This window comes from Sanguibacter sp. 25GB23B1, from assembly GCF_040012415.1.
In the GTDB taxonomy this organism is placed as follows: Bacteria; Actinomycetota; Actinomycetes; order Actinomycetales; family Cellulomonadaceae; genus Sanguibacter.
The window spans coordinates 1-57305 of sequence record NZ_JBDYKL010000002.1 but is presented as its reverse complement, the minus strand read 5'-3'; the positions used below and the strand labels follow the sequence as shown (position 1 = coordinate 57305).

At 71.7% G+C, this 57305-nt stretch carries 49 protein-coding genes, 2 tRNA genes and 1 pseudogene (1 of these 52 running past the window's edge); 19 read left to right on the top strand and 33 right to left on the bottom strand.

Translation table 11 applies throughout. From position 1 onward, the window contains the following. The 5 genes in view from ABKW26_RS01690 to ABKW26_RS01670 are tightly spaced (at most 20 nt apart) and all read right to left on the bottom strand, a layout consistent with a single transcriptional unit that may run on beyond the window. Positions 1-244, bottom strand: partial view of a glycosyltransferase family 2 protein gene (locus tag ABKW26_RS01690; protein WP_348590677.1) — the beginning only. Its footprint begins 629 nt before the window's first position; only the first 244 of its 873 coding nucleotides appear in the window; the start codon lies at positions 242-244; its stop codon lies off the left edge, out of view. A 20-nt stretch (positions 245-264) separates the two neighbouring features. Beyond that, the gene (locus ABKW26_RS01685) at positions 265-897 is read right to left on the bottom strand and encodes a PIG-L family deacetylase (protein WP_348590676.1); all 633 of its coding nucleotides are present in this window, start codon (positions 895-897) and stop codon (positions 265-267) included. A 13-nt stretch (positions 898-910) separates the two neighbouring features. Next, positions 911-2311 (bottom strand): polysaccharide pyruvyl transferase family protein, encoded by a 1401-nt coding sequence (locus ABKW26_RS01680; RefSeq protein WP_348590675.1) that lies wholly within the window; start codon positions 2309-2311, stop codon positions 911-913. Then, the gene (locus ABKW26_RS01675; RefSeq protein WP_348590674.1) at positions 2308-3159 is read right to left on the bottom strand and encodes a glucose-1-phosphate cytidylyltransferase; all 852 of its coding nucleotides are present in this window, start codon (positions 3157-3159) and stop codon (positions 2308-2310) included. Before ABKW26_RS01675 ends, ABKW26_RS01680 begins: the two co-directional genes overlap by 4 nt. Continuing rightward, positions 3156-4559 (bottom strand): glutamate-1-semialdehyde 2,1-aminomutase, encoded by a 1404-nt coding sequence (locus tag ABKW26_RS01670; RefSeq protein WP_348590673.1) that lies wholly within the window; start codon positions 4557-4559, stop codon positions 3156-3158. The genes ABKW26_RS01675 and ABKW26_RS01670 overlap by 4 nt, the downstream gene beginning before the upstream one ends. Positions 4560-4708: 149 nt before the next feature. Here ABKW26_RS01670 and ABKW26_RS01665 point away from each other — a divergent pair, with 149 nt between their 5' ends. From ABKW26_RS01665 to ABKW26_RS01655, 3 genes are all read left to right on the top strand, one after another. Next, positions 4709-5257, top strand: coding sequence for a dTDP-4-dehydrorhamnose 3,5-epimerase family protein (locus ABKW26_RS01665; protein WP_348590672.1), 549 nt, complete (start codon positions 4709-4711; stop codon positions 5255-5257). A gap of 41 nt (positions 5258-5298) precedes the next feature. Further along, positions 5299-6291: a pirin family protein gene (locus ABKW26_RS01660; RefSeq protein ID WP_348590671.1), complete on the top strand. Its 993-nt coding sequence runs from the start codon at positions 5299-5301 to the stop codon at positions 6289-6291. A gap of 270 nt (positions 6292-6561) precedes the next feature. Then, a complete protein-coding gene (locus ABKW26_RS01655) occupies positions 6562-7254 on the top strand; it encodes a nuclease-related domain-containing protein (RefSeq protein WP_348590670.1) in 693 nt (230 codons plus the stop codon). A 101-nt stretch (positions 7255-7355) separates the two neighbouring features. Here ABKW26_RS01655 and ABKW26_RS01650 read toward each other — a convergent pair whose 3' ends face one another. Beyond that, positions 7356-8585 carry a transferase gene (locus ABKW26_RS01650; RefSeq protein ID WP_348590669.1) on the bottom strand — a complete coding sequence of 410 codons (1230 nt, stop codon included), beginning with the start codon at positions 8583-8585 and terminating at the stop codon, positions 7356-7358. A gap of 11 nt (positions 8586-8596) precedes the next feature. Continuing rightward, on the bottom strand, positions 8597-9658 hold the full coding sequence (locus ABKW26_RS01645; protein ID WP_348590668.1) for an SDR family oxidoreductase: 1062 nt from the start codon (positions 9656-9658) through the stop codon (positions 8597-8599). A gap of 219 nt (positions 9659-9877) precedes the next feature. Here ABKW26_RS01645 and ABKW26_RS01640 point away from each other — a divergent pair, with 219 nt between their 5' ends. The 4 genes from ABKW26_RS01640 to ABKW26_RS01625 are packed head-to-tail and all read left to right on the top strand — an operon-like array spanning position 9878 to position 15454. Beyond that, complete coding sequence (locus ABKW26_RS01640) at positions 9878-11854, top strand: glycosyltransferase (RefSeq protein ID WP_348590667.1); 1977 nt, start codon at positions 9878-9880, stop codon at positions 11852-11854. Then, a complete protein-coding gene (locus ABKW26_RS01635) occupies positions 11851-13218 on the top strand; it encodes an O-antigen ligase family protein (RefSeq protein ID WP_348590666.1) in 1368 nt (455 codons plus the stop codon). The genes ABKW26_RS01640 and ABKW26_RS01635 overlap by 4 nt, the downstream gene beginning before the upstream one ends. Continuing rightward, entirely contained in the window at positions 13215-14300 is a 1086-nt protein-coding gene (locus ABKW26_RS01630; RefSeq protein WP_348590665.1) for a glycosyltransferase family 4 protein, read from the top strand. The genes ABKW26_RS01635 and ABKW26_RS01630 overlap by 4 nt, the downstream gene beginning before the upstream one ends. Beyond that, entirely contained in the window at positions 14297-15454 is a 1158-nt protein-coding gene (locus ABKW26_RS01625; RefSeq protein ID WP_348590664.1) for a glycosyltransferase, read from the top strand. Before ABKW26_RS01630 ends, ABKW26_RS01625 begins: the two co-directional genes overlap by 4 nt. Before the next feature lie 18 nt (positions 15455-15472). Here ABKW26_RS01625 and ABKW26_RS01620 read toward each other — a convergent pair whose 3' ends face one another. The 8 genes from ABKW26_RS01620 to ABKW26_RS01585 form a co-directional block, all read right to left on the bottom strand. Continuing rightward, positions 15473-16693 (bottom strand): glycosyltransferase, encoded by a 1221-nt coding sequence (locus ABKW26_RS01620; RefSeq protein ID WP_348590663.1) that lies wholly within the window; start codon positions 16691-16693, stop codon positions 15473-15475. 1 nt (position 16694) lies between these two features. Then, positions 16695-18386, bottom strand: a complete 1692-nt coding sequence (locus tag ABKW26_RS01615; protein WP_348590662.1) for a hypothetical protein — start codon at positions 18384-18386, stop codon at positions 16695-16697. Between the two features lie 9 nt (positions 18387-18395). Continuing rightward, positions 18396-19571: a glycosyltransferase gene (locus ABKW26_RS01610; protein WP_348590660.1), complete on the bottom strand. Its 1176-nt coding sequence runs from the start codon at positions 19569-19571 to the stop codon at positions 18396-18398. 206 nt (positions 19572-19777) lie between these two features. Next, a complete protein-coding gene (pth, locus tag ABKW26_RS01605; RefSeq protein ID WP_348590659.1) occupies positions 19778-20377 on the bottom strand; it encodes an aminoacyl-tRNA hydrolase in 600 nt (199 codons plus the stop codon). A 125-nt stretch (positions 20378-20502) separates the two neighbouring features. Continuing rightward, entirely contained in the window at positions 20503-21129 is a 627-nt protein-coding gene (locus ABKW26_RS01600) for a 50S ribosomal protein L25/general stress protein Ctc (RefSeq protein ID WP_348590658.1), read from the bottom strand. Positions 21130-21500: 371 nt separating this feature from the next. Next, entirely contained in the window at positions 21501-22484 is a 984-nt protein-coding gene (locus tag ABKW26_RS01595; RefSeq protein ID WP_348590657.1) for a ribose-phosphate diphosphokinase, read from the bottom strand. Continuing rightward, complete coding sequence (gene glmU / locus ABKW26_RS01590) at positions 22481-24142, bottom strand: bifunctional UDP-N-acetylglucosamine diphosphorylase/glucosamine-1-phosphate N-acetyltransferase GlmU (protein ID WP_348590656.1); 1662 nt, start codon at positions 24140-24142, stop codon at positions 22481-22483. Before glmU ends, ABKW26_RS01595 begins: the two co-directional genes overlap by 4 nt. Positions 24143-24200: 58 nt before the next feature. Continuing rightward, positions 24201-24272: transfer RNA gene (locus ABKW26_RS01585), tRNA-Gln, on the bottom strand. A gap of 192 nt (positions 24273-24464) precedes the next feature. On the opposite strand from ABKW26_RS01585, the gene ABKW26_RS01580 reads away from it, so the two are divergent. The 4 genes from ABKW26_RS01580 to ABKW26_RS01565 all read left to right on the top strand — a co-directional run bounded on the left by ABKW26_RS01580 (position 24465) and on the right by ABKW26_RS01565 (position 27812). Next, positions 24465-25070 (top strand): TetR/AcrR family transcriptional regulator, encoded by a 606-nt coding sequence (locus tag ABKW26_RS01580; RefSeq protein ID WP_348590841.1) that lies wholly within the window; start codon positions 24465-24467, stop codon positions 25068-25070. A 13-nt stretch (positions 25071-25083) separates the two neighbouring features. Continuing rightward, positions 25084-26040, top strand: coding sequence for an ATP-binding cassette domain-containing protein (locus ABKW26_RS01575; RefSeq protein ID WP_348590655.1), 957 nt, complete (start codon positions 25084-25086; stop codon positions 26038-26040). Next, positions 26037-27239 carry an ABC transporter permease gene (locus ABKW26_RS01570; protein ID WP_348590654.1) on the top strand — a complete coding sequence of 401 codons (1203 nt, stop codon included), beginning with the start codon at positions 26037-26039 and terminating at the stop codon, positions 27237-27239. Before ABKW26_RS01575 ends, ABKW26_RS01570 begins: the two co-directional genes overlap by 4 nt. A gap of 63 nt (positions 27240-27302) precedes the next feature. Continuing rightward, positions 27303-27812: a MarR family transcriptional regulator gene (locus tag ABKW26_RS01565; RefSeq protein ID WP_348590653.1), complete on the top strand. Its 510-nt coding sequence runs from the start codon at positions 27303-27305 to the stop codon at positions 27810-27812. A gap of 27 nt (positions 27813-27839) precedes the next feature. On the opposite strand, the gene ABKW26_RS01560 is transcribed toward ABKW26_RS01565, so the two are convergent. From ABKW26_RS01560 to ABKW26_RS01520, 9 genes are all read right to left on the bottom strand, one after another. After that, positions 27840-29693, bottom strand: coding sequence for an ABC-F family ATP-binding cassette domain-containing protein (locus ABKW26_RS01560; RefSeq protein WP_348590652.1), 1854 nt, complete (start codon positions 29691-29693; stop codon positions 27840-27842). A 40-nt stretch (positions 29694-29733) separates the two neighbouring features. Next, on the bottom strand, positions 29734-30672 hold the full coding sequence (locus ABKW26_RS01555) for a 4-(cytidine 5'-diphospho)-2-C-methyl-D-erythritol kinase (RefSeq protein WP_348590651.1): 939 nt from the start codon (positions 30670-30672) through the stop codon (positions 29734-29736). Then, on the bottom strand, positions 30669-31607 hold the full coding sequence (gene rsmA, locus ABKW26_RS01550) for a 16S rRNA (adenine(1518)-N(6)/adenine(1519)-N(6))-dimethyltransferase RsmA (RefSeq protein ID WP_348590650.1): 939 nt from the start codon (positions 31605-31607) through the stop codon (positions 30669-30671). Before rsmA ends, ABKW26_RS01555 begins: the two co-directional genes overlap by 4 nt. A gap of 70 nt (positions 31608-31677) precedes the next feature. Next, positions 31678-33162 carry a transglycosylase family protein gene (locus tag ABKW26_RS01545; RefSeq protein WP_348590649.1) on the bottom strand — a complete coding sequence of 495 codons (1485 nt, stop codon included), beginning with the start codon at positions 33160-33162 and terminating at the stop codon, positions 31678-31680. A 363-nt stretch (positions 33163-33525) separates the two neighbouring features. Beyond that, entirely contained in the window at positions 33526-34722 is a 1197-nt protein-coding gene (locus ABKW26_RS01540; RefSeq protein ID WP_348590648.1) for a ubiquitin-like domain-containing protein, read from the bottom strand. Between the two features lie 248 nt (positions 34723-34970). Further along, the gene (locus tag ABKW26_RS01535) at positions 34971-35882 is read right to left on the bottom strand and encodes a TatD family hydrolase (RefSeq protein WP_348590647.1); all 912 of its coding nucleotides are present in this window, start codon (positions 35880-35882) and stop codon (positions 34971-34973) included. A gap of 33 nt (positions 35883-35915) precedes the next feature. After that, positions 35916-37625 (bottom strand): methionine--tRNA ligase, encoded by a 1710-nt coding sequence (gene metG, locus ABKW26_RS01530; RefSeq protein WP_348590646.1) that lies wholly within the window; start codon positions 37623-37625, stop codon positions 35916-35918. 38 nt (positions 37626-37663) lie between these two features. Then, entirely contained in the window at positions 37664-38974 is a 1311-nt protein-coding gene (locus tag ABKW26_RS01525; RefSeq protein WP_348590645.1) for a PQQ-dependent sugar dehydrogenase, read from the bottom strand. Further along, entirely contained in the window at positions 38971-40164 is a 1194-nt protein-coding gene (locus ABKW26_RS01520) for an aminotransferase class I/II-fold pyridoxal phosphate-dependent enzyme (protein WP_348590644.1), read from the bottom strand. The genes ABKW26_RS01525 and ABKW26_RS01520 overlap by 4 nt, the downstream gene beginning before the upstream one ends. 60 nt (positions 40165-40224) lie before the next feature. Between ABKW26_RS01520 and ABKW26_RS01515 the strand changes: the two genes are divergently transcribed. Beyond that, positions 40225-40842 carry an isochorismatase family protein gene (locus tag ABKW26_RS01515; protein WP_348590643.1) on the top strand — a complete coding sequence of 206 codons (618 nt, stop codon included), beginning with the start codon at positions 40225-40227 and terminating at the stop codon, positions 40840-40842. 19 nt (positions 40843-40861) lie between these two features. Here ABKW26_RS01515 and ABKW26_RS01510 read toward each other — a convergent pair whose 3' ends face one another. Both ABKW26_RS01510 and rsmI read right to left on the bottom strand, forming a co-directional pair. After that, positions 40862-42616 (bottom strand): ABC transporter ATP-binding protein, encoded by a 1755-nt coding sequence (locus ABKW26_RS01510; RefSeq protein WP_348590641.1) that lies wholly within the window; start codon positions 42614-42616, stop codon positions 40862-40864. A 97-nt stretch (positions 42617-42713) separates the two neighbouring features. After that, positions 42714-43568, bottom strand: a complete 855-nt coding sequence (gene rsmI / locus ABKW26_RS01505) for a 16S rRNA (cytidine(1402)-2'-O)-methyltransferase (RefSeq protein WP_348590640.1) — start codon at positions 43566-43568, stop codon at positions 42714-42716. Positions 43569-43604: 36 nt separating this feature from the next. Here rsmI and ABKW26_RS01500 point away from each other — a divergent pair, with 36 nt between their 5' ends. Continuing rightward, positions 43605-45284, top strand: coding sequence for a phospholipid carrier-dependent glycosyltransferase (locus ABKW26_RS01500; RefSeq protein ID WP_348590639.1), 1680 nt, complete (start codon positions 43605-43607; stop codon positions 45282-45284). A 168-nt stretch (positions 45285-45452) separates the two neighbouring features. Here ABKW26_RS01500 and ABKW26_RS01495 read toward each other — a convergent pair whose 3' ends face one another. Further along, positions 45453-46526, bottom strand: a complete 1074-nt coding sequence (locus tag ABKW26_RS01495) for an acyl-CoA desaturase (protein ID WP_348590638.1) — start codon at positions 46524-46526, stop codon at positions 45453-45455. Between the two features lie 197 nt (positions 46527-46723). Between ABKW26_RS01495 and ABKW26_RS01490 the strand changes: the two genes are divergently transcribed. Both ABKW26_RS01490 and ABKW26_RS01485 read left to right on the top strand, forming a co-directional pair. Further along, positions 46724-46960, top strand: coding sequence for a helix-turn-helix domain-containing protein (locus tag ABKW26_RS01490; protein WP_348590637.1), 237 nt, complete (start codon positions 46724-46726; stop codon positions 46958-46960). Continuing rightward, the gene (locus ABKW26_RS01485; RefSeq protein WP_348590636.1) at positions 46957-47940 is read left to right on the top strand and encodes a serine hydrolase domain-containing protein; all 984 of its coding nucleotides are present in this window, start codon (positions 46957-46959) and stop codon (positions 47938-47940) included. The genes ABKW26_RS01490 and ABKW26_RS01485 overlap by 4 nt, the downstream gene beginning before the upstream one ends. A 68-nt stretch (positions 47941-48008) precedes the next feature. On the opposite strand, the gene ABKW26_RS01480 is transcribed toward ABKW26_RS01485, so the two are convergent. The 4 genes from ABKW26_RS01480 to glp all read right to left on the bottom strand — a co-directional run bounded on the left by ABKW26_RS01480 (position 48009) and on the right by glp (position 51523). Next, positions 48009-48081 (bottom strand) — tRNA-Ala (locus tag ABKW26_RS01480). A 130-nt stretch (positions 48082-48211) separates the two neighbouring features. Next, positions 48212-49432 (bottom strand): hypothetical protein, encoded by a 1221-nt coding sequence (locus ABKW26_RS01475; protein ID WP_348590635.1) that lies wholly within the window; start codon positions 49430-49432, stop codon positions 48212-48214. A 124-nt stretch (positions 49433-49556) separates the two neighbouring features. After that, a complete protein-coding gene (locus ABKW26_RS01470; RefSeq protein WP_348590634.1) occupies positions 49557-50237 on the bottom strand; it encodes a GNAT family protein in 681 nt (226 codons plus the stop codon). A 35-nt stretch (positions 50238-50272) separates the two neighbouring features. Further along, positions 50273-51523, bottom strand: coding sequence for a gephyrin-like molybdotransferase Glp (gene glp / locus ABKW26_RS01465; RefSeq protein WP_348590633.1), 1251 nt, complete (start codon positions 51521-51523; stop codon positions 50273-50275). A gap of 172 nt (positions 51524-51695) precedes the next feature. Here glp and ABKW26_RS01460 point away from each other — a divergent pair, with 172 nt between their 5' ends. Beyond that, on the top strand, positions 51696-52331 hold the full coding sequence (locus ABKW26_RS01460) for a 5-formyltetrahydrofolate cyclo-ligase (RefSeq protein ID WP_348590632.1): 636 nt from the start codon (positions 51696-51698) through the stop codon (positions 52329-52331). Here the strand turns inward: ABKW26_RS01460 and ABKW26_RS01455 are convergent. Then, positions 52321-55089: a penicillin acylase family protein gene (locus ABKW26_RS01455; RefSeq protein WP_348590631.1), complete on the bottom strand. Its 2769-nt coding sequence runs from the start codon at positions 55087-55089 to the stop codon at positions 52321-52323. The genes ABKW26_RS01460 and ABKW26_RS01455 overlap by 11 nt on opposite strands. A gap of 176 nt (positions 55090-55265) precedes the next feature. Between ABKW26_RS01455 and ABKW26_RS01450 the strand changes: the two are divergent. Further along, a pseudogene (locus ABKW26_RS01450) lies at positions 55266-55442 on the top strand (FmdB family zinc ribbon protein); the annotation flags it as partial. Between the two features lie 14 nt (positions 55443-55456). Here ABKW26_RS01450 and ABKW26_RS01445 read toward each other — a convergent pair. Then, complete coding sequence (locus tag ABKW26_RS01445) at positions 55457-55732, bottom strand: hypothetical protein (RefSeq protein WP_348590847.1); 276 nt, start codon at positions 55730-55732, stop codon at positions 55457-55459. 154 nt (positions 55733-55886) lie between these two features. Between ABKW26_RS01445 and ABKW26_RS01440 the strand changes: the two genes are divergently transcribed. Together ABKW26_RS01440 and mscL are read left to right on the top strand one after the other, a co-directional pair. Further along, a complete protein-coding gene (locus tag ABKW26_RS01440; protein WP_348590630.1) occupies positions 55887-56633 on the top strand; it encodes an SAF domain-containing protein in 747 nt (248 codons plus the stop codon). Between the two features lie 96 nt (positions 56634-56729). Beyond that, positions 56730-57218 (top strand): large conductance mechanosensitive channel protein MscL, encoded by a 489-nt coding sequence (gene mscL, locus ABKW26_RS01435; protein WP_348590629.1) that lies wholly within the window; start codon positions 56730-56732, stop codon positions 57216-57218. Positions 57219-57305 lie beyond the last annotated feature (87 nt).

Here is a 57305-nt window from a genome sequence, read left to right as displayed (position 1 = left end):
GCGCCTGGTCGACGACGTTGCGGTAGTTCCACGCTCCCCCACGGTTGGTCGGGTAGCGCAGGTAGCGCACGCGCGGGTCTGCGGCCGCCACCTCCTCGCAGATCTCCTGCGTGGCGTCGTCCGAGCCGTTGTCGGACACGAGGATCTCGATGTCCTCGAAGTCCTGCTCCTGCACGGAGCGCAGCGCCGCCGGAAGGTACTTCTCCCCGTTGTACACGGGGATGCCGAACGTCAGTCTGGGCATCGTCGTCCTTCTCTTCCTCGTCACCACCGGAGCACCGCCTTCGTCACCGTGAACGCCTCGGCGTAGCGGCTGCGGCACTCCATGCCGCGGAGCCGCAGGAGGCCGAGGAACACCTCCGCGTCCCACCAGTCACGGCCGCGCTGGGAGGCGTAGTGCTCGTCGAGGAGCTCCCACTTGCGCCGGGCGTCCGCGTCCGCGACGGGCACGTAGTGCGACTGCGGGCGCAGGTCGCCGTCCCACTTGGGGATCTCGTAGTGGAGCACGAGGGCGTCCCGCCACACGGTGCTGGCCAGCGCGCCGAGGAGCCGGTGGTCCTGGTGGGCGTCGTCGGTCCGGGGCGCGAGGACGACGTCGGCGGCGTGGTCGAGAGCGAACGCCTCGAGCGTCTCCTTGACCTCGCCCCAGTGCTGCGGGAGGCGCCCGTCCGGAAAGGTCGCATGCTCGGTGGTCGCGCCGGGGAAGAAGGCCTGTGCGGCCGCGACGGACTCCGCAGTGCGCTCGGGCGAGCCCGTGAGGGTCAGCCACGACGCGGTGACGCCCCCGCGGGCCGCGAGCGCGAGGAGCGTCCCGCCGCACGCGATCTCGACGTCGTCGGGGTGCGCGGCGAGGCAGACGACCCGCAGGTCGCCGCCGGGGAGCCCGAGCCCGATCATCCGCGGTCCTCGGTCATGCGGGCTCGTCGACGAGTGCGGAGCCGCCGTGGGCGGAGGCGGGCGCGGCGGTCGTGGGCTCGCTCGCACCCGGCGCGTCCGTGCCGGAGCGTGCTCGGGTGCCGACGAGCTCTGCGGCTGCCGTCCACGGCGCGTGGGCGGCGGCGCGCAGCGTCGTGGTCGTCTCGCGCAGCCGGGGCGTGATCTCCGCGGACCGGGCGACGACGTCGTCGAGCTGCGTCATGAGCCTGTCGGCGTCGAGCTCCTCGATCCACTGGCACGACGTGTCCATCCCGACCTGGGCCATGAGAGAGTGGCCCTTGGGCCCGTAGCTCACGGACACGACGGGGACCGCGGCGCGGATCGCGCTGACGACGTTGTGGTACCGGCTGGCCACGACCGCGGTGCTCCCGGCGACGACGTCGTCGAGCTCGCGCATCGTCGACACGGGCCGAGCACGGACACCCGCCCCGAGGCGCTCGACGAGCTCGTGCACGACGGGCCGGTCCCCTTCGTCACCGACGACGACGTCGACCGTCCAGCCTCGCTCGACGACACGACGTGCCACGTCGGCGAGAGCGGCGACGTAGCGCTCGTGGGTCGCCGCGCCGTCAGTGCTGTAGGTGTCGTCGGACGTGCCGTAGTAGCGCATGACGCCCAGGACGAGCCGGGGGGGTGCGTGGCCGTCTGCCGGTTCGCGGGCGGCGTCGTTCTCGGGAGCGTGGTCGTCAGCGGACTCGTCGTCAGCAGCCTCGCCGTCGGGCGAGGAGAGGTCCGGTGCGGGCGCGCCGAGGACGAGGTCCGGTGCCAGGAGCGCTCCTCCCCGCCCTCCGATCATCGCGGTGCCGGCGGCCAGGGAGTGGACGTCGCGGAAGGTCACGAGCCGGGCCGACCTGAGGGTGCGCGAGAACATCCACCGGGTCAGGCGGCGTCGGGGGAGGTCGGCGCCGACGGCGACGACGACGAGCGGTGCGCGGTGCGCACGGGCGCCCGCGGCCAGCCCGAGGAGCAGGACGGGCACGCCCCAGGGCCCCATCCACAGCTCTTCGAAGATGCCTGTCCCGGGGACGACGACGAGGTCCGCTCCGCGGGACGCGCGTGCTACCCGACCCGCGTCCGCGAGCTGTCTGGCGAGCGTGGTCCACCGGCCGGGCGGTGGACCGGCGCGAGCGTCGCGGCCGGGTGCGCCGATGGGCTCGGCCGACCAGCCCGGGTGCTCGCCCTCGTGCTCTGCCGCGGTGCGCGCCGGGTCGTAGCTGAGCACCTGCACCCGGGCACCCGGGAGGTGCGTGTGGAGGCGTCGCAGCGCCTCCGTGAGGGACGCCTCGTTGCCGAGGTTGCCGATCCCGAGCTCCCCGAAGACGAGGACCACGGGGCCGCTGCGTGTGCTGTCCGGTGACCGGACCCTCCGGGTCAAGAGACGAGCCGTGACGCGGTCTCGGGCAGCTCGAGGAGGTCGGCGTCGAGCGGGACCGGCAGTGGCACGGGCTCGTTCTTCCACACTGTCCACGGTGTCTGGCCGGAGCGGTGCATCTCCTCGAGGGCGGCACGCTCCTTGAGCGTGTCCATGGGCGCCCAGAAGCCGTCGTACTTCACGGCGCGCATGCGACCGTCGGCCGCGGCGCGGACGCACGCGTCCATGACGAGGTCCTCGTCCTCGCCGAGGTAGTCGAAGATGCCGGAGCGGAGGATGAAGTACCCGCCGTTGATGCGCATGTCCATGTCGGCGACAGGCTCGAACTGGGTGATCGCGCAGTCGTCCCCGATGCGCACCACGTGGAAGGAGTCCTGCGGGCTGACGGCCAGGAGGCTGCCGACCGCGTCCGACATCGTGAAACCTTCGATCATCATGTCGAGGGGCGCGTCGGTGAGGACGTCGCCGTAGTTGGCGAGGAACATCTCGTCGCCGTCGAGGTAGCGGCGCACGCGACGCAGACGCTCCCCGATCGGCGTGCTCATGCCCGTGTCGACGAACGTGACCTTCCAGTCGCTGATGTCGTGGCCGAGGAGCTCGACCTCCTGCCCGTCGCCGGTCCAGACGAAGTCGTTCGAGTGCGTCTCGTCGTAGTTGAGGAAGTAGTCCTTGATGGCTCGTGAACCGTGCCCGAGGCAGAGGATGAACTCGGTGTGCCCGTAGTGGGCGTAGTACCGCATGATGTGCCACAGGACCGGGCGGGAGCCGATCTCCATCATGGGCTTGGGGAGCGAGTCGTCCCCGGAGCGCATGCGCATCCCGAGCCCTCCGCAGAACAGAACGACCTTCATGACACACCGTCCTTGATGACGTCCGGGTCGAGCCGCCGCGGCGCGGCGAGCTCGCGCAGTGCTGGTGCGACCGGCCTGCCGACGAGCAGTCCGTCCGTGGTGCCGCGCTCGAGAGCGCGGGAGTAGACCGCGAAGGCGCGGCGTGCGGCGTCGACCGTGGTCTCGACGTCGGTGGGGGTGTGGGCGGCGGAGATGACGAACGACTGCGCGAGGACTCCCGCGCGGAGCATCTCCTGGATGAACAGCGTGCGGAACGCCTGGGAGGGCGCCCCGGTGTGGTCGCGGGTCGCGAAGACGAGGCACGAGGGGCGTCCGAGGACCTCGACCGCGGTCCCGATGCCGGCGTCCGCCGCCGCGGCGCTCACGCCCTCGGCGAGCGCCTGGCCACGTGTCTCCATCACGCCGACGACGTCCGTCGTCGCGTAGGCCTCGGCGACGGCGAGGTACGCGGCGAGACCGACGACCTCCGGACCGTGGGTCGTCGACAGGAGGAACACGCGTGAGGCGTCCGTGTTGAGACCACCGAGCTCCATGAGCTCGCGCTTGCCGGCGAGCGCGGAGATCGCGAAGCCGTTGCCGAGCGCCTTGCCCCATGTGGAGAGGTCGGGGGTGACGCCGTAGAGGTGCTGTGCGCCGCTCGCGTGCCAGCGGAACCCGGTGATCATCTCGTCGAAGACGAGGACTACGCCGTGGGCGTCGCAGAGCTCGCGCACGCCTTCGAGGAATCCGGGTGCCGGCTCGACGGTCGCGGTCGCCGGCTCGAGCACGAGGCACGCGATCTCGTCGGGGTAGAGGGCGAGCAGCTCGCGGAGGGAGTCGAGGTCGTTGTACCGGAAGCCGACGGTGAGCGCCTTGACGGCGTCGGGGATGCCGGCGCCCATCGCGGTGCTGCCGATGAACCAGTCGTCGGTGGAGAAGAACGGCTGGGTGCGGCAGATCGCGACGAGGTCGCGTCCGGTGGCGGCGCGGGCGAGCTTCACCGCCGCCGACGTGACGTCGGAGCCGTTCTTCGCGAACTTCACCATGTCGGCACCGGGCACTGCGGCGAGGAAGGTCTCGGCGGCACGCGACTCCCAGACGCTCGGCCGGGAGAAGCTCACCCCTCCGCGGATCGCGGCGGACACGGCGTCGACGACGGGCGCATAGCCGTGCCCGAGCGTCACTGCACGCATGCCCATCCCGTACTCGACGAGCTCGTTGCCGTCGACGTCCCACACGCGCGCCCCGCTCCCCCGGGTGATGACCGGCGCCATCCCCTCGGGGTACTGGTCGGACGCCCGTGCGTAGGTGTGGGCGCCGCCGGGGACCATGCGGTGCAGGTCGAGCTGGAGACGTTCCGACGCGGCGTACGTCCGCGCCGCGAGCGACTCGTCGAGAGCTGTCTGCAGACCTGTCTCCATGCGGTTTCCCCCTCGGGGTCTGGCGGGAGGCCCTCTCACGGGGCTCTCATCTGCGCATCTCGAGTGTGTGCGTCGCCTCGGGAGGGGAACAAGACACATCAGGATGAATCACCCCGCCACTCACCCCGACTCACCTCTAGGGTGGCGGCATGGAGATCATCGAGACGTCCATCGAGGGACTCGTCATGTTCCGTCCGACGCCGCACCGGGACGCCCGCGGGTACTTCGCGCGCTCCCTCGACGTCGACTACCTGCGCAAGGCCGGCATCGACCCCGCGGGCTTCGTCCAGGAGAACCAGTCACGCTCCTACCAGGGTGTGGTCCGCGGCCTGCACGGGCGGTCCGGGGCAGGTGAGGCCAAGCTCGTGCGCTGCTCGCACGGCGCGGTCCTCGACGTCGCCATCGACGCCCGCCCGGGCTCGCCGACCTTCGGGAAGATGGAGACGTTCCTGCTCGACGACCAGGTGTGCACCCAGGTGTACATCCCCCGCGGGTTCCTCCACGGGTACCAGGCGCTGACGTCCGTCACGGACTTCATCTACCGGATCGACGACTACTACGGCCCGACCGAGGACCTCACGGTGAACTACCTCGACCCCGACCTGGCGGTGCCGTGGCCCGCACCCATCACCGTCGTCAGCGACCGGGACAAGGCTGCCGGATCGTGGGCGGACTTCGTCGCAGCGCTCCCCGGGTAGCGGTGCTGCGCGAGCTGGTGCCGACTGCCTAGTCTGGGTCGGTGACCAACCTCGAGGCGCGTCCCCAGGAGAACGTGTGCGTGGCCGGCCCGCCGACCCGCACCGTCGAGCTCGTCGAGCCGCGGGACGTCCCGCTGGGCGGGCCGCGCGCGATGACGGTTCGCCGGACGCTGCCGTCGAAGCAGCGCTCGCTCGTCGGCCCGTTCTGCTTCCTCGACCACTACGGTCCGGACGACGTCGCGGCATCGGGCGGGATGAACGTCGCACCGCACCCGCACATCGGTCTGCAGACGGTGACGTGGCTGTTCGAGGGCCGGGTGCTGCACCGCGACTCGGTCGGGTCGGTGCAGACGATCGAGCCCGGCCAGCTCAACCTCATGACCGCCGGGCACGGCATCAGCCACTCCGAGGAGGGCACGCTCGACCACTTCCCCGAGCAACGCGTCATGCACGGCGTCCAGCTGTGGACCGCGCTGCCCGACGCCCACCGCCGCACCGCGCCGACGTTCGAGCACGTGACCCACGCCCCGACCGTGATGGTCGACGGCGCGACGGTCCAGGTGTTCATGGGCACGCTCGGCGGCGTCACCTCCCCCGCCCGCGCGTACTCACCGCTCGTCGCCGCCCAGATCGACATACCGGCCCGCACGACGGTGCGGATGCCGGTGGACCGTGGTTTCGAGCACGGGGTGCTGGTCGACTCCGGCGACCTGACCGTCGAGGGCGAGACGGTCGCGCGCGCCTGGCTGGCCTACCTCGCGCCCGGCGCCGACACGATCGTCCTGGAGTCCGGCGACGCTCCCGTGCGAGCAATCCTCGTCGGTGGCGAACCCTTCGGCGAGGAGGTCCTCATGTGGTGGAACCTCGTCGGCCGCACGCACGAGGAGGTCGTCGAGGCGCGCACCCAGTGGGAAGCCTCGATCGCCGGCACCGAGGCGGGCCTGCGCCGCTACGGCACCGTCCCCGGGTACGACGGCGCGCCGCTCCCCGCCCCCGACCTGCCGCAGGTGCGGCTCAAGCCGCGCGGGCGCTGACGCGACGTCCTGCTGGCCGACGTATTCCAACGCACCTCACCGCTTCAGTCCCGCACCTCACCGACCGATGACCTTGGAATGAGCGATCCTGGCGACAAGACGCCTCCGAGCCAGAGACGGATGCGCCTGCGCTATCCGGGACGTTGTCGACAGTGCAGCGCTGACGTGGCAGCGGGTATGACGGCGGTGTATGACCGGTCGAGCAGATCGGTCACGTGCCTCGCCTGCTCCACCCCGGAGCAGGTGGACTCCGCTCCGGAGCAGGTGGACGTGGATGACGCGGAGAGCATCGGGACCGACGAGGTCGAGGTCGGCGTCGCGGGTGCGTCGGCACAGCGCGAGTACGCGCGACGCAGCGCGAGCCGAGAAGCACGGATCCGGCGCGAGCACCCACACATCGGAGGCCTCCTTCTCGCCCTGAGCGACGATCCGCAGTCCACACGAGCGTGGGCGACCGGAGCGGTCGGCGAAGAGCTCCTCGGTGCCCGCCTCGACCGCGCGACGACCTCCGGCGTGCGGGTCCTGCACGATCGGCGCATCCCGCGCTCGCGGGCCAACATCGATCACGTCGTCGTCGGTCCGGCCGGCGTGTTCGTCATCGACGCCAAACGCTACAAGGGCCGTCCGTCGCGACGCATTGAGGGCGGGCTCTTCCGACCACGCGTCGAAAAGCTCATGGTCGGATCCCGGAACTGCAGCGCACTCCTAGCGGGGGTGCACAAGCAGGTCGATCTCGTGGGCAGCGCCCTCGCCGACGCCGGTCTGGACGACGTCCCGGTGACCGGGGTCCTGTGCTTCGTCCAGGCGGACTGGCCGCTCATCGGCGGTGCGTTCCAGATCGAAGACCTCCACATCCTCTGGCCGCGCAGGGCCGTCACGCTCGTCCAGAGCCCCGGACCCCTGAGTACCGACGCGATCGACCGCATCCACCGGCGCCTGGCGGAGGCATTTCCCCGCGCCTGACACCGGTGCGCCCGCCGCCGAGGGGGTCGACGGCGGGCGCTCCGGGGATGGCTCGCACCGCCACCCGGCTCGTGGGACTGGAGCGGACGGCCCCGGTCTCGTTACAGCGGATCGACCTCTCGCGGCATCGGGTCGAGGACGACCCAGCGGCCGCCGTTCGCCTCGATCTCGGGGAGCGCGGCGCGCACCTCGTCGAGGAGGTCCGGGACGAAGAGGAGGACGCGGTCTGGGTGGAGGTCGACGAGGCCGGCGGGCGACACGATGGGGATGCGGTTGCCCGGCATCGTCCGGCCGTGCTTCGCGACCGACGCGTCGGCGAGCGCGACCACGTGGTCCGTCGTGATGTGGGCGCAGCGCAGGAGCGCGGACGTCCGTGACGCGGCGCAGTACCCGCCGACGACGAGGCCTTCGGCCCGCGTCTGCGCGAGGTACGCCTCGATGGCGGCGACCGACTCGTCCAGCGCCCGGCCGAGGCTCGCGGCATGGTGGGCGTCGGTGGCCCCCTCGGCGAGCTCCCGCTCGACCATCGCAGTGACGTCGGGCGTCTGGGCCGGGTAGCGGTCGGACGGTCTAGCGAAGGCGAGCATGATGGTGCCGCCGTAGAGCGGGTACTCCCAGCACCCGACGGCAACGAGGCCGACCTCGCGGGCCATCGCGACGAGCGCCGGCGTCGAGTAGTAGGCGAAGTGGCCGTGCCGCAAGGCGTTCCAGATGCCCGAGCGGATGATGGCGGCGACCGTGTGGAACTGCATGAGCAGGACACCGTCGTCGGTGAGGTTGGCGGCGCGCTCGAGGAGCGCGGCCCGCTGGTCGGCTGCGTGCATCATGCCGAAGATGTCGACGACCAGCTCGGCGGGCCCGCCGTCCACCTCGATGAGCCCGCGGGCGGCGAGCTGGTCCACCCAGGAGCCGCCGTGCGGGCTGGGGTACTCCAGGACGCGGGTACCGGGCCGGATGAAGCCGGCAGCCTCGGCCTGGGCGACGGCCGCCTCGGACTGCGCGACGAGAGCGGCGGGCTCGACCCCGCGCGGCTCCTCGGGGGTGGTCGGGTCGGTCTCGAGCTGGACGAGCCCGCTGACCGAGCTGATGACCATGCGCAGCGGGTGCTCGGGATCGGGCACGGGATCGGTCGGGAGTGGGAAGGCGTCGGCGGCCGGCTGGAGCCCGAGGTCGAGCACGACGCTCCCACCGGGCTGCCCGGACCACCTGCACACCCAGGCGGGGTCGGGCTCGGGGAGCGGCGGGAGGTCGGCCGCGTGGCGCGGCGAGACGGAGGAGGGGGTCGACGGCGCGGTCGTCGTCGGTGCGGAGCTCTCGAAAGCGGTGGTCATGGCTGACCCCTTCAGGAGACGGGCTGGGTTGCCGGCGAGGGGAGGCCCGCCGGCGCGGAGAGGCGGAGGTCCTCGGTGAGCAGGCCCAGGGCGGTGAGCTCCTGGATCCGTTGGAGCCGCACGAAGCGGGGGCCGGTGAAGTCCTGCGCGGTGAGGCCGATGCGGCGCATGTCCTCCGCGAGCTCGCGGATGCCGTCGGGGATGGTCCACTGCGGCGCGAACGCGGGGAGCAGGGTGGTGATCTTGGTGAAGTCGACGCGGTAGTCACGAGCGTCCGGGCCTGCTCCCTCGGCGAACGTCACGGGTGCGTCGAGGTACGCGGCCACCTGGCTGGCGATGTCACGGATCTGGACCACGTCCTCGTCACGGCCCACGTTGAAGGCCTCGTCGTGGACCCGGTCCCGCGGTGCCTCGAGGACGGCGAGGAACGCGCGGGCGATGTCCTCGGCGTGGACGAGCGGGCGCCACGGGGTGCCGTCGGACTGGAGCTCGACCTTGCCGGTCGTGAACGCCGTGCCGGTGAGGCTGTTGACGACGATGTCGGCTCGCAGCCGCGGCGACGAGCCGTAGGCCGTCGCGTTGCGCAGGTACGTGGGGCTGAACGACTCGTCGGCCAGCTGGGAGATGCCCTGCTCCGCGATGACCTTGCTCTCTCCGTAGGGCGTCACGGGGTTGAACGCGCTGCGCTCGTCGACCGGGGCGTCGCCCGCAGCGCCGTAGAGGGAGCAGGAGGACGAGAAGAGGAACCGCGGCACGCCCGCCGCCTTCGCCACGCGGGCCATGTGGATCGCGCCGTGCGCATTGACGGAATAGGTGGCCTCCGGGTTGAGGTGCCCTACGGGGTCGTTCGAGATCGCCGCGAGGTGGATGACCGCGTCGAATCCCTCGAGGTCCTCCGGGCGGGCGTCACGCACGTCGCCGGTGCGCTGCTCGTAGCCGCCGGGTGGCTCACCGAAGTCGCAGCCGTCGTACCAGCCTGCGTCGAGGCCGACGACCTCGTGACCGGCTGCACGCAGGAACGGGACGATGCGAGCCCCCAGGTATCCACGATCACCATCGACCAGAACCAGCACGATCTCACCCCTTTTGCGCGAAAGGACCCCAAGCAGTGGATTGACTCCAAACCGTACGGCCGCCCCGGTGCAAAGTCAGGGGTGAGTTGCAGAATCACCCCGATCGGTCATGGGTTATGCCCTTTTTGCGGGCTTACCTTCAGGGGGTGAGACGACGGTCGTCGACGCGATGAGGAGGGCCCGGCCGTGCGGGTTCTGAGAATTTCCCACAGCGGGGTGGTGGACGCGTGGCGTGAACGCGAACGCCAGGTCCGCGCTGCCGGTCACCCGGTCCGGTCCGTGTCCGCGTCGGTGTGGGACGAGGGCGGCAAGGCCGTCCGGCTGGTCCCCCGCCCCGGCGAGGACGTCGTGGGCGTGCGGACCTTCGGGTCGCACCCCATCACGTTCCTCTACGACCCGGTCGCGCTGTGGCGCGAGCTCGGGCGCCCGCACACGGTCCTCGACATCCACGAGGAGCCGTACTCGCTCGCGGCCGCCGAGATCCTCCTGCTCCGGGCGCTGCGCCCCGTCCGGGCACCGTACCTGCTGTACTCGGCGCAGAACATCACGAAGACCCATCCCTTCCTCTTCCGGTGGATCGAGCGGCTCACGCTGCGGGGAGCGTCCGCGGTCTCCGTGTGCAACGACGAGGCCGGTCGGGTGCTGCGGGGCAAGGGGCTGCGCGCACCGGCCCACACGATCGGGCTCGGGGTGGACACCGAGATGTTCCGTCCCGCATCACCGACCGACCGGGTGGTGCGGCACCCGGGTGGGCCCATCACCGTCGGGTTCGTCGGGCGGCTCGCCGTCCACAAGGGGATCCACATCCTCTTCCGGGCAGCCGCCCGGGACGTGCGCCTGCGCCTGAGCATCGCCGGGGGCGGACCGCTCGAGGCCGCGCTCCGCGAGCGTGCAGCCCAGCCCGACCTCGCGGGGCGGGTCGAGTTCGTCGGCCATCTCTCGGGCGAGCGGCTCGCAGAGCACGTCCGGTCCCTCGACGTCCTCGCAGTCCCGTCGCTGCCACAGCCCGGCTGGGTGGAGCAGTTCGGCCGGGTGGCGATCGAGGCGCTCGCGAGCGGGGTCCCGGTCGTCGCGAGCGACAGCGGTGCGTTGCCCGAGGTCCTCCAGGACGCAGGGCTTCTCGTCCCGCCCGGCGACGTCGAAGCCTTGCGGGACGCTCTCATCCAGGTCGGCACCAATCCCGGACTGCGAGAGGAGCTCGTCGTCGCCGGCCTCGCTCGCGCGACCGACTACACGTGGGAGAACGTCGGAGCCCAGTACCTGAGCGTCTACCGCGACGTGGCCACGGCCAGCACACCTCTCGACGCACCGCGCGGTGCCGCGCCCGACACGCTCGCACCGTGCGTCGGCGAGGTCGAGATCGTCGTCGTCGCGTACGGCTCGGTCGAGCTCCTCGACCGGACGCTCGCACCGCTGACACGCACCTACCGGGTCATCGTCGTGGACAACTCCTCCAGCCCGCTCGTCCGGGCGCTCTGCGAGCGCCACGGTGTGCGCTACCTCGACCCCGGGCTCAACGGAGGCTTCGCGGCGGGGGCCAACCACGGTCTGCGGGAGTGCCTCACACCGGACGTCGACGTCCTCCTGCTCAACCCGGACGCCGTCGTCGAGCCGCAGGACATCGACCTCCTGCGCGCCGCACTGCACGCCGACCCGAGCCTTGCGTCGGTCGGTCCTGCGCAGGTCGACGCGGAGGGCCACGCCGCCCGCGTCGCCTGGCCGTTCCCCACACCGCTGCGCACGTGGCTCGTCAACCTGGGCCTCGGGTCGCTCACCGCGCAGGAGGACTTCGTCATCGGTTCCGTCCTCCTCGTCCGCGGGGCAGCCCTGGCGGAGGTCGGAGGGCTCGACGAGCGCTTCTTCCTCTACGCCGAGGAGACGGACTGGGCGCGCCGGGCGCGTCACGCGGGGTGGCGGCACGGGGTCGTGCCCGGTGCGAGGGCCCTGCACCTCGGAGGGGCGACGAGCTCGGACTCGCGCCTGCGCGAGACGCACTTCCACGCGTCGCAGGAGATCTACTTCCGCAAGCACTTCGGTGCGTCGGGCTGGGCGGTCAACCGGCTGGGCGTGCTCACCGGCACGGCCGCCCGCATGGTGCTCCTGCGCGGGGACGACCGGGCCGACGCGACGCGACGCTTCGTCCTCTACGCGCGCGGCCCGGCCCGCGTGCAGCGCAAGCTCCTGGCACGGACGTGAGCACACCAGGGCTGCGCCGGGTCGTCCCGGCACACCTCGTCCCGTTCGTCGTCTGCGCGATCCTCGCCGCGGTGACCGTGAGCCTCGTGGTCGTGGTCAACCCGTTGCTGGGGGTCGCTGCCGCAGCGGTCGTCGTCGTGCTCGCACTCACCGTGACCGAGCCGGCCACGCTTCCGGTGCTCGCTCTCCCGGCGATCATCGTCGTCGAGCGCGTCGGCGGGGGTGACGAGGGTGGCGTGAACCTCTCCGTGTCGGACCTCGTGCTCTTCGTCGCGTTCTGGGCGGCGCTGCTCCTGCGCACGCACCCGCTGAGCCGCGAGATGCGCTCGCTCCTGTGGCTCTCGGCGTTCTACCAGGCGAGCACGCTCTTCACCGTCCTCGTCAACCCGTACATGGCGAACGCCGTCGAGTGGTTCCACGCGTGGCTGCTCGTGGGGGGTGCCCTCCTCGTGGGCTGGGCGATCGGCCGGGCAGGGCGTGGGAACGTCGCGCTCGGTCTGTTCCTCTGGGCGGCGGCCGTCTGCGCCGTGGCGGCGATCGCGCAGGCGCTCGTCGGCCTGGCGTCCACGGGCACGTGGACGCCCGTCTACCTCGAGTGGCCGCTCGCGATGCACAAGAACCTCCTCGGTGGTGTTCTCGCCACCGCGGCTCTGATCGTCTACCAGCGCCCCACCTGGCTGGGCTGGTCGACCGCATGGACGGTGCCCGCCTTCTGCCTCTTCTCGGCAGGTCTGCTCGTCTCGCAGTCGCGCCAGGCGATCCTCGGGCTGGCGGTCGTCATGTTCGTGGTGGTGCTGCGGCGGGAGCCGGGTCGACGCCACCGGTCGCCCGTCATCCTCGTCGTCATCGTCGCGGCGCTCGCTCTCGTGTGGTCGACGACGAGCGCCCAGCTCAACGACGGTAACGAGTTCAACTCCGCCAACCAGCGCCTCGCCTGGTATGCCGACTCGTTGCGGCTCTGGCAGGACCAGCCGTTCTTCGGCGCAGGTCTGCGCTGGTGGACCACCGGACGCACGTCCTACGGCTTCCAGCCGCCGAACGCCGAGCTCGAGGTGCTGACCTCCGCCGGGGTGGTCGGGCTCTTCGGGTTCCTCGTCATGTTCGTCGGCATCCTCGTGGTCCTGTGGCGGATGAACCCGGCCTACGGGACGTTGGCGTTCTGCGCGGTCCTCGGACGGCTCGTCCAGGGCCAGCTCGACCTCTTCTGGGTCGCAGCCCAGGTGCCCATGCCGTTCGTCGTCGCCGGGATCTGCGTCGGTGCGCTGGCCCGTGCCGAGCAGCGCGGGGACCCGTTCGCCGACGCGCTCGCGACCGCTCGCGCCACGACCGTCACTCGTCCGACCACCCGGGAGGTCCACCCGTGAGCGATGTCCTGCGGGTCCTCCACGTGATCCGTTCCGACGCCTTCGCAGGTGTGGAGCGTCATGTCGCGAACCTCGCGGCCGGCCAGGCGGAGGCGGGCCACCGGGTCCGGGTCGTGGGCGGCGACACCGTCGCGATGCGTGCCGTGCTCGCCGAGCACCGCGTCCCGGTGACCCCGGCGTCGACGACCACCGGCGCGGCGCTCGCGTCGAGCCGGGTGTCCAGAGGTGGGAACGGCCCGGACGTGGTCCACGCGCACATGACGGCCGCCGAGGTCGCCGCGACGCTCGTGCCGTCGCTCCGTGGTGTCCCGCTCGTCGCGACCCGTCACTTCGCCCGACGTCGCGGGTCGAGCCCTCTCGCGCGCCGGGTGGGCGTCGTCGTGGGCGCACGGATCGACGCGCAGGTGGCGATCAGCCGGTACGTGGCGGAGCGGATCGACGGCACGTCGACCGTCGTCTACCCCGGCGTGCCGGTGCGTGACCTCGCGACAGGTCCGCGGCGACCTGTCGTGCTCGTGGTCCAGCGGCTCGAGCCGGAGAAGTCCACCGACGTGGCCGTCCGTGCCTTCGCCGCGAGCGGCCTCGCGGCACGCGGCTGGACGCTGCAGGTCGCCGGCGACGGCTCGCAGCGTCACCTCCTCGAGGAGCTCGCCGGCCAGCTCGGCATCTGGGCGAGCACCGAGTTCCTCGGCGCCCGGTCGGACTGCCCGGAGCTCATGGACGAGGCGTCGGTGCTGCTCGCACCGTGCGCGATCGACGGCCTCGGGCTCTCCGTGCTCGAGGCGATGTCCGGCGGGCTCTGCGTGGTCGCGGCGGCAGCCGGCGGGCACCTCGAGACCGTCGGGCAGGCCGAGTCCTCGCGACTCTTCTCCCCGGGCGACGCGCTCGACGCCGCCCGCCTGCTCCGGACGGTCGCCGACGACCCGGCAGCCGCTCGTGAGCACGGCCTCGCGCTCCGCGCGGTCCAGCGGGAGCAGTTCACGCTCGAAGCGCAGGTCGCCGGCACCCTCGCCGTCTACCGCGCGGTGCTCGACGACCGGGCGCGACGCGCCCCCGTGCTGAGAGGGACGGCCCTGACATGACCGATCTCGTCGTGGTGTCCCTCGAGCGCTGGGACGACGTCTGGCGACGCAACCAGATCCTGCTCGCCGGGCTGCTCAGCGCCGACCCCGAGCTGCGCGTGCTCTTCGTCGAGCCGCCCGCCGACCCGCTGCACGCGCTCGCCGGACGCCGTCTCCCACGACGAGGAGCCGGCCTCGTCGCCCGGGGACGCGCCGACGGTGTGCCCGACGGTCGCCTGTGGACCTTCCAGCCGACGAAGTGGCTGCCCCGGCGCGCCGATGCCCTCCTGGGCAGGAGCGCCGACACCCGGATCGCCCACGCGGTCCTCCAGGTCGTGCGGCGGCTGCGTCTCACGGCGCCGCTGCTGTGGGTGAACGACCCGGCGGGCGCGACGCTCGCCCGGATCACCTCGTGGCCGAGCCTCTACGACATCACGGACGACTGGCTCGCAGCCCACCGCCCACCGGCACAGCACGCGCGCCTCCGTGCCGACGAGGACTTCCTCATGGCGACGTGCCACACGGTCGTCGTGTGCTCCGAGGCGCTCGCCCGCACGAAAGGGGCGGTCCGCCCCGTCCGTCTCGTCCCCAACGCCGTGGACCTCGACGCCTTCCGTCGACCGCGCCCACGTCCGCGTGACCTCCCGCCCGGCCGCGTCGCGCTCTACGCGGGCACCGTGCACCCCGACCGGGTCGACGTCGGTCTCTGCGCACGCCTCGGCGACGAGCTGCGCGCGACCGGGCTGGGCACGCTCGTGCTCGTCGGCCCGGCACTGCTCTCCGAGCGGGACGTCTCCGTCCTGCGGGGAACCGGCGTCCAGCTGCTCGGACCGCGGCCCTACACGACCGTGCCGGCCTACCTCCAGCACGCAGACGTCCTCGTCGTCCCGCACGTCGTCGACCCCTTCACGGACTCCCTCGACCCCATTAAGCTCTACGAGTACCAGGCAGTCGCACGGCCCGTCGTGTCCACGCCTGTCGCGGGGTTCCGCGACCTGCACGACCCGGCGGTGCACGTCCTCGACAGCAGGGTCTTCGTCGACGGGGTCGTCAGCGTGCTCGTCGGGCCACCCCTGCCGCCCGGCCCGCTCCCCCAGTCCGCGGTCGTGCCCACGTGGGCGGAGCGGATCACCGCCATGCACGACATCCTCGTCGGCCTCCGCGCGACGACCTGATCCTCGTGGGGGCCGCGCCTACCGGGGTGCAAGCGCCGCGGACCAGGCCCGGAGGACAGCCGTGCACGTGCGGTCGATCATGAAGCGCCGCTGCGCGTGGAGCCACGCGGCGCGGGCACGGTCCCGCGCACCCTGCGGGTCGTCGAGGACGTCGAGGATCGCGTCCGCGAGCGCGGCGACGTCGCCGGGCGGGACGAGCAGACCGAACGGTGTCCGCGAGTGGCGGGCCTGCCCCGGCTCCTCTCGCGCTGCGTGACGCCCGCCGTCCGGGAGGAGGATCTCGGGAACTCCTCCGGCCCGGGTGGCGATGACCGGGACGCCCCGAGCCATCGCCTCGACGACCACCTGCCCGAACGGCTCGGCGACCGGAGACGCGTGGACGCAGACGCTCAACCCGTCGAGCTCCCGGACCGGGTCGTCGACGAAGCCGGTGAGGACGACCCTCTCCTGGAGCCCGAGCGACCGGACGAGCGACCGCACCTCGGCCTCGTAGCCCTCCTCCCCGAAGAGCGCAGCGCCGACGATGCGGACCGTCACCTGCGGGTGGCGTGCGACGACGTCCGCCGCGGCCCGGACGAGCTCCTTCTGCCCTTTCGTCGCGCTCAGGCGCCCGATCATCCCGACGACCGGCGCGGGAGGCTCCGCCCGCTCCGTCCACGCCCGCACCTGCGTGGGAAGGAGCCCCGGGTACGCGAGCGTCCAGCGACCTCGGGGCGGGCCGATGCTCTCGGCCGTGGCCATGGAGTTGACGACGACGTGCCGCGGGACCGTCCGGGCGAGCGCGCGCACCACCGCCGCGACGGGTGCCGGGAGGTAGTCGGCCGCGATGCGGTCGTGGACGTGCCACACGAGCGGGACCCGAGCGAGCAGTGCGGGAACCATGCACAGGAGGTCCGCCTTGAGGGTGGTCGCGTGGAGGACGTCCGGTGCCTGGGCGCGGACCGTCCGGGTGAGGCGCGCCGTGAACCGGACGACCTCGACCGCTGCGACGAGCACGCCACGCAGCGCGGACCACGACCGGACCGTCGCGTCCCGGTGCGCGGTCCGGACGTCGGCACGCAGGGGCAGGACCGCGACCTCGTGACCGTCCACCTCGAGGCGGTGCCGCACCGGACCGTCCTCGAAGAGGAGCACAGCCACCGACGCGAGGCTCGGGTCGAGCGCGCCGCAGAGCCGCACGAGGGCGAGCTCGGCTCCCCCCAGGGCGGCCGTGTGCCCGACGACCAGGACGCGCGGCACGTCAGGCGGCCGTGTGCGGGCCGGACTGCCGGGCCGGCTCGACCTCCCGTGCCGGGTCGTCCTCGTGTGCTGGGTCGTCCTCGAACGGTGGTCTCTCCTCCTGCACCGGGTGGTCCGCAGCGCCGTCGGCGGACGCCTGCGGGACGGGGCGCACGGTCGGAGGGTCCGACGGCTCGGGCGCGTACGTGGAGGCGTACGTCATGCGCTTGTCCGCCGTCCGCCCGTGGAGCGCGACGCCGACGAGCGTGACGTTCGCACCGTCCAGCCGCGAGGCGGCGTCCTCGAGCACGCCGCGGTCGGTGTGCCCGATGGTGGCGACCAGGACGACGCCGTCGGTGTACCCGCCGAGGATGATGGCGTCGGCCGCCGCGAGCACGGGTGGCGCGTCGATGACGACCACCTGGGCGGCTGCGCGCACCTCCTCGATCATGCGCCGGGCCGCGGCGCTCGCGAGGTAGTCGGCGGGGTCGAGGCTCGTCGTCGGCGCCGGCAGGTACCGCAGGCCGTTGACCTCGGTCGGGCGCAGGTTGGCGAGCGCGGCGCCGTCGTCCGGATGCAGCCCGGAGGTCTCGCCGTGAGCGCGTCGCCATCGCCTCGGTTCCCTCGTGTCCCACCCGACCGGCGCAGGGAGCAAGGTCTCGAGGTCGCTCCGGCGGAGGTCGCCGGACATGACGATCGTGTCCCTGCCCGACAACGCCCACGAGGCGGCGAGGTTGGCGACGATGAAGCTCCGAGGCGCGTCGGGCTCCGTCGCGCTGACGACGATCGTGAGCGCAGTGCCCTCCTTGGTCGCCTGGATCGCGGTGCGCAGCTCACGGATCGACTCCGTGAACGGCGTGGCCGACTTGCCGTCGACCGGGAGCAGCCCGGCGACCGCGGCGGTCTGCGCCGACCGACGCACGTCCGCCAGCTCCGCGAGGACGGGCGCACCGGCGAGCGTACGAGCCAGCTTGGTGGTGGAGACGGTCGAGTCGAGCGCCCGCCGCAGCAGGGCGAGACCGAGACCGAGGAGGAGGCCTGCGAGCAGCGCGAGCGTGAGGACGGAGCCGGCACCCATCCCGATCGGCGTGCCCCCGCCGGCTGCTTGCGCCAGGGTGCCGGGCGACCCGAGAGCCGCGGCGATGTTCTGCTGTGCGGCCAGCGTCCCGTAGGAGGACAGGACAGCTTCGAGGTCGGCCGCAGCGATGGGGTCGTCAGGGTTCGCGACGGTCGCTGCCTGGAGGTCGAGCGCCTTGGTCCGCGCGTTCGCCATGTTCTCGTCCAGGGTGGTCAGCGCCGAGGACCACTGCGCGTCGATGTGCTCGAGGTACGCGGAGGCGAACGCGTTCGCGACCGTGACCGCGCGGTCCTCGGAGAGGGCGCGCGCGCCGATCGTCACCCGCGCGGTGACGGGGTCGTGGGACGCGTCGACGACCGCAGCGAGGTCCGCCGGCACCGACCCGTCGCCGAGGAGCTCCGCTGCACGCGCAGCGACGTCCGGGGAGGTGACGTCGATCGGGTCGATCGTCACGACGGGTGGGTTGACGGTCGCCGCCGTCGGGGCGTCGATGCGGAACTGGACGGTCGCGATGCTGTGGAAGGGCACCTCGCGCGACGAGAGGTACGCCGCCCCCGCGACGAGGCCCACGATCACGGAGGCGACGATGAGCCACTTCCCTGCCCAGAGCGTCCGGACGAGATCCTTCAGGGTCATGCGAGCCTCCTATCGGTCATGACGGGCGAGCTCACCGTCGACGACGTCGTGCAACCGGGCCGTGAACGTCTCGGCCGAGAAGGTCTGGGCGTGCCGCAGGAGCACCTCGGTGTCCCAGGCCGTGTCGAGCGCCTCTCCGACCGCCGCCGCGATCTCCGCCGGCTCGGGGCGGTGGAAGAACGTCCCGGTGATCCCCCCGCGCACCGTGTCGAGGTAACCACCGTCACGGAGGACCACGGAGGGCCGTCCGAACGCCGCGGCCTCGAGCGGCGAGAGGCCGTAGTCCTCGTAGGACGCCGCCACGAGCGCGAGGCACGACCGGTAGAGCCACCGCAGCTCGGCGTCGCTCACGCGACCGAGCAGCAGCACGTTGCGGTGCCTGCCCGACGCGACGAGACCCTCGAGGCGCCCTCGGTCGGGACCGGACCCGACGACCAGGACAGGGAGGTCGGGCCGTCGCCCGGCCGCCATGATGACGGCGTCGACGTTCTTGTAGGGCAGGAGGCGGGCCACGCACAGGAGGAAGTCGCCCCCCTCGACCGCTCGTCCCGTGACGCTCCGGTCGAGCGCCGCCGGACGGACCTCGTCACCGGACGGCAGGAGCGCCGGCGGCGGCGCGACGACCTCCGCGTCGATGCCGTAGGCGACCCGCACCGCCATCCGTGTGACCGTGGAGTTCGCGAGGTACCTGTCGGCGCTGTGCGCGGCGCTGCGGTCCCAGCGTCGCAGCGGACCTGACGCGACGCCGAGCATCCCTGTCGCCACCCACCGCGAGGCCCGCTGCGCGGCGGACTCCCCCCGGCGTCCGACACCGAGGTACCTGTCCCGCTGGTAGAGCCACCTCGCGGGTGCGTGGCAGTACACGACCTTCCGGCCCGAGGTGGGGAAGCCGTGCGCCCAGCCGGTCGAGCTCGCGAGCACCACGTCCGCGTCGATGACCTGTCCGGAGACCGCGTGGGCCAGGAACGGCAACGCGTACCGATGGTGCCGGCGGAGGGCGCCGAACCGGTTGAGGGAGGTCGTCCGGACGTCGAGGTCGGCCATCTCGGGGAACGTGCCGCCCGCGTCGTAGAGCGTCGTGTAGAAGGGCGAGCCGGGGAAGGCCGCAGCCAGCAGCAGCGCCACGCGCTCCGCGCCACCGCGCTGGGTCGCGTAGTCGTGCGCGAGCGCCACGCGTGTCGTCATGTCCCCACCTCGTCACAGGCGCGGCGCCGCTCGCCGCACCTGCACCAGTCAAGCCACGCGGGGCGGAGGTGTCACGGGGGCGAGGGCCCGGAGCGGGGCGACCGTCGGGATGAAACTTCCGTCATCCACGCCAGCACAGGTGAGAGGCAAGAGGCGGCGGGGTGATCTTCCGGGTGACTCGTGCTCGCGAGCCGCCCGGGGCAGGTTCAGGCCTTCGTGTGGAACTTGCCCTGCGCGGCGAGGAGCCCCTCTGTGACGATCATCTCGGCCGCGTCGGCGGCGTCGTCGAGCAGGAACGGGAGCTCCTTGCGCTCGACCGTGCTGAAGTCCTTGAGGACGAAGTCGGCGGTGTCCATGCGACCCGGCGGCCGGCCGACGCCCGCCCGGACGCGGACGTAGTCGCGGGTGCCGAGCGCCTTGGTGATGTCGCGGAGCCCGTTGTGCCCGCCCTCGCCGCCGCCGCTCTTGCACTTGACGTCGCCGAACGGGATGTCGACCTCGTCGTGGACCACGAGCACGTGCTCGGGCGCGACGTCGAAGTACTGGGCGAGCCCGGCCACCGGTCCGCCTGAGGTGTTCATGTACGTCGACGGCTTCGCCAGGACCACCCTCGGTCCCGGCGCACCGCCGGGCGCGACACCGAGGCGGGCCTCGGCGACCGCTGCCCGGGACCTGTGCGCGGAGAACGTCGCACGGTGCCGTGCGGCGAGCAGGTCGAGGACCATGTGACCGACGTTGTGACGGTTCCCCGCGTACTGGGGGCCGGGGTTGCCGAGCCCGACGACGAGCCACAGGTGGTCGGACATGGTCGGGCGCTCCTTGGAGGTTTCGGGACGGCGAAGCGCCCGGTACCGAACGGTACCGGGCGCTCCTCGACCACGTGCGGTGGCCGTGCTGCAGCGTGCGGGTCGTGCGTCGGGTGCTGGACCGACTAGAGCGAGGCGCCGGTCTCGGCGGCGGCAGCGGACGCGGCGGACTGGCCCGCAGCGACCTCGGCAGCTGCGGCGTCGTCGGCCGAGTTGTCCTGCGGCACGGAGACGAGCACGATGTCGGCGTCCGGGTCCGTGATGAGCGTGGCGCCCTCGGGGAGGACGATGTCGCGGGCGAAGACGGTCGAGCCGGCCGCGAGACCCTCGATGGACGCCTCGACGAACTGCGGGAGGTTGGTCGCGAGCGCCTCGATGACGACCGACTGCGACTCGAGGATGTGGATCGTGCCGGGAGCGGACTCGCCGACGACGTGCACGGAGACCTCGACCTCGACCTTCTCGCCACGCTTGACGATGAGGAGGTCGATGTGCTCGATGACGGCCTTGACCGGGTCGCGCTGGACGTCCTTGACGATGGCGAGCTCGAGGGCTCCGTCGAGGTCGATCTCGAAGAGGGCGTTCGCCTGCTTGAGGGCGAGCATCGTCTGGTGTCCGGGCAGCGCGACGTGCAGCGGCGCGGTGCCGTGCCCGTAGAGGACTGCGGGGATCTGGTTGTTGCGACGGGTGCGGCGGGCGGCGCCCTTGCCGAACTCGGTGCGGGCCTCAGCGACGAGCTTGATCTCAGACACGTGGAACTCCAGTGGAAGTGGTTGGGCCGACGACCGGGGGCAGTCGGCTGTCACACGCAGCGGCCGGGCGACACGGGGAAGCGACCTCTACGGATGACGGGCGGTTGCATCGGCGCGGGACATGTGACGGACGCGCAGCAGCGACCGCCCAGTCGATTACGGAGATCTGCGATCATCTGGACCATCCCTGGTCTCGCCGACCATCTCTGGTGGCTCGCGGCCGGTCGTACGGCCCGTCAGACGTCCCTCGCCGAGGCAACCCGACCACTATACCCGCGGCCTACCGCGGCGTCGAACCTGCAGGCCCGCGGGCGACGAACGCCCACGGGCCTGCTGCAGGGCTGGTGATGTCGGCGGAGCCGACGGTGCTCTCAGGCGTTGCCGTCGAAGAGCGACGTCACCGAGCCGTCGTCGAAGACCTCGCGGATCGCACGCGCGAGCAGCGGCGCGATCGAGAGCACGGTGAGCTTCGAGAACTGCTTGTCCGGCGTGATCGGCAGCGTGTCCGTGACGACGACCTCGCGTGCGCCGCACTCCTGGAGCCGCTGGGGCGCCGGGTCGGAGAGCACGCCGTGGGTCGCGGCGACGATGACGTCCTTCGCTCCCGCGTCGAGCAGCACGCGGACGGCAGCGGCGATGGTGCCGCCGGTGTCGATGAGGTCGTCGACGAGCACGCAGCTGCGCCCCTCGACGTCACCGACGACGCGGTTGGCCGCGGACATGTTCGGCTGGTGGATGTCCCGCGTCTTGTGGATGAAGGCCAGCGGGGCGTCCCCGAGACGAGCCGCCCACTGCTCCGCGACCCGGATCCGGCCCGCGTCGGGCGACACGACGGTGACGTTCGAGGCGTCGACCCGCGTGCGGACGTAGTCCGTGAGGAGCGGCATGGCCCACAGGTGGTCGACGGGTCCGTCGAAGAAGCCCTGCGCCTGCGACGTGTGGAGGTCGACGCTCATCATGCGGTCGGCACCCGCCGTCTTGAACAGGTCCGCCATGAGACGCGCCGAGATCGGCTCGCGGCCGCGGTGCTTCTTGTCCTGACGCCCGTAGCCGTAGAACGGCTGGACCACGGTGATCGTCTTGGCGGACGCGCGCTTGAGCGCGTCGCACATGATGAGCTGCTCCATGATCCACTGGTTGATCGGCGAGGTGTGGGACTGCAGGACGAAGACGTCCGCTCCCCGCACGCTCTCCCCGAACCGCACGTAGATCTCGCCGTTGGCGAAGTCGTACGCGGTGGTCGGGATGATCTCCGTACCGAGCTCGCGCGCGACGTCCTGCGCCAGCTCTGGGTGGGCGCGCCCGGAGGCGAACACGAGTCGCTTCTCGCTGTCCGGGGAGATGATTCCTGTCATCGGTCGCGGTGTCCTTCTGTGGTGCCGGAGGTCCCGGGCCGCGGCGCAGCCTGGTCGGGGGAAGCGGTCGGTGGGCTCGGCACCGGCAGGCTCGCCTGGTGGTCGGCCTGGGCGCGCTCTGCGCGCGCCTGCGCACCGAGGGTCGAGGTGTCGTGGCCGGACTCGAGCCGGATCCGCTCGGCCGCGTGGGCGGCGTCCGTCCCGGGTCGACGACGCTCGACCCAGCCCTCGATGTTGCGCTGGGCGCCGGCCGAGACGGCGAGCGCCCCGGACGGTACGTCGTTGCGGATGACGGAGCCGGCGGCCGTGTAGACGCCGTCGCCGATGTGCACGGGGGCGACGAAGAGGTTGTCCGCACCGGTCCGGGTGAAGGACCCGACCGTGGAGTGGTGCTTGGCGACGCCGTCGTAGTTGACGAAGACGCTCGCCGCGCCGATGTTCGTGTGCTCGCCGATCGTCGCGTCGCCCACGTAGGAGAGGTGCGGGATCTTCGACCCGTCGCCGATCGTCGCGTTCTTCGTCTCGACGAACGTGCCGATCTTGCCGGCGGTCCCCAGGACGGTGCCGGGGCGCAGGTAGGCGAACGGCCCGACGGTGGCGTCGTCGCCGATGACCGCGAGCGTGGCGTGCGTGCGGACCACCGAGGCGTGCACGCCGACCTCGACGTCGGTCAGCGTGGTGTCCGGACCGATCGTCGCGCCCTCGCGGATGACCGTCGCGCCGTGCAGCTGGGTGCCGGGGAGCAGGGTGACGTCCCGCTCGAGCTCGACGTCGACGTCCACCCACGTGGTGGCCGGGTCGACGACCGTGACTCCCGAGCGCATCCAGTCGTCGAGGATCCGTCGGTTGAGCTCGGCGCGCAGGACGGCGAGCTGGGCGCGGTCGTTGACGCCCTCGACGGCGAAGGGGTCGTCGGTGCGCACCGCGCGCACGGAGCCGCCCTCGCCCCGCGCGATCGCGAGGACGTCGGTGAGGTAGACCTCGCCCTGGGAGTTGTCCCGGCCGAGGTTCGCGAGCCCGTGACGCAGGACGGCCGCGTCGAAGACGTAGATCGACGAGTTGATCTCGCGGATCTCGAGCTGCTCGGCCGTGGCGTCACGGTGCTCGACGATGCCGGTCACCTCGCCCGTCGACGGGTCGCGCACGATCCGCCCGTAGCCGGTCGCGTCGTCGATCTCGGTCGTGAGGACCGTGACCGCGTTGCCGTCGGCGGCGTGCGCGGCGAGGAGCTCGGAGAGGGTGCCCGCGTCGAGCAGCGGGATGTCTCCGGCGATGACGACGACGGCGCCGGCGAGGCCGTCACCGACCCCGCGGCCCTCGTGCCCGTCCGGGATGCCGGCCTGCGCGGCCTGGGCGTGCGCAGCCGCGTCGAGCACACCGAGCGCGCACTGGACGGCCCGTCCGGTGCCAGGGATGTCGTCCTGGTCGACGACGAGGATCGAGGGGTCGATGCTCGCCGCGTGGCTGGCCACCGCCTCGCGCTCGTGACGGACGACGACGGCCACACGCACCGGGTCCAGCCCCTGGGCGGCGGCGATGGCATGACCGAGCATGCTGCGCCCCGCGAGGGAGTGGAGGACCTTGGGTGTGGCAGATCGCATCCGTGTTCCTTCGCCTGCGGCGAGGACGATGACGGCTGCGGGTTGAGCGGTGGTCACGAAGGGACTCCCGGTTGCTCGAGATCTGCCATGCAGGTGTGACCGAACGCCACGCCAGCTCCGCCCCCAGGACTCGAACCTGGACCAAGGGCACCAAAAACCCGTGTGCTGCCGATTACACCAAGGCGGAACGAACACCGTCGACCGCCCGCACAAGGCTCCGCCGTGGGGTGACCGCAAGATCACTGGACGAAACCGCACGACGCGCTCGTGGGTCCGGAATCATTCTGCCAGGATTTTCAGAGGGGCCAAACGCTCCCGTGGCGGTGTCCGGCATGATGGAGCCGTGGCTCCCGACAGCAAACGCATCCCTCGCTCGCGCATGACGGCCAAGGCGCGCCGCGAACAGCTGCTCGACGTGAGCCGGGCACTCTTCGCGGAGAAGGGCTTCGAAGGCACGAGCGTCGAGGAGATCGCCGCCCGCGCCGCCGTGTCCAAGCCCGTCGTCTACGAGCACTTCGGCGGCAAGGAGGGCATCTACGCGGTCATCGTCGACCGTGAGATCGAGGGCCTCACCAACGCGCTCACGGGGGCGCTCACCGCCGGCGGGCACCCCAAGGTCCTCCTCGAGCGGACGGCGCTGGCGCTCCTCGCCTACATCGAGGCGTCGGAGGACGGGTTCCGGATCCTCGTGCGCGACTCCCCCGTCGCCCAGGCCACCGGGACCTTCTCAAGTCTCATCGGCGACGTCGCCACGCAGGTGGAGCACCTGCTCGCGGAACAGTTCGCGCGCCGGGACCTGGACCCCAGCGTCGCACCGATCTACGCTCAGATGCTTGTAGGCATGGTTGCACTCACGGGCCAGTACTGGCTCGACGCGCGCAACCCGGACAAGACCGAGGTGGCTGCCCATCTCGTGAACCTCGCCTGGAACGGCCTCGCAGGGCTCGAGCGCGAACCGGCCCTCCGCTCGTCCGTCCAGGACTGACGAAGGGAACGCTGTGCCGGCGCTGGAGTTCGACGCACTCTCGAAGACCTATGGCACCCTGCGGGCGCTGGACGACCTGTCGTTCACGGTCGGCTCCGGGGAGATCTTCGGCTTCGTGGGGTCCAACGGCGCCGGGAAGTCGACGACCATGCGGATCGCCCTCGGCGTCCTCGCCGCCGACAGCGGTGAGGTCCGCTGGGACGGGCGCCCGCTCGACTTCGAGGCGCGTCGACACGTCGGGTACATGCCCGAGGAACGCGGCCTCTACCCGAAGATGAAGGTCGGCGAGCAGCTCGTGTACCTCTCGCGCCTGCACGGGCTCGGGACGCGCGACGCCACGTCCGCGATGGAGCGGTGGACCGAGATCCTCGGGATCGCGGAGCGCCGCGGTGACGAGGTGCAGAAGCTCTCCCTCGGCAACCAGCAGCGCGTCCAGCTCGCGGCGGCCCTCGTGCACGACCCTGAGATCCTCATCCTCGACGAGCCCTTCTCCGGCCTCGATCCTGTCGCGGTCGACGTCATGAGCAGGGTGCTGCGTGATCGGGCGGACGCCGGCGCACCCGTGATCTTCTCGTCCCACCAGCTCGAGCTCGTCGAGCGTCTCTGCGACCGCGTCGGCATCATCAAGGCCGGGTCGATGGTCACGACGGGTGCGGTCGACGACCTGCGCTCGTCGACCGCACCGCGCTGGCTCGTCGACGCGCCGGGGGCACCACCGGGCTGGACAGCAGGTCTCGCTGGCGTGACGACGGTCTCGACGGACGGGACACGCTCGATCGTCGAGGTGGCGGACGCACCGGACGCCGAGCAGGCCGTGCTGCGCGCCGCGCTCTCGACCGGGCCGGTCCGCGAGTTCGCCCGGCACCGTCCGAGCCTCACCGAGCTCTACCGGCACGTCGTCAGCGAGAACGCCGCCGGCGGCGCCCCAGTCCCCGGCGCGACGGCGAGCGTCGCGGTGCCAGCAGCATGAGCGCCCCCGCCCGCTCAGGCGCGTGGGAGGGCGTCCGCCTCGTCGCCGGCCGCGAGATCACCCAGCGCATCCGCACGAAGTCGTTCCTCTGGACGACGGTCGTGCTCCTCGTGCTCGTCGTCCTGGCCACCGTCGGCGCGTCGTTCCTCATGCGCTCCGAGACCGTCCTCCAGGTCGGGGTGACGGACGAGACGGCCTCCCTGAGCGAGTCCGTCACGGCCACGGCCGAGAGCCTCGGCGCGTCGGTCGAGGTCGTCACCGTCTCCGAGGCGGACGGCCGGTCCCAGGTCACCGACGAGGAGCTCGACGCCCTCGTCGTCGGATCGGCCGACGACTTCTCCGTCGTGGCGAAGAGCACTCTCGACGCCACCCTCAGCACCGTCTTCGGCCTGCTCGACCAGCAGGCGACGCTCGCCGGAGAGATCCTCGCCCTGGGCGGCGACCCGGCCGCGGTGAGCTCGGCGGTCGCCTCGGCCGCTCCCGACGTCGAGTCTCTCGACCCGCCGCCCGAGGTCGACGGGTCTCAGATCATCGCCGGATTCGTCGTCGGCATCCTGCTCTTCATCTCGCTGCAGATCTGCGGGCAGCTCGTCGCGCAGGGGGTCGTCGAGGAGAAGACGAGCCGCGTCGTCGAGCTCCTCCTCGTCACGCTGCGTCCGTGGCAGCTCATGACCGGCAAGGTCCTCGGCATCGGGGCGGTCGGCCTCGGGCAGGTCGCGGTGATCGCCGGCGCAGGCGTCGTGACCGCCTCCGCCCTGGGTCTCACCGACTCGATCAAGCTGGACCTCGGTGCGACCGCGCTGTGGACGACCGCGTGGTTCGTCGTGGGCTTCACCATGTACGCGCTGCTCTTCGCGGCGACGGCCGCCCTCGTCTCGCGTCAGGAAGAGGTCGCCGCAGTGACGACGCCGATCCTCCTCCTCATGATGTTCCCGTACATCGTCGGGGTGTCGGTGGCACCGTGGGCTCCCGACAACCCCCTCGTCGTCTGGCTCTCCTACATCCCGTTCACCTCGCCTCTCATCATGCCGATCCGGGTCGCCCTCGACGCAGTGCCGGACTGGCACGTGGTCGCGGCCCTCGCCGGGAACCTCGTCGTCATCCCGGTCCTCGTGTGGCTCAGCGGGCGCATCTACAGCAACGCCGTGCTCCGCACCGGGAGCAGGATCAAGGTCGCGGACGCCTTCCGGGGCGCGTGACAGCCCCTCGCCCCATCCGGCGGATGGTCCGTCAAGACTCTTGACGTCAAGTAATCTCAGCCTATGGAGCAGGAGCCGCACGAGGACGAGGTCGACCGGATCACCGCAGCGTGGCAGCGGGTCCGACCCGATCTCGACGTCTCGCCGCTCGCGGTCCTCTCCCGGGTGAGTCGCCTCGACCGGCACCTCGACACGGCACGCCGCGGCGCCTTCGCGCGCCACGCGCTCGAGCAGTGGGAGTTCGACGTCCTCGCCGCGCTCCGCAGGTCCGGAGAACCCTTCGCCCTGTCCCCGGGCGCGCTCGTCACGCAGACGATGGTCACGAGCGGCACGATGACGAACCGCATCGACCGCCTCGAGGCGCGCCGCTTCGTCGAGCGCCACCCCTCACCGGGGGACCGCCGCGGCGTCCTCGTCCAGCTCACCCCGTCCGGGCTGACGAGCGTGGACTCCGCCTTCTCCGACCTGCTCGACGTCGAGCACCAGGTCCTGGCCGTCCTCGACCCGGCGGACCAGCCGGCGATCGCCGACCTGCTCCGCCGCCTCGTGGCACAGTTCGACGAGCTGACCTGAGGCGGGCTGCGCCGAGCCGAGCGAGCGTCAGCCGGCGGTCTCGGCGAGGATCATCCACTCGTCCTCGAGGCCGTCCTTCTCCGCCGCGAGGCCCTTGAGCTCCTCGTCCAGCGCCACGACCGCCGAGTGGTCCGTGGCCTGGGCCGCCATCTTGTCGTGGATGCGCGTCTCGAGCTCCGCGATCTTGCTCAGGCGCCGCTCGATCCGGTTGAGCTCCTTCTTCGCGGCCCGGACCTCCGCGCCGCTCGGAGCGGCCGCACCGTCCCCGTCTCCCCCGCCGGAGGGCCCGTCGGTGGTCGCGGAGCCGGACGCGCCGCTGTCGCGGAGCGCGATCGCCTCGTGCCGCAGCTCGAGGTACTGCTCGACTCCCCCGGGAAGGTCACGGAGCGTGGCGTCCCCGAGCAGCGCGACCTGCCGGTCGCAGACGCGCTCGAGCAGGTAGCGGTCGTGCGAGACGACGATGAGCGTGCCCGGCCAGCCGTCGAGGAGGTCCTCGAGCGACGCGAGCGTGTCGGTGTCGAGGTCGTTCGTCGGCTCGTCGAGCAGGAGCACGTTGGGCTCGCCGACGAGGAGCCGCAGGAGCTGCAGACGCCGGCGCTCTCCGCCCGAGAGGTCACGGACGAGCGTGGACGCCCGGTCGCGCGTGAAGCCGAGCCGCTCCACGAGCTGGGCAGCGGTGAGCTCCTTGCCGTCGACCTCGACCGTGCGCTTCTCCCGCTCGATGACCTCGAGCACGCGCAGACCCGAGATCTGGTCGAGCTCGTCGACGTCCTGGGTGAGCTCGGCGACGTCGATCGTCTTGCCGCGCTTCACCCGGCCCGCCTCCGGCTGCGACCGCCCGGAGAGAAGCTTGAGGAGGGTCGTCTTGCCTGCGCCGTTCACCCCGACGATCCCGTACCGGTCCCCGGGGCCGAGGCGCCACGTGACGTCGTCGAAGAGCAGCCGGCCGTCGGGGTTCGGCGACCCGTCGGCGTTCGGGACGCGCAGCGTGACGTTCTCGAGGTCGAGCACGTCCTTGCCGAGCCGCTTCGTGGCCATGCGCGTCAGCTCGAGCGGGTCGCGCGGCGCCGGCTCGTCGGCGATGAGCGCAGCTGCCGCGTCGAGCCGGAACTTGGGCTTGGACGTGCGCGCGGGAGCCCCGCGCTGCAGCCACGCGAGCTCCTTGCGGAGCAGGTTGTTGCGCTTCTCCGCCGTGACCGACGCGGCACGGGCACGCTCGGCCCGCGCGAGCACGTACGCGGCGTACCCGCCCTCGTAGCCCTCGACCGAGCCGCTGCCGTCACCGGTGACCTCCCACATGCGCGTGCAGACCGCGTCGAGGAACCACCGGTCGTGGGTCACGACGACGAGCGCCCCGCGTGCACCCTGGCGGGCGTAGCGCTCGCGCAGGTGGTCCGCCAGCCACGCCACGCCCTCGACGTCGAGGTGGTTGGTGGGCTCGTCGAGGAAGATGACGTCGTGCTCGGCGACGAGGAGGGCGGCGAGAGCGACCCGGCGACGCTGACCGCCCGAGAGCGCGTCGGCGTCCTGGTCGAGGTCGAGGTCGCCCAGGAGACCCATGTGCACGGAGCGGATCTTCGCGTCCGTCGCCCACGTGTGCTCCTCGGCGTCACCGAAGACCACGTCGCGCACGCTCTGGCCGGGCACGAGCTCGTCCCGCTGGTCGAGCATCCCGACGGACAGGCCACCGACCTGCGTCACCCGGCCGTCGTCCGGCGAGAGCTTCCCGGCGAGCAGACGCATGAGCGTCGACTTCCCGGCACCGTTGGGACCGACGACGCCGACCCGGTCGCCGTCGTCGATACCGAGACTGATGCCGTCGAGCAGCGTGCGCGTGCCGGCCATGAACCGCAGACCGTCAGCACCCAAGAGGTGAGCCATGAACTTCTTCCGTCGAGTTGCGTGGAGGACCGCTGGGCGGTCAGAGGATGACGCGGGCGCCGGGCACAGGCCCCGAGGCGCAGACCGCAGACTCGCAGACACCCGCGACCGTCATGGCCGCGGCGATCGCGAGAGCGTGCTGGTGGCTGCGACCGAGGGCGGCGACCGTCGGGCCGGAGCCCGAGACGACGACCCCGAGGGCACCGGCGTTGGCCGCGGCACCTATTGTCTCAGCAAGGTCGGGGGCGAGGTCGATCGCCGGCCCCTGGAGGTCGTTGGACAGCGCGAGACCGAGCCGGGTCGCGTCCCCCGCGCGCAACGCCGCCATGACGGCCGTGTCCGCGTCGGGCGCCAGGTCTCGTCCGCGGGCGACGAGCTCGTCGAAGTGCCGGAACACCGCGGGCGTCGACAGACCCTCGGACCGCAGCGCGAACGCCCAGTGGAACGTCCCGCGCACCATCGCCGGGGTGAGGACGTCACCGCGCCCCGTCCCCACGGCCGTGTGCCCCTGGAGCGCGAACGGCACGTCGGCCCCCAACGTCGCCGCGACCTCCGAGAGCTCCTCCCGCGACAGGCCCGTGCCCCACAGGGTGTCGAGGGCGACGAGCGTGGCAGCCGCGTCCGCCGACCCGCCCGCCATGCCGCCGGCCACCGGCACGCCCTTGGTGATCTCGAGGAGGGCACCACGGGAGACGCCCGTCCGATCGGCGAGAGCCCGCGCCGCGCGCAGCGCGAGGTTCGTGTCGTCGACCGGCACGTGCTCCGCGCCCGGGCCGGTCACCGTGAGCGAGAAGGAGTCGGCCTCGACGGCCACGACCTCCTCGTACAGCGACACCGCCTGGAAGACGGTGATGAGCGGGTGGTACCCGTCCTCGTCGCGCGGACCCACGTGCAGGGACAGGTTGACCTTCCCCGGGGCCCGGACCTTCACGGACGGGCGCGCCGTCGTCACGCTCGTCAGGTGCGTCGGTCCGGTCATGCTCCGCCCTCCGCCTCGTCGGCGACAACCGTCGCCGGCTGCTGCGCGGCCTGCGGCTCGTGTGCCCGGGCGCGCTCGGCCGCCTCGAGCGCCTCGGCGATCCGCGCGAACTCGTCGACGGTCAGGCGCTCTCCGCGCGCGCCCGGATCCACGCCTGCTGCCTCGAGTGCCGCCTGAGCCGCTGCCGGCGACCCGGCCAGCCCGGCCAGCGCGCCACGGAGCGTCTTGCGACGCTGCGCGAAGGCCGCGTCGACCACCCGGAAGACGCTCTGCCGGGAGGCGCTCGTCTGCGGGTGGTCGCGGCGTTCGAGGAGGACGAGCGCCGAGTCGACGTTCGGCACCGGCCAGAAGACGGAGCGACCGATCGTCGCCGTGCGCCGTGCGCTCGCGTACCACGCGGCCTTGACGGAGGGGATGCCGTAGGTGCGGTTCCCGGGCGGCGCCGCGAGCCGGTCCGCGACCTCGGCCTGGACCATGACGAGCACACGGTCGAGAGAGGGGAAGCGCTCCAGGAAGGTGAGCAGCACCGGGACTGCGACGTTGTACGGCAGGTTGGCCACGAGCGCGGTGGGCGGCGGGCCGGGCAGCTCCGTCACCGTGAGCGCGTCCTGCACGACGACCGTGAGCCGGTCCGCCTGCTCCGGCGCCATCTCGCCCACCGTGAGCGGCAGCTGCGCAGCGAGGACCGGGTCGATCTCGACCGCGACGACGCTCACCCCTGCCTCGAGCAGGCCGAGCGTGAGCGAGCCCAGACCAGGGCCGACCTCGACGACGTGCTGCCCCGCCTCGATGCCCGCCGACCGCACGATCTTGCGGACCGTACCCGCGTCGTGCACGAAGTTCTGGCCCAGCGTCTTCGTGGGCCGGACACCAAGACGCCCTGCCAGGTCACGGATCTGAGCCGGACCGAGCAGGGCGTTCAGGGTGTTGGTCATACGGATGAGCCTAGAGGTTCATCGACGGAGAGGACGTCGGAGCACCGGTGACGGTGCTCCGACGCACCCGTCAGCGCAGGCCGAGCTTCGACGAGCAGTGCGGCCACTGGCCCCAGCCCGAGCGGGCCTGGAGCACCTGCGCGAGCCGCGTCTGCTCTGCCGCCGACGCCTGGGACGGCAGACCCGAGCCGCCCACGCTCTGCCACGTGCCGACGGAGAACTGGTAGAGGCCGTGGTACAGGCCGTTGCTGCTGACGATCGACGGGTTGCCACCCGACTCGCACTGGGCGAGGCGAGACCACACGTCGCCGGTGACGACCGCCGCGGGGGCGGGCTCGGCGCCGGCCGGTGCGGTCGCCGCCGGGGCGGTGACCTTCGGGGCGACGACCTTCGGCCGCTCCTTCGTGCCCTGGACGAGAACCTTCGTCACCGGCGCGGTGGTCACGGCGTCGGAGACGAGGACGCGGGACTCCTCGACGCCGTCGACGGTCGTCACCGAGAACACGGTCGTCTGGACGCCCTCGACGCCCTCGACCTTGGTCGCGACATCGAGGTCCTCGAAGCGCGTGGCGTCCTCTTCGGTGACCGTCTCGAACGGGATGGCAGCCGTGACGGCCTGGTCGGCGACCGCGACGCGGTTGACGACGATCGTCAGCTGCGTGTCGTCGACCCGCGGGTCGGCGATCACGTCGGACGGTGCCTCTGCGGTGGCGTCGGCGGCAGGAGCCGCAGGAACGGCCGGGTCGACCGGCGCGGCGGGATCAGCCGGCACGGCAGCCTGCGCGGCCGCGTCGACGGCCTGCTGCGCAGCGAGCTCGGCGGCCCGCTCCTGGGCCTGGAGCGCCTCGGGCGTGGGCAGGTGCTGGACGGAGACCCGGTCCAGCTCGCCCAGCACCACACCCGTGTCGGTGAAGATCGTGTCGAGCCCGACAGAGCCGTCGGGGATGCTCGTGGTCACACCGTCCACGAGGAGGTCGACCGGACCGTCGATGCTCAGACGGAGCCCGACGTCGGTGCGGCCCTCGGCCTCGGAGCGCGAGGCGACGAGACGGACGTCGCCGCCACGGGACGCGTACGCCTCGAGGAGCTCGTCGGCGTCCACGGCCGTCGTGGTGATCTCGGTGGCGACGCCGTCCTGCTCGAGCGTGATGACGCGCGCGTACCGGACGACGACGTCGGCGTCCTCGGACAGCTCCGCGTTCGACGACGGGGCGACGAGGTCGTCGTCACCGACGGTGATGCCCTGCTCGGCGAGGACGCCGGCGACGGACCCGGAGAAGGTCGACACGGTCGTGACGGTGCCGTCGACGTCGAGCGTGACGGTCTTGTGCGCGTCCGCGTAGACGGCGGTGCCACCGCCGGCGAGGGCCAGCACGAGGCCGCCACCGACGATGAGCGCGGTGCGGCGTCCCTTGCGGCGTGCGGGACGTGAGGAGGTGTTCTCGAGGCTCGTGGCCTCGGAAGAGTGGAGGGGGGCCGTGGTGAGGCCTGCGTCGGTCGAGTCGGTCGGGCTCGGGCTACGGTGCGACGCGGAGTCGCGGAAGGGGTTCTTCAACTGGTGTCCAGACGTGGAGCCTCCCGGGCACAGAAAGTCGCTGCGGCTGCTGCCGTCGCCCGAGGGCGTCGCGTCTGTCCTGATCCGGCCATCGTGCCGGCGTCTGGAGAGCGTCGAGACGCCCGTCGAGCCGGCTGCGCTCTGGGTCGACCGCTCGGTGACGAGCGGTCGAGCGGGTCCAGGCAACGATCGACCGTAACCGATCCGTGATAATCCGCCAACCGCGTCCGACCGCCTGCACACGCTTTCACAGTGCTTCCCGCGCCCGACCGGCCGCTCAGACCACCGCGATCTGCCGCAAACCCGCTGTTGAGCGGCAGATCCGCGACACGCGCTCGTGCGGGTGAAACTTCACCCGGTGGATCAGTACCAGCCGGACGACTGGGACTTGGCCCACGCCCCGCACGGCGTGCCGTAGCGACCCTCGATGTAGTTGAGTCCCCAGGTGATCTGGGTGGCCGCGTTGGTCCGCCAGTCGGCGGCCACGCTCGCCATCTTCGAGCCGGGGAGCGACTGCGGGATGCCATAGGCCCCGCTGGACGTGTTCTCCGCGGTGACGTTCCAGTTGCTCTCCTTGGTCCACAGCCGCTCGAGGCACGCGAACTCGTCGGCGCCGTACCCGCGCTCGAGAGCCATCGCCTGTCCGAGAGCCCGCGCGGAGCCCGGGTCGATGACGATGGTCGTCGGGTCGGGAAGCTCGAGGGTCCCGATGTGGACGATCTCGTTCTTCGGGGCGACGGTCACCTGGCGGGCGACGACCGTCCTCGCGGACTCGACGCCGTCGACGAGCGCGATGTCGTAGGTGGTGATCGCCTGCCCCACCTTGCCGGCCTGCTTCACCACGCGCTGCCCCACGACGAGCTTCGGGTCTTCCGTCTCCTCGACGACGAACGGGAGGACCTCGGTCTCGGTCGTGGTGCTCGAGGCGACGCGGCCGACGGAGATCACCTGCCCGTCGGCCGGCACGGCGTCGAGGCCAGGGGTCACGACGTCTCCAGGACTGAGGACGACGCCGAGGTCGCCGAGCACGTCGCGCACCGACGCGGCGGTGGTCGCACGCTCGATCAGCTGCCCGTCGATCGCGACCGTGAGGTGCTTGACCGTGGAGATCTTCAGCGGTGACCGCCCCACGGCGGCCGAGCGTGAGGCCGAGACCATGGCCCCCTCCGCACGGGGACCGAGCTCGTCGAGCACCTCGCCCACGGTGAGGGCCGTCGAGGCGATGGTCTGCATCTCGCCGTCGATCTCGACCTGGAGGTCCTTGAGGGTCCGCACCACGATGAGGTCGCCGTCACTGACGACGGTCGAGCCGGCAGGGTAGACCTGGTCGTCCGCGCTGAGCTCGACGAGGTGCCCGTCGAGGATGTCGTCCACCGTCCGGCCGAACGCGGAGACGGTCTGCAGCTCACCGTTCACCTCGATCGTCACGGACTTGTGCATCGTCGTGAAGGCCGTCGTCGCTCCGGCGAGCGTCACGAGGACGACCGCCTGCGCGACGAGGCGGACGGACCGTGGAGCGCGCGGCTCGGGCCGGACTCCGCCCCGCAGGTTGGCGATCACGTGTGGGCTGACCCTCTCCGTCGGTCGTGGCAGTCGTCTCGCGGCTGCCGGCGCTCGGGCTGGTGTCTCTCCGGACTCATGCTGGGCACACCCCCGGGCGCACTCACGAGCTCCCCCACGGTAGCCGAGCACCAACCCGAGATCATCCCTCGGCGGCCCAAGATGCGGAACTCTCACGAAGTCTTCATCGTTGCGTCCTCCTCCGGCGCTCTCGCAGCGGACGGGTCGCTCGGTTCAGCGCGGCGCGGTCACCACTGCCCGTAGACGCCGACCGAGGTGGCGGCGACGGTGTCGCACGCGGTGACCAGGTCGACGTCGTGCACGGCAGCTACTGCGCGCAGGGTCACAGGGACGAGGTACGGCGCGTTCGGTCGCCCCCGGAAGGGGTGCGGGGTGAGGTACGGAGCGTCCGTCTCGACGAGGACCTGCGTGAGCGGCGTGCGGCGCAGCGCCTCGCGCAGGCCCGCGTTCGCGCTGAAGGTCACCGGGCCGGCGAACGACAGGAACCAGCCCTGGCGCGCGCAGTGCTCGGCCATCGCGGCGTCGCCCGAGAAGCAGTGGAAGACCGTGCGCTCGGGTGCGCCGTCGGACGCGAGGACGTCGAGCACCTCCGCGTGCGCGTCACGGTCGTGGATCTGCAGCGCGAGGCCGAGCTCCTTGGCGAGCGAGACGTGCGCTCGGAACGCCTCCCGCTGGACGACGACGCCCCGCTCCCCGGTCCGGAAGAGGTCCATCCCGGTCTCGCCGATCGCCCGGACCCGGTCGTTGCCGCGGGCGATGGTCGCGATCTCGGCGAGCGCGGTGTCGAGGTCGACGGTGTGCCGCTCGTCCGGCGCCGGGGCGAGCCCGTCCGGCCCGATCTCGCGGACGCCGGCGTGCAGGGGCGCCTCGTTCGGGTGGATGGCGACCGCACCGAGGAGTGCGGGGTGCTCGCGCACGACCGCGTCCGTCCACCGGGCGGCCGGCAGGTCGCACCCCACCTGCACCATCCGCGTCACGCCGACCGCAGCGGCGTCCGCGACGAGCTCGGCGACCGTGGGGACCGGGTCACCATCGGCCAGGACGTGGGAGATCGAGTCGAGGTGGGTGTGGTTGTCGACCACCGGGCGCGGCAGCGCCTCCGGGGCCGGCGGCCAGCTCCGGTCACGCTCGCGTGCCACGCGGCTCTCCCGTCGTCCTCGGCTCGCCCGTGCTCAGGCCGTGGCCGCGGCGGGGTCGGCCGGTGCCGCGGGGACGGCCGGGTCGGCGTCCTCGAGGCGGGGGAAGAGCGCCGCGCCCTTCGTGACGCGCGTGCCGGCGGGGAGCGCGCCGAACGTGCCCGCCTCTGCGACCGGCTGCACGGCGAGTGCACCGAGCGGTTCCTCGGCCCCGAGCAGCACCCACAGACCCTGGGCAGCCTGCGGGATCACGGGGTTGAGGAGGACCGCGAGCGCGCGGAGCGACTCGGCCGCCGTGACGAGGATCGTCGCGAGACGTCCGCCCTCGACGCCCGCTCCGTCCTCGGTGGACTCCCCGGGAAGCTTGGCGACCTTCCAGGGCTCCTGCTCGGTGAGGTACATGTTCGTCGCGTCGACGAGGGTCCAGATGGCGTTGATCGCCTCGTTGGGCGAGATCCGGTCGATCGCGTCCTCGGCGTCGACGACGGCCTTGCGTGCGACCGTCTCGAGGGCGACCTCGGCGTCGGTGAGCGCGCCCGGCGCGGGGAGCGACCCGCCGAAGTTCTTCCCCACCATGGCGGCGACGCGGGAGGCGAGGTTGCCCAGGCCGTTCGCGAGCTCGGCGTTGTAGCGGGCGGCAAGGTCCTCCCACGAGAACGACCCGTCCGTGCCGAACGGGATCGCACGCATGAAGTAGTAGCGGAACGCGTCGGACCCGAAGTGGTCGATGATCACGTCGGGCGAGATCCCGGTGAGCTTGGACTTGCTCATCTTCTCGCCGCCGACGAGGAGCCAGCCGTGCGCGAACACGGTCGTCGGCAGCGGGAGCCCTGCGGCCATGAGCATGGCGGGCCAGATGACGGCGTGGAAGCGCAGGATGTCCTTGCCCACGAGGTGGATGCTCGCGGGCCAGGTCCGAGCGAACTTCTCAGCCTCGTCGGGGTCGGTCGACTCGAGACCCACGGCGGTGGCGTAGTTGAGGAGCGCGTCGAACCAGACGTAGAGGACGTGGGTGGTGTCCCACGGGATGGGGATGCCCCAGTCGAACGTCGACCGCGAGATCGACAGGTCCTGGAGCCCCTGCTTGATGAAGCCGATGACCTCGTTGCGCGCGCTGGCCGGCTGCACGAACTCGGGGTGGTCCTCGTAGAGCGCGAGGAGGCGGTCGGCGTACGCGCTCATCTTGAAGAAGTAGTTCTGCTCCGAGAGCTCCTCCACGGGCTTGCCGTGGACGGCGCACACCTTCTGGCCCTCGAACTCACCGGTGCCGTCGACGAGGTCGCCGGGGAGCTTGTACTCCTCGCACCCCACGCAGTAGGGGCCCTCGTAGGAGCCCGCGTAGATCTCGCCCTTGTCGTAGAGACCCTGGATGAAGGCCTGGACGCGCTCGGTGTGGCGCGGCTGCGTGGTGCGGATGAAGTCGTCGTTGAGGACGTCGAGCGTCTCGAGGACGGGCTTCCAGGAGGACTCGACGAGGCGGTCCGCCCACTCCTGCGGCGTGACGCCGTTCGCCTCGGCCGTGCGCAGGATCTTCTGCCCGTGCTCGTCCGTCCCGGTGAGGAACCAGACGTCCTCCTGGCGCTGGCGGTGCCAGCGGGTGAGGACGTCCGCCGCGACCGTCGTGTACGCGTGCCCGATGTGCGGGGCGTCGTTGACGTAGTAGATCGGGGTGGTGAGGTAGAAGGACGTGGGTCCGGTGCCGGCACCGGACGCGTCACGGGGTGCTGGGATTCCTGCGGTGGCCATGCGCCCCATGATAAGTCGTCACGGGACGCCGTCCGTGCTCAGTCCGCGCTCGGTGTCTGTGGCTCCGGGGGGTCGACGTTCGGGGGCCCGACCGTCGTGGGCGAGCCGGTACCGGTCGGTGTGATCGTCACCTCGAGCAGCTGGTCGTCGCCCACGCGCGGTGTGCCGCGGCCGTCCGTGTTGTTCGTCAGCACGCGCAGCGTGCCGTTGTTCGCGACGACGACGGCACGGAGCCGACCATGCACCCCGTCCAGGAGCGCCTGGGGTTCCCCGACTCCCTGGGCGGCGAGCGGTACCCGCCAGAGCGTCTCGCCGCGCAGCCCTGCGAGGTACACGCCCTCGTCCGTCACCGCGAGGCCGCTCGGGGAGGCGTCCGACGTCGGCCACGTGACGAGGGGGGCGACGAAGCCTGCCGAGCCGCCGTCGGCACCGTCGGCATCTTCTGTGTCCTCTGTACCGTCCGCGCCTCCTGTCCCTTCGACGTCCGGCCACCCGTAGTTCCCGCCGGCGACGACGAGGTTGAGCTCGTCGAACCGGTCTTGGCCGAACTCGGCCGCGAACATCCGGCCGTCGGCCGACCAGCCGATGCCCTGGACGTTGCGGTGACCCATGCTCCACATCGGCGAGCCGGGGACGGGGTTGTCCGGTGCCGCCGCACCGTCGGGCGTCACCCGGAGGATCTTGCCGGCGAGCGAGTCGGGGTTCTGGGCGTCCCGCGGCGTCCCGGCGTCGCCGGTCGTGACGTAGAGGAAGCCGTCCGGTCCGAACGCCACCTGCCCGCCGTTGTGGTTGGAGGCGGCCGGGATCGCGTCGAGCACCGGGGTGAGCGCGCCGAGGGTCTGACCGGTCAGCTCGCCCCAGAGCACCTCGTTGCCACCCTGGGCCGTGCGGTAGACGTAGACACGGCGGTCCTCGGCGAACGTCGGCGACACGGCGATGCCGAGCAGCCCGCCCTCGCCGCCGGACGTGGTGCCGTCCGCGAGCTCGACGGCCCCCGGACCCGTGAGCGCGGTCGGCGTGGCCGGTCCCGCTCCGGGACGCAGCCACTGGACGGTCCGCGTGTCACGCTGCGTGACGAGCCAGGCTCCGTCCGGCAGCTCGGCGACACCCCACGGCGCGGCGAGACCTGTCGCGAGCGACCCGGTGACCTCGGCCGTCACGGTCGGGACCTCGGGGACGCCCGCACCCGGCATCGACGACGCGGTCGGTTCCGGCTCGGGCTCCCCCGGCACAGGCGCAGCCGTGGAGGCCGACGGCGCCGGAGCCGGCACCTCGTCGTCGGAGCAGGACGCCAGCACGAGCGCCGCCACGAGGACGGTCGCTGCTGCCGCACCACGTCCGCGGGTCACAGCTTCGTCAGCCCCTTCTTCAGGCCGCGCACGGCCTGCCCGATGCGGTGCTCGTTCTCGATGAGCGCGAAGCGCACGAACTCGTCACCGCCGGCACCGAAGCCGACACCGGGAGAGACCGCCACGTCGCACTCCTCGATGACGTGCTTGGCGAACTCGATGGAGCCCATCTCGCGGTAGGCCTCCGGGATGCGCGCCCACACGAACATCGTCCCGCCGGGCTTCGGCGTCTCCCACCCGATGCGGTTGAGCCCGTCGACGAGAGCGTTGCGCCGGGACTCGTAGACGTCCGAGATCTCCCGCGGGACGTCGACCGCCTCGTTGAGCGTGACCGTCGCCGCGATCTGGATGGGCTGGAACGTGCCGTAGTCGAGATAGCTCTTGAGCTTGCCGAGCGCACCGACGACGTCCGAGCGTCCGACGAGGAACGCCACCCGCCACCCCGCCATGGAGTACGACTTCGTCATCGAGTACAGCTCGACCGCCACCTCGGTGGCACCCTCGCACTGCATGATCGACGGCGGCGTGAAGCCGTCGAACGTCATGTCCGCGTACGCGAGGTCGTGGACGAGCACGACGTCCTTGTCCTGCGCCCAGTCGACGAGCCGCTGCAGGTCCTCGAGGGTCGCGACCGTGGTCGTCGGGTTGTGCGGGAAGCTCAGCACCACGACGCGGGGCTTGGGCCAGCCGAGCTCCCACGCCGCCATGACCCGGTCGATGAAGCCCGACGCGTCCGTGCCGTCGCCGATCGGCACCTGCCGGGCGTCGGCTCCCGCGAAGTACGGTCCCCAGATGTGGATGGGGTAGCTCGGGGTCGGCACGATCGCCGAGTCGCCCGGCTGCAGCAGCACCCACATGAGGTGGCTGAAACCCTCCTTGGCACCGATCGTCGAGATGATCTGCGTCTCGGGGTCGAGCGTCACGCCGAAGCGCCGCTGGTAGAGCGCTGCGACGGCCTCGCGCAGCTTGGGGATGCCGCGCGAGGAGGAGTACCGGTGGTTGCGCTGGTTCTGCGCCGCCTCCGCGAGCTTGTCCACGGTGATCTGCGGGCTGGGCAGGTCCGGGTTGCCGAAGCCCAGGTCCACGACGTCCCGGCCGTCGCGACGCGCCGCGAGCTTGAGCGAGTCGATGATCGTGAAGACGTACGGCGGCAGGCCGGGGATGCGGCGGAACTCGATCTCACGGGGCATGCCGCCAGCCTATCGCCGGTGCTGCGTGCAGCGACCTGTGCGTCCAGCTAGATTGAAGAGATGACCAGCCCAGCGGACCACAGCCACGACGCAGTCCGGGAGCGGACCCACCGGGCCCTGCTCGTCGTCGACGTCCAGCCGACGTTCTGCGAGGGCGGGGCGCTGGCGGTCGAGGGCGGCAACGACGTCGCACAGGCCATCGCGCGCTACGTCGCCGATCACCGCGCCGACTACGACCTCCTCGTCACGACGCAGGACTGGCACATCGACCCTGGCGCACACTTCAGCGACACCCCCGACTTCGTCGACACGTGGCCGCCGCACGGCATCGCCGGCACGGCCGAGGCCGAGCTCCACCCGGCGCTCGCCGCGATCACCCCCGACGTGAGCGTGAAGAAGGGCGAGTACCAGGCCGCCTACTCCGGCTTCGAGGGGCACGACGCCGAGGACCGTCCGCTCGCGGACATCCTCCTCGACTCCGAGATCACGCGGGTCGACGTCGTCGGCATCGCCGAGTCCCACTGCGTCAAGGCCACGGCGCTCGACTCCCACGCCCTCGGGATCGCGACACGCGTCCTCACGGACCTCACCGTCCCCGTGTCGGCCGCGCTCGGGGCCGCGGCGCGGTCCGAGCTCGCCGCGGCCGGCGTGCACCTCGCCGACAGCCGGACGGTCTGACCGGCCGGCTGCCGCAGGCTCAGACCGACTGCAGCCGGGCGTACGCACCCTGGGCGGCGACGAGCTCGTCGTGCGAGCCGACCTCGACGACGTGACCGTCCTGCATGACGGCGATGCGGTCGGCACCGCGGATCGTGGACAGCCGGTGCGCGACGACGAACGTCGTGCGCCCGGCCATGAGGCGCTCGAGCGCCTCCTGCACGAGGCGCTCGGACGTCGGGTCGAGGGCGGACGTCGCCTCGTCGAGCACGAGGACGCGGGGGTTGCGAATGAGTGCGCGTGCGATCGCGATGCGCTGCCGCTGGCCGCCGGAGAGGCGTGAGCCCCGCTCGCCGATGACGGCGTCGAGGCCGCCCATCTCCTCGACGAAGCCGAGAGCGTTCGCGTCGTTCAGGGCTGCGGCCACCACCGCGTCGGGCAGGTCGTGGTTGCCATACGTGACGTTGTCCCGGACGGTGCCCTCGAAGAGGAGCGACTCCTGGGGGACGACAGCGATGTGCTTGCGGTAGGAGCGCAGGTCGAGGTCGGCCATGTCGTCGCCGTCGAGGACGATCCGGCCCGACGTCGGCCGGAGGAAACCGATGATCATGTTGAGCACGGTCGACTTCCCCGAGCCCGAGGGCCCGACGAGCGCGATGGTCTCCCCCGCCCGGACGTCGAGGGTCAGCGACGCGATCGCGGGTGCGGAGCCGTCGTCGTACTGGAATCCCACACCCTCGAAGCGCACGTCGCCGCGGACGTCGCCCACCTCGCGCTTGCCCGCGTTGCGCTCGAGGTCCTGCTCCGCGAGGACGTCACCCATGGAGCGGATCGACTCGAGCCCCTTGGTGATGATCGGGGCGAGGGTCATGAGCACGGTGACCGAGCCGGTGAGCTGCATGAAGTAGCTCGAGAGCATGACGACGTCGCCCGGGGTGAGGTCGAACCGACCGGTGTAGGCCGCCCAGGCCGCGCCGACGAGGCACGCGACGGACAGCAGCTGGAACGTGATCCACGCGAGGGCGCCGAACCGCCCGTTGAGCACGTCGAGACGGATGCCGGCCTCGCGGACGCCGACGAGCGTCGAGTCGAGCCGGTCGAGCTCCCTGCTCTCCAGCGCGTGCGCCCGTGTGATGGGGATGAGGTGCGTCATCTCGCTCACCCGGGCGGACATCGCCTCGATCTGCACGCGGAAGGCAGCGTTGCGGCTCGTCATCCGCTTGCGCATGACGACGATGAGACCGGCAGACGCGGGGACGGCGAGGAGGAACACGGGGAGGAACTCGGGGGTGCGGACCGCGGTGATGACGAGCGCACCGATGAGCGTGGTGATCGCGCCCATCGCCGAGTCGAAGGTCTGGCGCGAGGACTCGACGACGTTCTCGACGTCGCGGACGATCTTCGCCTGGAGGACGCCGGCGCTCATCCGCCGGTGGTAGCCGATGGACAGCTCCTGGAGCCGTCGTGCGAGCGACATGCGCAAGTTGGTCTCGACCGTGCGCACGGAGTGGCTGAGGAACCGCACGTAGAGGGAGGTCAGCGGGAGGTTCTGCGCGATGATCACGGTCATGAAGACGGCGATGAACCACAGCTCCGAGATGGGCCGCTGCTCGACGACGATGTCGATCACCTGAGCCGTGAGGACCGGCATCACCCAGACCGGGGAGTGCTTGATCGCGTAGGCGAGGGCGGCGCCGCCCATCCGCCAGCGCTGCTCGGAGAACAGGCGCAGCGTGGTCCGGACCGGGTGCGTGGGGTCGTACCAGTCCTCGAGAGCCTGGGGGGTGCGGGTCATGACGACCATTGTCGCCTCTGTCGAATCGATTCGACAAGAGGCATCTGAATCGATTCGACCGGTTCCGGTGCGCCGCGGCCACCCAGCCTGCGGCCCCTCAGCCCCGAGGAGCCCGCCCGGGCTTCGCCGCGAGCGCCGCCGCGTAGAGCTCGCGCTTGTGGATCCCGGCGATGCCGGCGACATCGGCGACGGCCTCCTTGAGCCGTTCGCCGCCGTCGACCCGGGCGAGGACCTCGGCGACGGCGTCCGGCGTGGACAACGCCTCCCGCGCCGGCGCTCCCGAGACGACGACCGAGATCTCCCCGCGGAGCTGCTCCCCCGCGGCGCGCTCGGCGAGCTCGGCGAGGCCACCTCGCAGGACCTCCTCGTACGTCTTGGTGAGCTCACGGCAGACCGCCGCCGGGCGGTCCGCCCCGAAGGCCTCAGCCATCGCCGCGAGCGTCTGGTCGATGCGGTGGGGCGACTCGAAGAAGACCATCGTGCGCCGCTCGTCCGCGAGCGCCTCGAACGCCCGCGCCCGCTCCCCCGGCTTGCGCGGCGGGAACCCCTCGAAGCAGAACCGGTCGGTCGGGAGCCCCGAGACGGCGAGCGCCGTGAGCACGGCGCTCGGCCCGGGAGCAGACGTCACCGTGAGGCCGCGCTCGATGGCCGCCGCGACCACGCGGTAGCCCGGGTCGGAGACGCTCGGCATGCCGGCGTCGGTGACGATGAGGACGGTGCCGCCCTGCTCGACGACGTCGAGCAGCTCACCGGCCCGGGCCGACTCGTTGTGCTCGTGATAGCTGACGACGCGGCCACCCATCTTCAGCTCGAGCCGGCCGACGAGGGCATGCAGGCGGCGTGTGTCCTCCGCGGCGACCACGTCCGCCTCGACGAGCAGGCGGCGCAGGCGCGGTGACGCATCCTCGACGTCCCCGATGGGTGTTGCTGCAAGGATCAGTCGGCCGGTCATGGGCCCTAGCCTGCCACGTCACCTACGATGTCGGACGTGAGTGCGACCGATGCGACACCCACCGACGTCACTGCCGACGCGGACGACTCTGCCGACCCGCCCACCGACTCGCCCGCCGACGCGTCGACGACCCACGAGCGTCTCCTCGGTGCCCTCTTCTCGTCCCGAGCGCTCGCCCTCGGATCGACCGATCGGGACCGCTTCTGGTCGTGGGTGGGTCCGGGGCTCGTCGCCCTCCTCGCCGCGCTCGTCCGCCTCGTCAACCTCGGTCACCCGAAGACCCTCGTCTTCGACGAGACCTACTACGTCAAGGGCGCGTACTCGCTCCTCACTCTCGGCTACGAGGCAGACTGGCCCGACGGGTCCGACCCCGCCTTCGAGAGCGGCGACCAGTCGGTCCACCTCACCACCGGCGACTACGTGGTCCACCCGCCCGTCGGCAAGTGGGTCATCGCGCTCGGGATGCGGCTCGCCGGGACGGAGAGCTCCTGGGGCTGGCGGCTCGCTCCCGCGATCCTCGGGGTCGTGGCGGTCTTCCTCCTCGCCCGCACCGCACGACGGATCTTCGGCTCGACCGCGATCGGCGTCGTCGTGGGCGGAATCTTCGCGATCGACGGCGCCGCGATCGTCCACGCGCGGACCGGACTGCTCGACAGCATCCTCATGTTCTGGGTGCTGGTCGCCTTCGCGTGCCTCGTGGTGGACCGCTCGTGGGCCCGGCGGCGGCTGGCCGAGCGCGCAGCGGCGGCGATCGACTCCGACGCCGGTCTCGGCCGGTTCGGCCCGTCCCTCGGGTGGCGCTGGTGGCGCTTCGCCGCAGCGGTCGCCCTCGGCCTCGCGTGCGGCACGAAGTGGTCCGGCCTCTACTTCGTCGCGGTCTTCGGCCTCATGTCGGTCTCGTGGGACGCCGCGGCGCGGCGTGCCGTCGGCGTGCGCTCGTGGGCGCTCGCCGCCCTCGTCAAGGACGCGCTCCCCGCGTTCGTCATCGTCCTCCCGACGGTCCTCACCACCTACCTCGCATCCTGGGCCGCGTGGTTCGCGAACTCCGAGTCGTACGACCGGACGTGGTGGGAGCTCCACCGGGGAACCTACCCGTCGTGGGTGCCGGACACGGTCGTCGGGTGGGGCGAGGCTCTGCGGTCCCTGTGGGAGTACCACAGGAGCATGTGGCGCTTCCACACCGGCCTGACCAAGGAGCACACCTACGAGGCGAACCCCTGGGGGTGGCTCCTCCAGCTGCGCCCGACGTCCTTCTACTGGCGCAAGACCGTCCTCGGCGAGGACGGCTGCACCGTGGACGAGTGCGCTCGCGCCGTGACGTCGCTGGGCAACCCGCTCGTCTGGTGGGTCGGCACCGCCGCGCTGCTCTTCGCCGTCTACGCGCTCCTGCGCCACCGTGACTGGCGTGCGGGTGCTGTCCTCTCCGGCGTCGTCGCCGGTTGGGTGCCGTGGCTCTTCATCGCCGAGCGCACCATCTTCACGTTCTACTCGATCGCCTTCGCCCCGTGGGTCTACCTCGCGGTGGGCTACCTCGTGGTCACCGGCTGGGAGCGGGTCGGCGACGATCCACGCGGCCGTCGCCTGGCCCGCTGGGCGACCGGGGTGCTCCTGGGGATCTTCGTCGCGGTGAGCGCGTTCTTCTACCCCGTCTGGACAGGCATGCAGATCCCGTACGAGTTCTGGCAGGCCCACATGTGGATCGGCACCTGGGTCTAGCGACAGCAGCCGGGCGCCAGCCTCCGGGTGACAGCCTCCGGGTGACAGCCACTGCGGGACAGCCTCCGGGCAGCGGCACGGACGCCGAAGGGCGGGACACCGTGAGGTGTCCCGCCCTTCGGCGTCGTGCGGTCCGTCGCGACCGCGATCAGTCCGGTTCAGCGGCGCTCAGCGTGCGGAGCGGAACTGCGCGGTGAGGGGGCACTGGAACGGGTCGCGCGCTGCGAGGCCGACGGTGTTGAGGTAGCGCACGACGATGCCGTACGACTCGACGAGCGTGGTCTCGGTGTACTTGATACCGCGCTCGGCGCAGAACTCCTTGACCATGGGTCGTACGGTCCGCAGCGCTGGGCTGGGCATGCTCGGGAAGAGGTGGTGCTCCACCTGGAAGTTCAGGCTTCCCATGAAGAGGTCGACGAGGCGTCCGCCGGTGATGTTGCGGCTCATGAGGACCTGGCGGCGCAGGAAGTCGATCTTGACGTCCGGTCCGACGATCGGCATGCCCTTGTGGTTGGGCGCGAACGATGCGCCCATGAGGAAGCCGAACATGCCGAGCTGCACGCCGAGGAACGCGAGACCGATCCCGACCGGCATGAGCAGGAAGACGGCCGTGACGTAGCCGACGAGGCGCACGCTGACGAAGGCGATCTCGACGGCGCGGCGCTTGACGGGAGCGCGGCCGAAGATCGTCTTGATGCCGTTCGCGTGAAGGTTGAGGCCCTCGAGGAGGAGGAGGGGGAAGAACCAGTAGCCCTGACGCGCCGCGAGCCAGGCCCAGACGCCCTTCTTGGGCTCGGTGATCGACTCGGTCTCCCAGGTGAGCACGCCGTTGAGCATGTCCGGGTCCGTGCCGATGACGTTGGGCTTGGAGTGGTGCTTGGAGTGCTTGTGCAGCCACCACCCGTAGCTCATGCCGCCGAAGAGGTTGGCGATGACGAGGCTGGCCCAGTCGTTCCACTGGCCGGACTTGAAGATCTGGCGGTGCGCGGCATCGTGGCCGAGGAAGGCGAACTGGGTGAAGAGGACCCCGAGCCACGCCGCGACGGCGAGCTGCCACCACGAGTCACCGAGGAGCACCATGGCTGCCACGGACGCACCGAGGAGACCCACGAGGAGCGCGAAGCGGCCCCAGTAGTAGGCGTAGCGCCGACGCATGAGCCCGGTCTCCTGGACGGTCCGCGTCAGGGCGGCGAAGTCGCTCACCTGCCGTTCGCGAACGGAGGTGGTTCCCTCGTGGTCCATCACCGCGCTGCTTGCCGTCATAACCGTCCGCTCTTCCTCGGGTGGATCGACGGGGGCGCCCGGCGACTCTCAACCACCCTAGGTTCGGGGCTTCCTCCCCGACAGGGGGACAACCCCCCTATCGGTGAGGAGGTCGTGTGCGCGAGCTACGAGACCGCGCGCTGCCGGTCGCCGTCCGGCCGGTCTACGGTGGTGCCATGAGCGTGGACCTCCTTGCCGACCTCGTCCGTCGTGCGACCGCCGAACCGCCGCTGGAGGGCCTTCGCGCGACAGCCGAGGTACGACGCGAGATGGACCGCCTGGAGGTCGTGCTCGTCCACCGGGCCCGCAACTCCGGGAGCACGTGGACACAGATCGCCGAGGCGCTGGGCGTCTCCAAGCAGGCCGTGCACCGCAAGCACGGCGGCAGGTCTCTGTTCGGCTCCGAGCAGTGAGCACGGTGGCCGGCGACAGCGACCTCGCTGATCGCCTGCGCGAGCGTCTCGGTCGTCGCCACCCGGTCGTGGCCGCGGCGACCGTCGCGGCCGGTGAGGTCAGGCTCGCGAGCATCGGGGCTCCCCTCGGCGCGGGCTTCGAGATCGGGTCGGTCTCGAAAGGGTTCACGGGGCTCCTGTACGCCGACGCCCTCGAGCGGGACGAGGTGAGCGCAGCCTCCGTGCTCGGGGATCTTCTCCCTCTCGGCGCGAGCCCCGCAGCGGGCATCGCGCTGAGCGACCTGAGCACCCACTGCTCCGGCCTGCCACGGCTGCCGCGGGGTGCTGTGTCCCTGCGCACGTACCGCGACCTGTGGTTCCACGGCGTCAACCCGTACGGCGAGGACCTGCATGAGCTCCTCGTGCAGGGTGCCGCGGTCCGGCTCGGCAGGCCGCGCCCCTCGTACTCCAACCTCGGCTTCGAGCTGCTCGGCCATGCCCTCGCCTCGGCGGCCGGGACCACGTACCGCGAGCTCCTGGCGACGCGCATCTGCGCTCCGCTCGGCCTCGCGAGCGTCTACGTCCCGTACACCCCGGACGACCTCCGCCCCGACGCGCTCGTCGGCACGAGCCGCTCCGGTCGGGTGCAGCAGGCCTGGACCGGCGAGGCGCTCGCCCCTGCGGGGGGCATCCGCGCGTCGATCGAGGACATGGCCCGCTTCACGCTCTCCCTGCTCGACGGTTCCGCCCCGGGGCGTGCGGCCCTCGACCCTGTCCGCTCCTTCGCCGGGCCGGCCGTCCGGATCGGCGCCGCCTGGATCACCGTCGAGCGTCGTGGTCTCCACGTGACGTGGCACAACGGAGGGACGGGCGGGTTCCGCTCGTGGCTCGGGATCGACCGGTCGGCAGGGACAGGGGTGGTCGTCCTGTCCGCGACCGCGCGCTCGGTCGACGGCGCGGGGTCCGCGATGCTAGCGGAGCTGACCGCGCGGTCCCGCTGAGACGCAGACGTCCTGCCGATACGACAGAGGCCCGGCCCCCTCTCGGGGACCGGGCCTCTCTCGTGCGGTGGAGCTAAGGAGATTCGAACTCCTGACCTCTTCGATGCGAACGAAGCGCGCTACCAGCTGCGCCATAGCCCCTCTGCACTGCATCTACTGCGTGCTCCACGGTGACCGGTGACCGGTCCCTGCGAAGCGATAACTAGGTTAGCACCGCCGAGGCGATGGTCCTACCCAGCCGGACGTGGGCGGTCGGGTCCGTCCGGGTGGACTACTCGCCGGCGGCGCGGCGGCGCGCGAGCACCGAGTTGAGGTTGACGCCGAGGCTGTCGACGCCTGGCTCGCCCTCGTGCTCCGGAGCTGCGGAGACCGCGGGAGCCGCGTGGTCCTCGGCGAGCTGTGCCCGACGCGCCTCGGTCACCTGCTGGAGCTCGGCCGTGAGCGGCGCGGGCTCCCACCGCGGGGCCGCGGACTTCATGGTGTACACCGGTCGCGGGACGGGGACGGGCTGCCACTCGGCGTCGTCCTCGGCGGACGCCGCGACGGATGCTGCGCCTGCAGGCTCGGGAGCGTCGGCGCTCTCCGCCGTCGCTCCGGCGGCACGACGGTCGGGCGTGTCACGCGGGGTGGACCGGCGGTCACCTCCGGCGCGCAGGATGGGCTCGGCCGTCGCAGGTTCGTCAGCGTCGGAGACCTGGACGTCGGACGACGCCGTGCCCGGACCCGCGACGGACCGCACCCGCGAGATGACCTGCGTGTGGGACTGCGAGGCGTGCACGGCGTGACCGGTGACGGCAGGACGCACAGCCGCTGCCGGACGGCCGGACGGGTGACGCACGGCACCGGGACGCGTGACGCGGATGTGCCCCGTCGCCGGGCGGGCGGCGCGACGCTCGTGCTCGCGCGCTTCCCACAGTGCGTCCGCCTTCTGGTTCCCGATGACCGCCTTGCGTCCGAGGACCAGGACGGTCCCGAGCAGGACGGCCGGGGCGAGGACGATCCACGGCCTGATGACGGAGAAGCCGGCGAGCGCACCAGCGACGACGCTGAGCACGAGGAGGACGGCGGTGAGCAGGGCTCTGCGCCGGGCTGCTGCCGCGCGGCGCGCGTGGAGCGCCTCGCGCACGGGAAGCGCCTGTGAGACCGGGGTGTGTGGTCGCTCCATGTCCTGCTCTCCTTCCGACTGGTGCTGCTGTTGCTGCGGCCTCGTGGTCATCCCGAGAGGCGGGGTCAAGAGCGGTGCTGCTGAGTTGCTCGACGACTGGCAGTCGCCGTGCGACGGGTGGGCGACAGCCATCGTCGCTGCCCGGCTGCCGATCCTCGGTCCCGGCGCGGACGCCGCAGCGACCGCGAGAACCCGGAGACGGCCTGAGAACCGGTCGTCGACCCGTGACTCCGCCATCTGCTGCCGCTGGCGGAGCCGGTGCGGGACCAGATAGGCCAACCACAGACCGACCACTGCCAGGACGACGATGCCGGCTGGTGAGTCCACTCCTCGACGGTAGGTGAGGCGACGGACCCTCCAGTGGACGCGCCACGGTGTGTCGAGGGTGCAAGTTACATCCCTGTGATTCTTCCACGTCGCGTCGCGCGCGCTACCGGTGTCTCGCCTCGCGCTATCGGTCCCCGCGCTCGAGGCTCGCGCGCCACCGTGCGAGCAGGCCGCCGGGCACCTCGTCGGACGTGATCGCGAAGGCCCGGTGGTCGCACCACGCCCCCTGGATGTGCAGGTAGGCCCGCCGGAGCCCTTCGTCGCGCAGCCCGAGCTTCTCCACGACGCGCAGGCTCGGGGCGTTCTCGGGACGGATGTTCACCTCGATCCGGTGCAGACCCAGCTCGAAGAAGCAGTAGTCGGCAGCCATCGCCACGGCGGTCGGGGTGATGCCACGACCGGCGGCGTGCTCGCTCACCCAGTACCCGATGCTCGCTGAGCACAGGGAGCCGTACGTGATCGAGGAGACGGTCAGCTGACCCACGAGCTCGCCGTCGAGCTCCACGGCGAACGGGAGGGTCGACCCGTCCCGTGCTGCGGCGGCGAGGATGCTCACGTACTCGGGGAAGCGGGGCGCGGGCGACGGGTGCGGAGCGGGCCGTCCGCGCCGGGGCGCACGCACCACCACCGCGGGCGACGGGAGCACGCCCGGCTCGATCTCCGGCGTCGTCGCCTCCCACCTGTCCAGCCACACCGAGTTCAGCGCGCGCAGGTGCAACCAGGCACGCTCGTCCGCGCGCGCGAGAGGCCGCAGGAGGAGCGTGCCGTTCGGCTGCTCGTCGAGCGTGTCGTCGCGCAAGGTCACCGGCCACCACGGAGAGCGGCTGAAGAGGCCCACTCTCAGCTCTCGAGCACGAGGCAGTGCACGCGGTCGCCGAAACGTACCTCGGTGTCCCCCTCGGCGACGACCGCGAGGGCGTTGGCCCCCGCGAGACCCGCCACCGAGAGCTCCTCGAGCCGCGTCGGGTCCCCGACGGGCGTCACGTGATAGCCCTCGTCCGGCGAGCCGACGAGGGTCGCGGGGACGAACTGGCGCACGCCCGCCGGGCTGCGCCACCCCACCGACGCGTGCGCCGCGACGGAGGGCCGGTAGATCTCGGTGTAGCCGGCCATGGCGCGCAACGCCGGACGCACGAAGACCTCGTAGGAGATCTGCGCCGCGACCGGGTGCCCCGGCAGCGAGAAGACGGGGATGGTGTCTCCGGGACGCTCGGGGCCGCCTCCGATGCCGGCGTAGAGGGTGCCGAAACCCTGGTTGCGCCCTGGAACCATCGCCACGTGGTCGAAGCGCACCGTGCCGAGCGGCGCCAGGACGTCCTTGAGCGTGTCGCGGGAGCCCTCGCTCAGACCACCGGTGGTGATGACGAGGTCCGCTCGGACCAGCTGGTCCTCGATCGCGTCGCGCAGCGCCGCCTGGTCGTCGCTCACGGGGGCGACCTGGATGGCGACGGCTCCGGTGTCCTGGACGGCGGTCCGCAGCGACGGTCCGTTCGCGTCGAAGACGCCGGGACGTGACGAGCCCGGCTGCACGAGCTCGTCACCCACCGGCAGGATGACCACCCGCGGCGCCGGGTGGACACGGATCCGCGCATAGCCGAGGCTCGCGGCGAACGCGAGCTGACGGGCGTCGAGCCGGGTGCCGGCGCCGAGCGCGACGTCCCCGGCCCGCACGTCCGCACCGGCCTGGCGCACGTTGGCACCGACGCCGAACGGAGAGCTCACACGAACCTTCGCCGCACCCCGGTCCGTCGCCCAGACGGGCACGAGGGCGTCCGCGCCGATCGGCATCGGGACGCCTGAGCCGACGAGGACGCTCTGCCCGGGGACGAGCCGGAACGGCTCGTCGGCGGCCGACCACACGTCGTGCACCACGGGCAGCGCCGTCGGGGTGGCGCTGCTCGCCCCGGCCACGTCCTGCGCGCGCACGGCGTACCCGTCACAGGTCGCGACCGGCCGCGACGGGATGTCCTCCGTGACGACGATGTCGGTCGCGAGGATGCACCCCGCGGCGTCCGTGAGCACCACGTCGAGTGCCGGCACCGGACGGGCGATCGCGAGGACCGCCGCCAGCTGGTCCTGGACGCTCCTCACGAGGACGCCGCCGCGCACCCGTCGACCGCGCCCAGGCCGCTCCGCCGCACCGCTCCGACCTGCCGTCCGCCTGCTCCGCCGCTCATGGGTCTCAGGCTAGTGCAGAACGTCTGCACACCCTCTTCATCGTGGCGATACACCGAGCGCACCGTTTCTTTGAGAGACTTTGACCATGAGCGGTCCACTTCAGCCTTACCCGGTCCACGACCCCCTCGACGCCGAGGAGGCGAAGATCGCTCTCCGTCGGGCGATCCGCAGCGCACGGGAGACGCGGAGCGAACGTCGTCGCACCGAGGCCGCACGGATGTTCGCCGACGTGGTGCTCACCATCCCCGAGGTGATCGGCGCACAGTGCGTGGGCCTCTACGCCTCGCGCCTCCACGAGCCTGGCACGATCCCGCTCATGGAGGAGCTCCGAGCGCTCGACAAGCGCATCCTCCTGCCCGTCCTCGGTGCCGGGCTCCAGCGCAACTGGGCCGAGTACGCCGGCCCCGAGGATCTCCTGCAGCGCGCCCCCGGCCGCCCTCCCGAACCCAGCACACCCTCGCTCGGCCCGGAGGCTCTCGAGCTCGCCGACGTCGTCATCGCGCCCGCGCTCGCCGTCGACTCCTCGGGGAACCGCCTCGGACAGGGCGGCGGGTGGTACGACCGCGCCCTCGCCCACACCCGTCCAGGCGTCAAGGTCATCGCGCTCGTCTTCCCCGAGGAGATCTACGACGCAGCGGTCCGTCCCCTCCCGCAGCAGGCGCACGACCGGCCGGTCCACGGCGTGGCGACCCCGCACGAGTGGTACCTGCTCACGGCTTGAGGGTGAGCTCGTCCGCTCCTGCGGCCGTCACCGCGTCGGCGGTGAACGGCCAGGCGTAGGACTCCCCCGCCGCCCACGTCTCGAGCTGGTCGTCGTAGTGGGCGCTGGCCGGGTGGCCGGACACTCCCGTCACGACGACCCACGTGGAGAGATCGAGGTCCGCCAGGTCGACGACCATGCGCATCGACGGACCTGTCGTCACGTCGAAGGAGCCCGAGGCGGCGTCCCACCCGGTCGCGTTGACGATCGACGAGCCGCCGCCCATCTCGACCGGGGACGGGTTGACGACCCGGCGCACCACACCGGGCACCGAGTCCCCGCCGAGCACCGGGTGCTCGAGCCTGAGCTGGTGCAGCTTGCCCCACTGCCACTCGTCCGCCGTGCGTCCGAGGGACATCGTCAGCGACTCGCGCGCCTTGACCAGCGCCTGGGTGAGGACCTCGTCGCGGGTCTCGACGACGTTGACGGTCGTGCGGTCGTCCCACCACACGCTCGTCGGGTCCGCGAGCTGGGTGCGGACGACCTCGAGCCACCGGCTGCCACCCGTCGGGGAGGCCTCGTCAGGGAGCTCGTCGTCGAACGTCAGGGCGAGGACCTCGACCCATACCGCCGAGAAGTAGGCGGCCGCTGCCGAGTCTGCGGTCTGCTGGTAGTCCCAGTCGACGAGGAGGTCCTGACCGTCGCGGTCGAACGTGTTCGTGATGTCCTGCTCCAGCAGGGTCGGGACGAGCATCTCGGCGTAGGGGTTGTACGTGTCGCTCTGGATGCGTGCCATCGTCGCGACGCTGATCTTGCGGTTGCGGTCGATGTCCTCCTGGAGCATCTCCCGGATGCGCTCGGACCGGTATCCGTAGTCCCAGTCGAGCGCGAGGAAGGGGCCGGCACCGGCCGGGCCGACGGCCTGGTTCGCAGCGACGATGAAGCCCTCGGCCGGGTCGAGCGCCGACGGCATGACGGCGGGGTCGACGTAGCCCTGCCAGTCGTAGCGGCTGTCCCACCCGGGGCGGGGCCACGTGCCGTCGGACGGCACCGGACCTGACACGGCTGCCCGGATCGGGATCTTTCCGGGCGCCTGGTAGCCGATGTGGCCGTCGACGGTGGCGAAGATGATGTTCTGCGAGGGGACGTCGAACTTCTGTGCGGCCGTGCGCACGTCGTCGGGGGTCGCGGCCAGGTTCATCGCGAAGATCGCCTCGGCCGTGTACCCGGGCGTGAGCGCGGTCCACCCCAGCGCGACCTCGAACGTCGTCTCGGCCTCAGCCGACAGCGCGTCTCCGGTGCTCTCGATGAGCGGGACCTCGACAGGCGTCCGCTCGGCGCCGGGAAGGGAGAGGACGTCGGAGATCAGCGGTCCGTGCTCCGTCGAGCGAACCTCGATCTGGATGTCGTCGCCACCGTTGACCTTGATCGTCTCCGTGCGGCTGGTGAACGGGACCTGCTCGCCGTCGCGCTCGTACGTCTCTCCCGTGGTGCGCTCGAGGAAGAAGTCGGTGACGTCGGCGCCGAGGTTGGTGATCCCCCAGGCGAGCGAGGCGTTGTGTCCGATGATGACTCCGGGGAAGCCGGCGAACGAGAAGCCGCTCACCTCGAAGGCGCACTCCGGGCTCACCTCTGTGCAGTGCAGCCCGACCTGGGCCCAGATGCTCGGGGCGCCGAGGGAGAGGTGCGGGTCGTTCGCGAGGAGCGGGCTCCCCGTGTCGGTGAGCGCGCCCGAGACCACCCAGGAGTTCGAGCCGATGCCCTCCCCCTCGCCGACGAGCACGGGAACGGCGTCGATGGCCGCTGCAGCGGCGTCGACGGCCTCGCCGAACGCCTCCTCGGCGGGATCGAGCGGGCTGGGGGTCCCGAGCGGGGCGCTCGTCTCGGTCACGGAGTCTGCGTCAGGGGCTGTGGTGCTGGGTGTCGACCGTCGCTCGCGGGAGCCTCCCGAGCTGCTCTCGGACTCGGCCTCCTCGGCAGCCTGCTGGGCTGCGGCCTCGTCGGCCAGCCGCTGCGCCTCGGCTGCGGCCGCTGCGTCGACGGCTGCCTGGTTGGCTGCCGCGGTCGGCTCGTCGAGGATCGGCGGGTTGATCTCTTGCGGGTAGGCAGGGAAGAGCTGGTTGACGCGCGCGACGTCCCCGACGCTCGCGTAGGCCTGGGCCCGGCCGAGCTCGGCGTCGTAGTTCCCGCGCATGTCCCACGCCATCGCCTTGAGCCAGGCGAGCGAGTCCACCGGGTCCCAGCGCTCCGGCGCCTCCACCGTCACCTGGGTGCCGAGGACCGTGTACTCGACAGCCGTCGAGGAGGTGCTCCGCCCCTCGAGGTAGGCGTTGACGCCGTCGGCGTAGGCCGTGAGGTAGGCGCGCGTCTGCGGGTCGAGAATGGCCCACTCGGCCTCGGCGACACCGCGCCAGCCGAGCGTCCGGACGACCTTGTCGGCCGCGATCGCGTCCGGGTCGTCGCCGACGAGCTCTGCGAGCCGACCCGACGTCACGTGCCGTCGGTAGTCCATCTCGAAGAAGCGGTCCTGCGCCTGGACATAGCCCTGGGCCATGAAGAGGTCGGCCGACGTCGAGGCGTAGATGTGCGGGATGCCCTGCGCGTCGCGGACCACGCGGACGTCTTCGCCGAGGCCGGGCACGGTGGTCTCACCGCTCGTGCGCGGGAGGGGCTGGCGGGTGACCACCACGACGGCGACCACCGCCGCGATCAGCGCGAGGACGACGACGGCCGCCACTCCGGCGAGAGAGCGGCGCAGGATGAGATGGCGACGGGACACGCTGCGAGACTACTGGTCCTGGCGTCCAAGTGCGCACAGGCCCGGACCGGATGGTCGCTGTGTGACGCTCGCGGCACCCGCTTCCGCGGGAGTCCGCCCGGCCGTATGATTGGCACTCTGTTGTCGCGAGTGCCAGTCCTGGTGCGGTCCCACCAGGTCCCGTCCCCGAACACGCGGTGCGCTCCGACCCCTACCGGTTCCGAGGAGATTCGTTGCCTCTCTACGCCTATACCTGCACGGCGTGCAGCCACAGCTTCGACATCCAGCAGTCGTTCACGGACGACTCGCTGACGGTGTGCCCCGAGTGCGCAGGCCTCCTGCGCAAGGTGTTCTCACCGGTCGGCGTCGTGTTCAAGGGCTCCGGCTTCTACCGCACGGACAACAAGGCCACGAAGAAGGGCTCCGGCTCCTCGTCCGCGTCGAAGGACGCGGCCGGTTCCAGCTCGAACGAGTCGTCCTCGTCCGAGTCGGGCGCTCCGAGCACCTCGGGCTCCAAGGACTCGTCCGGGTCCGGGTCGAGCTCCGGGTCCTCCGCGAGCGGATCCTCCGGCTCCTCGGGGAGCGGGTCCTCGACCTCTGGATCGTCGAGCTCCGGGTCCTCGAGCTCCGGGTCCTCCTCCTCCAAGCCCGCTGCAGCCGCCACGACGTGATCGCCTAGCCTCTCGTTCCCGACACTCGAGGGGCCCTCGCTCTCCTCGCGCGAGAGAGCCTGTCCACAGGGTGGGACGACGCGTCGCCCCACCCTGTGGAGCGTGCGCTCCGTCCACCGTCGACCGACGCGCACCTAGCGTGCGGGGATGACCACCTCCACACGCAGCCGCACGGACCCGCGCACCGCCGTCGCGCCGCCGGCTCCCCCTCGTGTCCGGCGGCGCCTGCGCGCGATGGCATGGCGGGCGCGGTTCGCTCTCGCCGCGCTCGCGCTCGGCGCAGCGGCCACCGTCACGGTCCACCAGCTGAGCCCACCCCGCCCAGCCAGCGTCTCGATGGTCGTCGCCGACCGGGCGCTGTCGGCGGGCACAGCGCTCACAGCCGCAGACGTCCGCGTGGTGTCCGTGCCGCCGGGTTCCCTCCCTCCTGACGCTCTGCGCGAGGTCGGCGACGTGGTCGGGCGGACCGTCGCCGTGAACGTCACGCCGGGCACCGTCGTCAGCGCGCCCGTGCTCAGCACCGACCTGGCAGCGCAAGCCCCGCCCGGGACGGTCATCGCCGCGGTGCGGCTCGCAGAGCCCGCGCTGGCCGACCTCCTCGAGCCGGGCATGCGCGTCGACCTGCTGGCACCCTCGACACAGCACCCGGAGACCGGGACGTCGTCCGAGGTTCCTGGTCAACCGGTCCCGGGGACCTATCTCGCGCGGAGCGCGGTCGTCCAGCCCGTCCCCCGCTCCGGGTCGGAGGCCCAGGGAGACGGCCTGCTCTCGCTCGACACCGCAGAATCGGGAGGAACCGGAGATCTCATGCTCGTCGCGGTCACACCGGACGAAGCGGCCTCCCTTGCTAACATGGCTGGCTGGAGTGCGATCAGCGCAGTCCTGGTCCACTGAACCGAGCGTCGCCACGCAGCACCGCGGCAGTCGGGATCGTCCGGTCGCCTGCCGCGTGCTGCACGCCGCTCCTCGCCATCCAGAAAGAGGACATCCATGAAGAACGTGCTCAACGGCTTCAAAGAGTTCATCATGCGTGGCAACGTCATCGACCTCGCCGTCGCAGTCGTCATCGGCAGCGCGTTCGCGGTCGTCGTCAAGAGCCTGGTCGACGGCTTCATCACTCCGCTCGTCGCGGCAGTGTTCAGCAAGCCGAACCTTCGCAGCACCATGACGTTCGAGATCAACGACGCAATCTTCAGCTTCGGCCTGATCCTCGACGCGATCATCAACTTCCTCTTCGTCGCCGCAGCGATCTACTTCTTCATCATCGTCCCGATCAACCACCTCCAGAGCCTGCGCAAGCGGGGTCTCGTCGAGGAGCCGGAGTCGCCGCCCGAGGACGTCCTCCTGCTCCAGCAGATCCGCGACCTCCTTCAGGCACAGAGCGGTGGCGGCTCGCCGTACCCGGCCACAAGCCCGAAGACCCCGCCGGCCGGACCCTCGGCGCCGCCGGCTCCGCCCGCGCCGCCGGTCGGCTACTGAGCACCGAGCCCCACCACGCAGCACCAGCACCAGCACGAACCGCAGACGACTGCAGGGGGTGAGCCCGTCATGGGCTCACCCCTGTCT

What these genes read in the sequence shown, in the direction of transcription:
- rsmI (WP_348590640.1), bottom strand. Translation starts at nt 43,568, where the DNA reads ATGACCGGCCGACTGATCCTTGCAGCAACACCCATCGGGGACGTCGAG.
- ABKW26_RS01675 (WP_348590674.1), bottom strand. Translation starts at nt 3,159, where the DNA reads ATGAAGGTCGTTCTGTTCTGCGGAGGGCTCGGGATGCGCATGCGCTCC.
- metG (WP_348590646.1), bottom strand. Translation starts at nt 37,625, where the DNA reads ATGGCCACCGCAGGAATCCCAGCACCCCGTGACGCGTCCGGTGCCGGC.
- ABKW26_RS01440 (WP_348590630.1), top strand. Translation starts at nt 55,887, where the DNA reads ATGACCACCTCCACACGCAGCCGCACGGACCCGCGCACCGCCGTCGCG.
- ABKW26_RS01460 (WP_348590632.1), top strand. Translation starts at nt 51,696, where the DNA reads ATGAGCGGTCCACTTCAGCCTTACCCGGTCCACGACCCCCTCGACGCC.
- ABKW26_RS01510 (WP_348590641.1), bottom strand. Translation starts at nt 42,616, where the DNA reads ATGACCCGCACCCCCCAGGCTCTCGAGGACTGGTACGACCCCACGCAC.
- ABKW26_RS01555 (WP_348590651.1), bottom strand. Translation starts at nt 30,672, where the DNA reads ATGACCGGACCGACGCACCTGACGAGCGTGACGACGGCGCGCCCGTCC.
- ABKW26_RS01570 (WP_348590654.1), top strand. Translation starts at nt 26,037, where the DNA reads ATGAGCGCCCCCGCCCGCTCAGGCGCGTGGGAGGGCGTCCGCCTCGTC.
- ABKW26_RS01520 (WP_348590644.1), bottom strand. Translation starts at nt 40,164, where the DNA reads ATGCCCCGTGAGATCGAGTTCCGCCGCATCCCCGGCCTGCCGCCGTAC.
- ABKW26_RS01515 (WP_348590643.1), top strand. Translation starts at nt 40,225, where the DNA reads ATGACCAGCCCAGCGGACCACAGCCACGACGCAGTCCGGGAGCGGACC.
- ABKW26_RS01665 (WP_348590672.1), top strand. Translation starts at nt 4,709, where the DNA reads ATGGAGATCATCGAGACGTCCATCGAGGGACTCGTCATGTTCCGTCCG.
- ABKW26_RS01650 (WP_348590669.1), bottom strand. Translation starts at nt 8,585, where the DNA reads ATGACCACCGCTTTCGAGAGCTCCGCACCGACGACGACCGCGCCGTCG.
- ABKW26_RS01625 (WP_348590664.1), top strand. Translation starts at nt 14,297, where the DNA reads ATGACCGATCTCGTCGTGGTGTCCCTCGAGCGCTGGGACGACGTCTGG.
- rsmA (WP_348590650.1), bottom strand. Translation starts at nt 31,607, where the DNA reads ATGACCAACACCCTGAACGCCCTGCTCGGTCCGGCTCAGATCCGTGAC.
- ABKW26_RS01685 (WP_348590676.1), bottom strand. Translation starts at nt 897, where the DNA reads ATGATCGGGCTCGGGCTCCCCGGCGGCGACCTGCGGGTCGTCTGCCTC.
- ABKW26_RS01495 (WP_348590638.1), bottom strand. Translation starts at nt 46,526, where the DNA reads ATGGACCACGAGGGAACCACCTCCGTTCGCGAACGGCAGGTGAGCGAC.
- ABKW26_RS01565 (WP_348590653.1), top strand. Translation starts at nt 27,303, where the DNA reads ATGGAGCAGGAGCCGCACGAGGACGAGGTCGACCGGATCACCGCAGCG.
- ABKW26_RS01560 (WP_348590652.1), bottom strand. Translation starts at nt 29,693, where the DNA reads ATGGCTCACCTCTTGGGTGCTGACGGTCTGCGGTTCATGGCCGGCACG.
- mscL (WP_348590629.1), top strand. Translation starts at nt 56,730, where the DNA reads ATGAAGAACGTGCTCAACGGCTTCAAAGAGTTCATCATGCGTGGCAAC.
- ABKW26_RS01670 (WP_348590673.1), bottom strand. Translation starts at nt 4,559, where the DNA reads ATGGAGACAGGTCTGCAGACAGCTCTCGACGAGTCGCTCGCGGCGCGG.
- pth (WP_348590659.1), bottom strand. Translation starts at nt 20,377, where the DNA reads ATGTCCGACCACCTGTGGCTCGTCGTCGGGCTCGGCAACCCCGGCCCC.
- ABKW26_RS01490 (WP_348590637.1), top strand. Translation starts at nt 46,724, where the DNA reads ATGAGCGTGGACCTCCTTGCCGACCTCGTCCGTCGTGCGACCGCCGAA.
- ABKW26_RS01580 (WP_348590841.1), top strand. Translation starts at nt 24,465, where the DNA reads ATGACGGCCAAGGCGCGCCGCGAACAGCTGCTCGACGTGAGCCGGGCA.
- ABKW26_RS01610 (WP_348590660.1), bottom strand. Translation starts at nt 19,571, where the DNA reads ATGACGACACGCGTGGCGCTCGCGCACGACTACGCGACCCAGCGCGGT.
- ABKW26_RS01595 (WP_348590657.1), bottom strand. Translation starts at nt 22,484, where the DNA reads ATGACAGGAATCATCTCCCCGGACAGCGAGAAGCGACTCGTGTTCGCC.
- ABKW26_RS01615 (WP_348590662.1), bottom strand. Translation starts at nt 18,386, where the DNA reads ATGACCCTGAAGGATCTCGTCCGGACGCTCTGGGCAGGGAAGTGGCTC.